Here is a 57,671-nt window from a genome sequence, read left to right as displayed (position 1 = left end):
TGCATTTATATCATTATAATACTCATGATTTCCATAAACAAAATAAGTACCATATTTTGATTTAAAATTTTCTAACAAATTAATATAAGACATACTAGCAATATCTGCATCGATTAAATCCCCAGCTATAATGACTATATCAACATTTAAAGCATTAACCTCATCAATCAAGGTTTTTAAAAAATCTTCACCTAAATTTTTCCCTAAATGCACATCAGAAAGCAAAGCTATGTTTAAATCTTCTTTTAAATTTTTAATTTTAATATCTACCTCATTAACCTTAGGTGTGCTAATAGCATTTACAAAGCCTTTAAACACCATACTAACGCTAAGTATAATAAGCCAAGAATCAAAAATTAATTTTAAAAACTTTCTTCTTTGAAGGCTAAAAATTTGCTCTTTTTTATTTTCGTTAAAGAAAATCCAAGAACCAATTTCAAAAACCACTCCAAAAAGCAAGAAAAAGCAAGTAATAGTAGGAAAAATAGCTAAAATATAATAAAGCTTTTCATGCAAAAAATCCCCACGCATATTTACAAAAAAGATTAATTCACATGCAAAAACTATTAAAACAAGAGCTAATACAAACTTCTTATAAGGTTTTAAAAAATCAACCTTACTTAAAAATCTTTTATAAATATACCAATTTGCCAAAGCAAAAAATAAAACTAATAAAGTAAAAAAAACAAACACTCTCATAGCGTAATTTTATTTAAGCAAAATTAATACTTTTTAAAGTAAAATCGCAAAAAAACATTTGGGAAAGAAATTTGGCTTTAATAGATTTAATCGATGCAAATAAGAAATTTAATACAAAAATAGTTTTAGAAAATGCAAATTTTAGTGCAAATTTAGGAGAAAAAATCGCCATTATAGGCAAAAATGGCGAAGGAAAATCAAGCTTTTTAAAAGCCCTTATGGGAACTTTAAAACTAGATAGCGGTAGAGTGATTAAACAAAATAACGCTAGCATAGGTATGCTAAGCCAACAAGTAAGCTTTGAAAGCACCTTAAGCGTGAGTGAGGCTATCAAAAAAGAACTTGAAGAAATTTATCAAGCCTTAAAAGAATTTGAAAACTATAATGAAAAACTAGCTCTTGATCCTGAAAATAAAGAATATTTAAAGAAAGTAGATGAATTAAGTTTATTTATAGATTCAAAAGATGCATGGAATTTAGACCAAAAAATACAAAGAATACTAGAAGAGTTTAAACTATTAGAGTATAAAGACAGAGCACTTTGCTCTTTAAGCGGAGGAGAGATAAGACGTGTAGGACTTTGCACGCTTTTGCTGAAAAATCCTGATATATTATTGCTTGATGAGCCAACTAATCATCTAGATGTATATATGAGTAGCTTTTTAGAAGAAAGATTGAAAGCTTCTAAAATGTGTGTTATTTTCATCTCTCATGATAGATATTTTATCGATGCAATAGCTCAAAAATGTGTAGAAATAGAAGCAGGAAAATTAAGCGTTTTTGAAGGCGGATACACACAATATCTAGAAAAAAAAGCAGCTATTTTAGCTTCCTTAGCTAAAAGTCATGAAACCTTACTTAAGCAACTAAAAAGCGAAGAAGAATGGTTAAGAAGAGGAGTTAAAGCTAGACTTAAACGTAACGAAGGGCGTAAAGAACGCATTTTTAAAATGCGTGAAGAAGCCAAGAAAAACCCAGGAGCTATCAAACGCTTACAACTTGAGATTAAAAGAGCAAGTAAAAATTTCAACCAAACCCAAAGTCAAAATCGTAAAAAAATGCTTTTTGAACTTAAAAATATCTCAAAATCTATCGCCAACAAGACACTTTTTAAGGACTTTAATGCACGAATTTTACAAGGTGAACGCATAGCCATAGTAGGTAAAAATGGCTGTGGTAAATCTACTTTTTTAAAAATTTTACTTGATCAAATTCCACTTGATAGTGGAGAAATTAAAAGAGGTGAAGTTAAAATAGGCTATTTTGATCAAAGCAGAAGCTTACTCAATACCGATAAAAAACTTTTAGAAATTTTTTGCCCAAATGGCGGTGATCATATTCAAGTGCGTGGTAAAAATATGCATGTTTATGGATATTTAAAACAATTTTTATTTCCAAAAGAATTTTTAGAACAAAGTGTGTGTGTGTTAAGTGGGGGAGAGAAAAACAGAGTTGCCTTAGCCTTGCTTTTTACTAAAGAATATGATGTATTAATCTTAGATGAACCAACAAATGATTTGGACATAGCTACAATTAATATTTTAGAAGAATATTTACTTTCTTTTGAAGGTGCGATTTTGCTTGTATCACATGATAGATACTTTGTTGATAAAATAGCAACTAAACTTTATGCTTTTGAAGATAATGCCAATATCAATATAGAAGTTCTTTCTTACAGCGAATATTTAGAAAATGAAAAAGAATACAAAGACTTTGAAGAATTTTCAAAAAGTTTAGAAACAAACACCACAACAAGTGTAAAAACAAAAGAAAAATCAAGTAAAAAACTAAGCTATAAAGAAAATGAAATTTTAAACTCATATCCTGATAAAATTCATAAATTAGAAGAAGAAATCAAAGAAATCAAAAATGCCCTAAGCAATCCTGCAATCTATCAAGAACTAGGTATAAATACCCTTTATGAAAAGCTAAATTCCTTAGAAAATGAACTTAGTATTTTAGAAGAAGCTTATTTTGAGGTTTTGGAAAAAAGTGAAAGCACTGATTAACTTTATATATTTTAAATAAGATAAAATTACTCAAATTTATTTAAGGAAAAATTATGACTTTAATAACTATTTTATGTATTTACACGGCCTTTTTGGTTTTTATATCTTATATGCAAATTTCTTTTTTAAAAAAAGAAAGAGAAAAACAAGCAATTATTTTAAATGAGCATGATTATAAAAATGCTGCAAATATCGCTATAGAAAATGAAAAATACAAAATCTTTTCTAATCTTTATAATCTGATAATTAATATTTCTTGGATTGGCTTTGGCTTTTTATATTTAAAAGAATTTTTCATCAAAGAAAATTCTACTTTAGAAAATACTTTATTTTTACTTACATTTTTATTTATTATTAGTATTTTAAATTTACCACTTAGTTATTATGAAAGCTTTATAAAAGATAAAAAACACGGCTTTTCAAATATGACCTTAGCACTTTTTATTAAAGACAGCATTAAATCTTTAGCCCTAATGCTTGTTTTCGGCTTTTTAATTATTTATGCTTTAGTGTTTTGCTTTGAATTTTTTAACACATACTGGTGGATTGTTGCTTTTGCCCTAAGCTTTATAATCATACTTATTATAAATCTCATCTACCCTACTCTTATTGCACCTATGTTTAATAAAATGAAAAAACTTGAAGATGAAAATTTATTAGAAAAAATCACCAATTTAATGCAAAAATGTGGCTTTAGTGCAAATGGTGTTTATGTTATCGATGCAAGTAAAAGGGATAAAAGATTAAATGCTTATTTTGGCGGTTTATTTAAAAGCAAAAGAGTGGTGCTTTTTGATACACTTTTAAATGCTTTAAAAGAAAAAGAACTCATCGCTGTTTTAGGTCATGAGCTAGGACATTTTGTGCATAAAGATTTACTAAAAATGTTATTTTCTAGTGCTTTGATGCTTTTTGCTTTATTTTTCATCTTTGCACATTTACCAAGCTTTTTTTATATTGAAAGTCATTTAGATGGAGTAAATGCTGGAGTTTTTGCGCTTTTATTGATTTTTGGAAATATTTTTACTTTTATTATCTCCCCGCTACTTAATAAAATGAGTCAAAAAAATGAATTTAATGCTGACTTACATGGAGCAAAAGTAAGTTCTAAAGAAGATATGAAAAATGCCCTCATAGCCTTAGCAAAAGAAAATAAAGCCTTTGTTAAAACAAGTAAAATTTACACTTTCTTTCATCTAAGTCATCCTTGTATTTACGATAGAATTAAAGCTTTGCAATGATTTCAATCAAACAAGCTTTAAAGCAAGCTTACGCAAAAGATCCTACCCACAAAGAATATATACTTTTTATTCTTTGTGAGCTTTTACAAAAAGATAAGGCTTGGATTTTTTTAAATCCTGAATTTCAAATCGATGAAAAAGTTTTTTTAGAATACGTAGATAAATTTTTAAATGGCGAGCCTTTTGAGTATTTATTTCAAAAAACACAGTTTTATGGTTTTGATTTTTTTACTAAAAAAGGGGTTTTAATACCGCGTTTTGATAGTGAAATATTACTTGAAAGATGCTTAGAAATTTTAGATCATAACTCTTTTAAAAATATAGTTGAAATTGGCTTTGGGAGTGGAATTTTAAGTATCTCTCTAGCAAAGTTAAAGCAAATTTTCATACAAGCTTGCGATATTAATCCAAAAGCACTAGAGCTTGCTAAAAAAAATGCAGATTTTCATAATGTTTCAAATTTGATTGATCTTCAACTTTGTGATTTTAAAAATATGCAAGGAAATTTTGACTTTATTTTTTCCAATCCACCTTATATTAAAAATGACCATCCTTTAGACAAATGGGTGCAAAATGAACCGCATAATGCTTTATTTGGTGGGGATAAAGGTTGGGAAATTTTACATGAAATTATCCTTTTTGCCAAAAATCATAACACAAAAGTCTTAGCGTGTGAATTTGGTTATGATCAAAAAGCAATTTTAAATAAAATTTTAGAAGAAAATGATTTTAAAGCTACTTTTTATCAAGATTATAATGGATTTGATAGAGCCTTTGTTGCGTGGAATTTAAAAAATTAGATTATAATTATCTTTTTATAGGAGAAAATAATGAAATCAATATATTTATTTTTACTAGCAAGTTTAATTGGGATTGAAATTAGCATAGGCGTACTTTTAGCTCCGACTATATTTTATCCTGCTAAATTCATAGGCGAAGGAGTTTTAACTCATTTTCAAAGTGGACTTTTAATGACACACATTTTTGTACAATTTGGTTATGTTTTACTAGGTGTGAGTGTTTTATCTGTTTTAATGGAAATTTTCTCATTTAAGGATAAAAATTTAACTTTTAAAATAAATTTTTCAAAATTCATGCTTTCTTTAATCATTTTGGCACTAAGTTTGCTTTTTGTATTTTACTTCACTGCTTATGTTTTAGAAGCACAAAACTTAGGAGAAGAAGCAACTAAGACTCAAGAATTTATAAAAATTCATGGTGCAAGTGAAGTTGTGATGAAAATTATCATGTTATCACAAGTAATTTTATTTTTTTTAAATTTTAAAACAAAAAAAATGATATAATAAAATAAGTCTTTAAAAGGAGTCAAAGATGAAAATAGGCGATATAGGGACAACTCAACAAAACCATTACTTAAATCAAGCACAAAAAAACCAAGAAAAAGCTTTAGAAAATATAGCCGCAATGCGTGCTATAGATGGAAGCGATGGGGCAAATTTAGCCATAGCTGATTCTTTAAGAAGTCAGTATAGTACCATAGATCAAGGTATTTTAAATGCTTATGATTCAGTAGGTGTTTTACAAATTGCTGATTCGACATTAAATAATATCTCAGCTACTGCAGATAGACTTAACGAACTTTCAGTACGCTCAAATAGTGCGGCATTAAATGATAGACAAAAAAGCATGCTAAATGCTGAAGCAAATAAGCTCATCAGCTCGATCAATGATGCATTTTCAAACGCGACTTTTAATGGAAAAAATGTTTTCCAAAGTATGGATTTTGTTGTTGGATCTGGGGTTGAAAGTATCAATTTAAATCAACCAAGCACGGCAAACTTAAGCCTTGAAAACCAAGATGGAATTCGCGATTTTCAAGATCAAGTAGGTTCTTTACGCGCAGATATTGGTGCTGGGATTAATGCTATCCATTCTAATATCAACTCATCTTTGCAAACTAGCATTAACACTAAAGAAGCTGAAAGCAAATTGCAAAATAATGACTTAGCGCAAAATATTAATGATTTTAATGCAAATTACCTAAAAGAAAATGCGTTTTTGTTTGCAAATGCTCACTCAAATGCAATGCTACAAACTAAATTAGCAAGCCTACTTCAATAATAAAAACTCCCAAATAAGGGAGTTTTTTAAGGAAAAATATGCAAGATAATGCTTTATTAAAGCAAGTTTTAAAACATCCTTTATATGAAAAAATTCAAAAACTTAGTACAAAAGTTAAAAACTCAAATTATCTTATAAACGAAAGTTTTGATATTTTTTGTGATAAACGCTTAGATAATGAGATTAAGGACATTGCCTTAGAATTAAAACCTTGGCGCAAAGGACCTTTTAAAATCAATGATTTGTTCATAGATACAGAGTGGCAAAGTTTTATTAAATTTAACATATTAAAGCCTTATATGCAAGAAATCAAAGGCAAAGTGGTTGCGGATATTGGTTGTAATAATGGTTATTATATGTTTAAAATGCTTGAATTTAATCCTTCAAAACTCATAGGTTTTGATCCTTCTATTAAGTATTATTTGCAATTTTTACTTTTAAACTCTATTGCAAAAACTCCTATACAATATGAGCTTTTAGGCGTGGCTGATGTACCAAATTATGGCATAAAATTTGATGTGATTTTTTGTCTTGGTGTAATTTATCATCGCAGTGATCCTATAGCCATGCTAAAACAACTCAAGCAATCTTTAAATAAAGATGGCGTAGTCTTTTTAGATACTATGTATATAGAAGATGAAAGAGAAATTGCACTTATCCCTCAAAAAACTTATTCAAAAATACCAAATATTTTTTTCATTCCGTCGATATTGGGTTTAAGAAATTGGTGTTATAGAGCTGGATTTAGTGAATTTGAAGTTATAGCAACCAAACAAACTGATTTTGAAGAACAAAGAAAAACACAATGGATTGATTCTTATTCTTTAGATCAATTTTTAGATGAAAATAACTCAAATTTAACTTGTGAAGGCTATGAAGCACCAAAAAGAGTTTATGTTAAATTAAAGGTGTAAAAATGGCAAGAACAGTAAGTGCTGTTACTATAGAAGAGCTAATAGACCCTGAAGAATTAAATCGCATTAAATCAGAACTTATCACTTGTCCAGGGATAAATAATGCTTTAGCAGGAAGTATTTCTCATATAGAAAAAAACTTTGCTAAAGGTATCTTAATCACAACCCATGATATGGCAGTAGATGAGCTAGGATTAGTGCATAGTGGTTTTGTATTTAATGCGGCAAATTATATAGCTCAAGCTGCAATCAATAAAGAATTTAGCGTCTTAATAGGCTCAAGAAGCTTTTTTTATGCGCCTTTAAAAGTTGGAGATGTTTTAAATCTTGAAGCAAGCGCTCTATTTAGCGATGATTCAAGAAAAAGAGAGGTTAAAGTAGTTGGCTTTGTAAATGATATTAAAATTTTCGATGCATCTTTTCAAGTAATCACCACAGATGATCATATATTTAAATTAAAACAAAGTCAAAGCACAAGCTCTAGCAGTCAAAACCAACAAGAAACCTCCAAGCAAGATGCTACTCCAGAGGAATTAAATGCTGTTTTAAAAGGAATCGGGGGTTAAAGGTAAATCCACCCAATTCTTTGGGCATTCTTTATGGTAAGTCCCGCTTGCATCATAATATTCTTTACAATCATCATAAAAGCGGTTTGAAATTCCTCTTTCATTTACAAAACAACCGCCAAAAAATAATGCTAAAAATCCAATGAAAAATATTTTTTTAAACATCTCTTTTCCTATTTTAATCTTATTTGTTTACGCCATTTGTAAGGCTCTATAGGATTTTCATCTACCCATAAGCCTTTTTTATTTTCTTTGGCATAATTTTGCTCATTTACATATAAATCACTATAATGTTCATAAGCCCAAGCGAAACCATTTTTAACCATAACTTGATTGATATCTTTATCATTTAAATACACAATGGCTAAAATTCTACCATATTTATCCTCATCTTTTACATTCAAAACCACTTCTTTATTCAACACAATTGCATTTAAAAATTGCGCAGCCATCTTTCCATAAGCTTGATCACTTTCAGGTGCATCTATACCAAAAAGTCTAATTTTAAGTTTTTCATCTTCAAATTTAGCCTCAATAGTATCCCCATCTACTACACGACTTACTTTAGCATTAATATATGAGCCACTATCATAATTTAAAATATAAGCAAAAGCAAATAAAAAAAGTGCAATTAAAAATTTCTTTGGATCTTTTAGTAAAGTTATTAGTAATTTAATTTGCTTTTTAGAAATTTTCATTTAAACCTCATCTATATAAAAATATGCCATAATTACAATAAAAAGGAGATTTTATGCAAGAAATTATACAAAATTTTAAACAAATTACTCAAATACCTCATTGTAGTTTCCATACCGAAGAATTAAAAATTTTTCTTATTGATTTTGCCAAAAGTCAAAACTGCCGAGTAAACGTTGATAAAGCAGGTAATATCCATACATATAAAGGAAAACCTAAAATTTGTTTACAAAGTCATTATGATATGGTTTGCATGGGAGAGGCTCCTAATATACAAATGTATGAAGAAAATGGATATTTAAAGGCCAAAAACTCGAGCTTGGGTGCAGATAATGGCATAGGAGTATCATTAATGATGCAAGCTTTAAAAGACTTTGAAAATATCGAATGTCTTTTTACTAATGATGAGGAAGTTGGCCTTTGTGGAGCAAATAATCTTACACATGCTTTGATTTCAAACAAACTATTAAATTTAGATCATGAGAGTGATGATGAAGTTGTTATAGGTTGCGCTGGTGGTGTGGATATTTTTGCTAGTTTAAACTTAGAAATAGGCGAAAAAGAAGGTGAATGCTATGAAATAGAAGCAATTGATTTTAAAGGTGGGCATTCAGGGATTGATATTGTTAAAAATATTAAATCTTCTATTAAAGAAGCAAGTTATTTTATCACTCAAAACCAAGGTGAGCTTTGTGAGTTTAACGCAGGTGAGAGAATCAACTCTATACCAAAACATGCTAAAATCATAGCATTTTTTAAAAATCCCCCAAAAGAAAATAATCATTTTAAAGTAAATTATATAGGTAAAATCAAAAGGACATATTATAAAAATTCTCAAATCGTTTTAAATCTTATCAATGCTTTTGCACAAGGTGTTAGAACTTTTAATCATCAATTAAATTTAGTCCAAACGAGTATCAACCTTTCGTTAGCTTATGAAAAAGAAGGTAAATTTCATTTTGAACTTTTTGCAAGGTCGAATGATTTACAAGAGCTTAAAAATATAGAATTTGAAACCTTAACTTATTTTAAAATGCAAAATTGTGAAGTTGCAAGTGCAAATTTTTATCCGCCTTGGGCCAACAAAGATACTAATTTTGGAGAAGAAATTCTAAGTTATTTCAAAAAAGAAAATCCAAACGCCAAGCTTTATACTATACATGCTGGTTTAGAATGTGGTATTATAAGTGAAAAACAACCGCTAGAATGTTGCTCCATAGGCCCAAATATCCATAGCCCTCACTCAACAGATGAAAAATGTGAAATAGCTTCTATTGAAAAAATCAGCAAAATTCTTTTTGCTATCTTAAAAAATTACCAATAAGCAAAAAAACCAATATTTTGACAAACAAATTCAAAATATTGGTAAATATTTATTTAAATAAGAAAAAATTTTATTTACTATTAATAAAAATTACACTATACTCTCGCATATTTTAAAAACAAGGAGAGAGTATGGAAATGCTAACTAGCCTTAGCGAAGGCACTCAATTTAGTATCCAACTAGCCGTAGTTCTCATTTGTCTTTTTTATGGGGCAAAAAAAGGTGGTATCGCTCTAGGTTTGTTAGGCGGTATAGGTTTATTAGTTTTAAGTTTTGGTTTTGCTGTAGCACCTGGAAAACCTTCTATTGATGTTATGCTTACTATCTTAGCTGTTGTTGTTGCTAGTGCAACTTTACAAGCTAGTGGTGGTTTAGATGTAATGTTGCAAATTGCAGAAAGAGTTTTAAGAAAAAATCCTAAATTTTTAACCATCTTAGCTCCTTTTGTAACTTGCTTTCTGACCATGCTTTGTGGAACCGGACATGTTGTTTATACTATGATGCCTATTATTTATGACATTGCTATTAAAAATGGCATTCGTCCAGAAAGACCAATGGCTGCTTCTAGCATTTCTTCTCAACTTGGAGTTATAGCAAGTCCTGTTTCAGTTGCTGTTGTAAGTTTAACTGCATTACTTTTAAATCCAGAAATTAATAAACATCCTTTAGCAGGATTTGATGGCTATGTAGATTTACTTGCTATTACTATACCTTCTACTTTAGTGGGCGTTTTAGCTATAGGAATTTTTTCTTGGTTTAGAGGAAAAGATCTTGATAAAGATGAAGAATTTCAAGCTAGAATCAAAGATCCAGAACAAAGAGAATACATCTATGGTGATAGCAAAACTCTTCTTGGACAAAAACTTCCAACTATTCAATGGGTAGCTATGTGGATTTTCTTAGGTGCTATTGCAATAGTGGCTATACTTGGAGCCTTCCCAGAACTTAGACCACAATTTACCTCAAAAGGCGTTACTAAACCTATGAATATGGTTGCAGTAATTCAAATGTTTATGCTTTTAGCAGGTGCAGCACTTATCATCTTTACTAAGCTTGATGCAAGCAAAATTGCAAAAAATGAAATTTTTAAATCAGGTATGATAGCTTTAGTAGCTGTTTTTGGAATTTCTTGGATGGCAGATACTATGTTTGCAGTACACACTCCTATGATGAAAGAATCTTTAGGAAATATTGTTATAGAACACCCTTGGACTTATGCAGTTATGCTTTTATTAATTTCTAAATTTGTTAATTCTCAAGCAGCAGCAATTGCAGCTTTTGTGCCACTTGCATTAGGAATTGGTGTTGAACCAGGTATTATCATTGCTTTTGCAGCAGCTTGCTATGGATATTATATTTTACCAACCTATCCAAGCGATCTTGCAACTATACAATTTGATAGATCAGGTACTACAAAAATAGGTAAATTCGTCATCAATCACAGCTTTATCTTACCAGGTTTAATTGGTGTAATTGTTTCTTGTATAGTGGGTTATTTCTTAGCTTTAGGTGCAGGATATTTATAAAATCAAAGGGCTTGTTTAAAGCCCTTTTTTATTTAAATGCTTTTTCTAAATCAATAGGCATAGCCTGATAACCAGTACCTGCTCCACTAAAGCGAATTTGTACTGAAGGTTCTTTAGCTCCCCATTTAAACTCATCTATTTCAGGTTTTGGTTCTCCTATAGCAACACCTTTGCTTAAATCAAAAGCCATACCAGCACTAGCACTATAAACCATAATTGAATTTTTATCTTTATAATACTCAGCTAAAGAAGTAATAGGCGAAAACCATTTATTGCCTCTTTGTTTGCCATATTCCCAAATTTGCTCTACGGTTTTATTTTTTTGATCTATTTTATATACAACCGCTCTTGAATATTTCATCAAAGCAAAAGCAGGTTGTGTTATAGCTCTTGCATCGCCATTATCAAAAGCTGTAATGTAAATATATCTTTTATTAGATTTTTCATCTATTCTAAAAGCAGTATGTTGTGTCCATGTAAAATCAAAGCCACCTTCCTTATTTTTATAACCAGGACATTTGCTATAATCATCTTCACAAATTATATTTTTGCCATTTTTATCAATGGGTTGCAAAAGTGCTTTTTTATACTTTTCTCCCCAGCCCTTATGTGCTCCTAATATCCATTTTACTTTTTTATCACGGCCGATTTTTATAATAGCGCTTTGATGACGACTTGAAATGATAATGCTATCATCACTTGGATCATAATCTATGCTATTTACATGAGCCCAGTTACGCCCTACTCCAGTGCCTGCTATATCCCCAAAAATTTCACTTGTATCCATTTTAGCTAATTCTTCATTGCTTAAAGTTTTACCCGCTTTTGAAACATCTACATTTAAACAAACCGCACCTTGATCTAAAACTTTGATAATATTAGCTCTATATGGATCTAAAATTTCAAAAAGCCTCCACTCATCTACCACATTGCCATTTTTATCAACTTCTACTATCACATCACGCACCGAGCGCACATTTTTACCATCAGGACGCTTAACATTAGCCAAGGCTACTCTTAAAAGATAATTTCCATTTGGCATTTGACTCATAGAATGAGAAAAATCTATATAAGAAGAAGGTAAAAGGCGGTTAAAAATTTCTCTACCCATTAAATCATATTTTACATATCTTTGACCAAACCCAAAGCTTAATGCCCCATCTGAGTTTTGTCTAAAGCCCATCATAATACCACGATTATAAATATTGTTTTTATCCATTAGCTTATCATTATCTAAATACCAACGAATTTCACCCTTTGTATCGACAATGAAGGCATTAGAAGCCTCATCCCATTCTAAAGCACCACCACTTGGGTTATTCCATATAGCTTGAGAGCTTTTTGCGCTGTATTTTCCTGGAGTATTATTTACTAGATACAATCTATCTTCAAATTCTTTATCTACTTTAAGTACTTCCACTTTTTCAAAAGGCACACCTCTTTGCATAAGACTTCCACTTGGCTCTATATTTACCCCACCTGTTGCTATTTTATATACCTCATCTATTACTTTTTCACTTTTTCCAAAAGCACTTTTAGTATAGCTTACTTTTACTGTGTTTAAATACGATGGATAAAGTCCAAAAATAGGAATTCCTCCATAAGTTTTAATTTTATTAGAACTTACCTTATAAGATATGGTTTGTCCATTTGGCTTTGGAACTATAGTCACACTCACATCACTTAACTCATATCCTCCACCTACAATCACAGCACTAAGCGGGGATAAACCATAAGGATTAAGCTTTATAGCTCCAATTTTTCCTTGCACTTGATAGTCTATCTTAGCCCCACTTGCTCCGCCTACAGCTAAAGCTAAATTTGGCGCTAAAACCACGCTAGCTAGCAAACTTAAGCTGATGATTTTTTTAATTTTCATGCTTATCCTTTATAAGATCAATAACACCTTTAAAATAAAGGCATTATTTAACTGAAAGTTCTTTAACTATACGGATTAGTTCTTCTAAAGAAGTAATGTATTCAGGATTGATTTGATATTTACCATTTACTACAAAAGCAGGTGTGCCGTAATTTCTTGAAATTTCATTAGCCACATCATAAGCAGCTAAAAGCTCTTTGGCTTCTTTGGTTTGTAAAAATTTTTGCAATTCTTCTTTGCTAGCACCGATAGCATTTAAACCTATTTTATAAAACAAATCAAGATTATTTAAATTTAACTTTTGCTCAAAATGACTTATAAAATACACATCAGCAAGCTTATAGGTAAGACTTTTTTCACTAGTAACATCTAAACCTAAAGCTTTTTCTTTAAAAGAAGCTAAAGCAAACATCTCATTTAAAGCCCCACCATACTCACTCATAGAACTTACCGAAAAAAGATCATATTTTAAATTTGGCAAAACCTCTTTAACCTTTGCCAAAGTGTGAAATTGATGATGAGTGTAACAATGAATACAACGATAAGAAAATACTTCTATTAGAGAATTTTGTGCATTTGGTATAGGTGTTTTTAAAGTAATATACTCTTTACCCTCACTTAACGCATTTGCATTTATAGCAAAACTGAGCGTACAACAAACAATCAAAAAAATATTTTTTAAATTCAATTTTAACTCCTATATCATGATATTGCAATATAATTATATTGCAATATCATAAACATCAGGATTCAACCACACCTCCAGCATCTTTTCTTGATTGCTCACTAGATTGAACCATAATTCCTTTTGTATATTTCAACAGTTCCTCCCATTCTTTCTTTTGTAGCAAGATGCCTTTTTGAACACTCTCTTCGTAATTTTTTTCAATAATATCATGAGAAATACTTATATTCTCATCATTTCTGATTAAAGGATTTTTAGAAATTTCAATATAAATCGCTCTTTCATCTAAATCACAAGGTATATTTTTCATTAAAATATCTGGAAAATCTTCATTATTTTTTATAAAGTATTCCACATACTGAGATTGCTTTATGTCATACCAATAAGCTTTAACATATAAATTTTTATTTGATAATCTTTTTAACTGAGAATACACAAAACACCTATTATAACATTTTGAAATTTTTATATTTAAAGAATTATATTGATTTAAAAAATCAAGCGCATACGCAATAATAATTTGAATATGACATAATATGCTATGATGATTAAGATCAACACTTAAATACTCATTTGTAATGTTTAATGTTATATCTAAATTGTCGCTTTTCAAATAAGGCGCAGCTTTAAGAAAATTTGACAATCCATTTAATCCAGCCATTTGCATGTCAATAACCATAGATGCAATTAAATCAGCTTCTCCAAGATTTAATTTTAATCCATTATAAGCTTTAATACAAGCAGCTTTAAGTTCGTTTTTGGAAACATAAACATTATTATTAGATAAATCACAAACACTATGCTTATTTTTTGGCAATAATGGAAACATCCACTCATTAGCATGAATTTCATCCATTAAAGGTGCATTCTGAAACAATGTCACTTGAACCCATCTATCTGATCTTGGATCATACTTTGTTGCACCAAACATAGACAATTTAGCTCTTAAAAGATGCATAGGCAAAAAGTCTTTTGCTAAAACATTAGCCCTTATATCACCCATTACACAATTTCCCATAGTCCAAACTCTTCTAGCTATAGATGTAAAACAAGGGTTTTCTAATAAAAATTTACTTATATGTAAATAATCATCCTGATTTTTTAAAGCATTGTAAAATTTAACCACTTGCCTAGCAATATCTAAAGGTTGTTCTAGTTCATCTCCATTATCAATACCTCTTACTCCAAGCCTAGGCTCTTCTTTTTCTTCAGATATATACCAAAACCAATAATTATTTTCAGGATTTTCAAAATTAATACCTAAAGCCCAATCATATTTTTTCTCTATTACATTTTTAATTTCAGAAATTTTAACACCAGTAAGTTCTAATGGAGTTTCATCGATTGTCATCATTTTATCGTGTATATCAACTAATTCAGGATACAGTTCTAATAAACACGAAAGTACGATTTCTTGTGCTTCCAAAGAATATTTTTTTGTATATTCTACAAATTCCTCAATAACCATAGAAGCATTTATTTTTGTTTTTATTTCTTTTACTATATAAGAAAGCTCACTTGAAGCTATTTTGTTTAAATTATCTTGCCTTGAATCTATTGTTGTTATTTCTTTAAGATGTAAACTTGCTCTTTTTAAATAACCAATCAATTCTTTAGCCTTACTCATATCAAGCTTTTGTTGCATAACTTTTGACAAAGCTAATTCTCTTTGATAAAGCCAATTATCAACAACTTTTGGGTGTTTAATCAAATAAGAAGCCATACCAAGTCCAGTAGCATTTCCCACACCTAAATATCTTTGAATATCTCTATCAAGTTCTACAGCTTTATCTCCACCACGCTGTTTGGCTATATAATTTACCCAATCTAAACTAAATTGCCTTACAATATAAACAGCGCACATTTCAGCAGAAAATGACTGAGAAAAATCTCCATTTTTTTGCAGATTATCAAAATCAGAAATTCCAAATTTTCCACTTCCATATACAGCTGTGGTTCTTAATATATAACCAACTTTAGCTAGTTCATCTAAATCAGGTTGTTTTCCATTAGCTAAAGAATTAACAATATATTCAAAAATTCTTACACTTTTATTAGCCCTTGCTAAAACAAAAGCATTGTTAAAATTTCTACCAGCTTCTTGCAGTGGAACATTTTCTTTTAAAACAGTCAATAACCCACTATCAATCTCTCCATTTACAAAAGTAAAAGTAACATCCCACTTATTTGCTATAACCCTATCATTTCTTTCTTCATCTTTTATATAATTAGCAAATATAACAAGATGATATATTCCATGAGGTGTTCTAACTTGATATATTACATCACCAAATCCTTTATCATCTAAATCCCATAAAATATTTTTTAATACCCATTTTTCTTGAGCAATTTTCCTCATCAAAGTTCTAGTAAAACTAAGTCTAGATGAGTGCATAGAGCCTAGTCTTTCTAAAGACATGACTTCTTGTGGACTTCTTAATTTCATATCATTTTTCATTTTGTCTCCTTTTTTGTATTAACGTAAATTTTGCTCATCTGCCATTTTAATTGCAATCTGTATAGAGTTCCATAAGGTTGGTAATAATATAAATGAAACAGGCACAGCAGTAATTACTATAAATGATTGTAAAGCCGAAATTCCTCCCTGTCCGATAGATATTAAAATAATTGCCAATACCCCCATTAAAATTCCCCAAAAAGCTCTAAGAAGTTTACTAGGTTCAGTGTTCCCACTAACAATAACACTCATAGTATAAGTCATAGAATCACCAGTTGTAATAATAAAAATAGCTGCCAATATCAAAAATAATGCTGAAATAAATGTTGACAATGGCAATGACTGTGTTATTGCTATTAACGCAGCAGGTATATTAAAACCTTTAAAAGCAGAGCTTATGCTGCCTGGATTTTCAATCTCAAAATATAATCCTGTTCCACCAACAATAGTAAACCAAAACATTGTAATAATTGGTGCGCAAATACTTACAGCTATAATAAGCTCTCTTAAAGTCCTACCTCTTGAAATTCTAGCAATAAAGATAGCCAATACTGGACCATATCCTAAAAACCACCCCCAAAAAAACAAAGTCCAAGATGCAAGCCAAACAGTATCTTCTCTATAAGTAGCCATAGGTATAAAATTTTGTATCAAAGTTCCAACACCTTGAACATAAACATCCAAAATAAATTTTGTAGGACCAAAAATAAAAATAAAAAACATCAAACCTACAGCTAAAATAACATTCCATTTACTAAGAATTTGAATGCCTTTTGCTAAACCCCTAAGCGAAGATATAGTATAAACTAAAATAGCCAAAATAATAATACTCATTTGAGTGATTATATTATCTGGTATTTGAAAAATCATATTTAGTGCATAAGAAATTTGTAAACCTAAAAATCCTATAGGTCCTATAGTACCAGCAGCAACAGCCACAATACAAAAAGCATCTATTAAAGAACCAATCCATCCGTGTATAACTTTATCACCAAAAATAGGATAAAGAATAGTTCTAGGTCTTAAAGGAAGGCCTTTTTCATAGTGTAAATACATTAGCACTATTGTGGTAATAGTTCCAGAAACAGCCCAAGATAAAAAACTCCAATGCATGTAAGATTGCGCTAGAGCTTCTGTGATTTTTTGAAAAATATTACTAGTATTTCCAAATACAGGAGATGGAGAAACAAAATGAGCTATAGGCTCTCCAGCAGCCCAAAAAACACCTCCGCCTGCAAGTAAAGTACACATAATAATAGATATCCATTGAAATGTACTCATTTCAGGATTTTTAATATTACCCAAAACTACGCCGCCTGTTCTTCCCCAACTAAGCCCGATCCCAATAATAAAAGTCAAAAGTAGTAAAATTTGCCAATAAGCACCAAAGTATTTTGCTGAGACATTAAAACCAAACTCAACGATCGCACTAAGTAACTTTGAATCAATTAAAGCTATTACAACAAATATCATCAAAAATCCACTACTACAAATTAAAGTCAACTTATCAATACGAGTATTGTTTTTAGGAGCACTGTTTAACATTTTAACTCCTTAGCAAGTTTGAGCTTTTAAGCCATCTTGTAAAAAATAAAGCCAATTAAGACCCATGATTTTTTTTACATCATTCTCAGAAAACCCATAATTAATCAATCCTTTATAGATATTATATAAGCCACTAGAATCATTAAACCAAGACACATTTTTAGGCCATGTGGAATTAGTAGCACTACCTTCGCCATAATCTTTTATCTTAGACCATCTACCATTGCGCATCCATTCTAATACATCTAATGGTTGATTTAAACATAAATCACTTCCTATACCTATATGATCAACCCCTATCATATCTGCCAAATCAGCACTCATTTTACAAAAATCATCCAATGTACAATCGCTTCCATTTGGCAAATGAAAAGGATATAAAGACAAACCTATCAAACCTTTTCTCTTAGCTAAAGCTTTTATCACCTCATCGCTTTTATTTCGCAATCCATTGTGCGCAAATTTAGGATTAGCATGAGATATACATATAGGGCGAGACGATATGTCAATAGCTTCCAATGTTGATTTATCACTACTATGAGACATATCAACAATCATACCAACCCTATTCATTTCTTCAATCGCTTGTTTGCCAAAGCGAGTAATACCACTGTCGTTTTTTTCATAACAACCAGTAGCCAATAAGCTTTGATTATTATAAGTTAGCTGCATAATCAACAAACCAAGCTGTCTCATAACAGATATTAACCCTATTTCATCATCAATCAAAGAGCAATTTTGCGCTCCAAAAAAAATCCCTACCTTATTTTGAGCTTTTGCTTTTAAAATATCTTCGCTTGAAAAAACAGGCAATATATATTCATTAAATTCTTCAAAAAATCTATGCCACTGGGCAAATCTAGTGAGTGTTTCTCTAGCATTTTCATGATATACTAAAGTAACATGCACAGCACTAACACCACTTGATTTTAAAAATTTAAAATATTCTTTATCCCATTTGCAATATTGCAAACCATCTATAATGATATCTTTCCCAAACATAACCACCTCCTTTTTGTAAACAATATTTAATAAGCTTTTACATAAGTTGTTTTTACAACTGTGTAAAATTCCTTCGCATAAGAACCTTGCTCTCTTGGACCAAAGCTAGATTCTTTTCTGCCTCCAAAAGGCACATGATAATCTGTTCCAGCTGTAGGAAGATTAATCATAACACAACCACTTTTTGCTTCTTTTTTAAATATGTTTGCATTTTTTAAACTCGATGTTACAATCCCTGAAGTCAATCCAAAACGAGTACCATTATTAAGCGCAACAGCTTCTTGTAAATCTTTTGCTTTAATCACACATGCTAATGGGGCAAAAATTTCTTCCTGATTAACATCCCAATCATTTTTAGTATTAATAAATAAAGTAGGAGACATATAGTAACCATTTTTATCAAGTGATAATTTTTCACCACCAAATACCAATTCCGCTCCAAGATCTTTAGCTCTTTGAACCCATTTGAAATTAGATTCAAATTGTTTATTATCGGCTACTGGTCCCATAAAAATTCCATCATCTAAGCAATGGCCAACCTTTAATGTTTTCATTCTAGAAACCATTTTCTCAACAAAAGCATCGTGAATACTTTCCATAACAATCAAACGAGAACTTGCTGTGCATTTTTGTCCAGTACCCGAAAAAGCTCCTGCAATAGCACACTCAACAGCAAGATCAAGATCTGCATCATCCATAATAACTAAGGCATTTTTACTACCCATTTCTAATTGACATTTAACAAAATTTGCAGCCGTAGCACGTGCTATTTTTCTACCAACATCAACAGATCCAGTAAAAGAAAGTGCGTTGATATTTCTAGAATTAATAATAGTCTCACCAACTTCTCCACCACTACCTAAAACTAAATTAAATACACCACTTGGCAATCCATGCTCATGAATAATCTCAGCCAAAGCTACAGCAGAAGCTGGAGTGGTATTAGCTGGTTTCCATACTATACTATTACCAAAACAAAGAGCAGGAGCTATTTTCCAAGAAGCTGTTGCAATAGGGAAATTCCAAGGAGAAATAATACCAACAACACCAACAGCCTCTCTTGTAATCTCAACATCAACACCACTTCTTACAGACGCTGCATTTTCCCCAATTTGTCTTAATACTTCAGCTGCATAATATTGAAAAAATTGACCTGATCTAAACGCTTCTCCTTTTCCTTCTATTTTTGTTTTTCCTTCTTCTAAAGATATGATTTTTCCAATCTCATCGCTTCTATTCATTAAAGATTCACCGATTTTATAAAGCAAATTTGCCTTTTCCTCTAAAGGAGTTTTTTCCCAAGAAACTTGAGCCTCTTTGGCAGCATCAATAGCTAGCTCTACTTGTTTTTTATCAGCCTGTGCTACATCCCCTAGATCATTATCAATATCAGATGGATTAATATTTTTTATAGTATTAACACCCTCTGCCCATTGACCATTAATATATAAACCCTTAGTACAATCTAACATTTTATCTCCTTTATAATTTTAATTATGAGTTTGCGCATAAACTACAAATTCAACCAGCATTTCTTCTCTAGCCAAACCAGAAACAATAAATGCAGCTCTATTTGGATAAACTGTATTGAAATAGGTTGAATATACCGAATTTACAAATTTTAAATCTTCTCTTTTTGTAACATAAATTAAAATCTGTAACACATCATCTAATTTAGAACCAGCACATTCTAAAGCATGAATAAGATTTGAAAAAACTTGTTTGGTTTGCGCTTCTATACCACCAGTAACAACCTCTCCATTTTTATCAATAGGAATTTGTGCTGTATATAAAATATTATTTGATACAACCGCCCATTCTAATGGAGATTTTGAGGGGAATAATTTTGTTTTAACCGCTATTTTACTTGACATACAACTCCTTTTTGTATTGTTATATTTTCAAGTCTATAGGAAAAAAACTTAATAAATACTTAATGCCGACAATAAATATATTATATATTTTCTTACCTTGAAAAAACATGTAAATATGTGAATATTGGTAAATATATTTAAAAGATATCCCTATGATTAAAACATCAAATAAGTTAGTAAGGTAGTTTTAGTTGTAAAATTGAATATATACTTATTATATGATTATATCAAATCAAATATTGTTTAACAAAATTCTCAAAATAATCAATAATGTCATCAACATATTCCAAAGCTTTTTCTGTGTTTTTTTGATACACAGCTTTTAATATATTCTTGTGTTTTTCTTTTACAATATCATGTTGACTATTTTGAGCATAGCGATACCAAAATCTCCTTGAAATCCCTTGCACATTTCTCAATTCTTCGTAAATAAAATAATTTTTAGAAGCTTTAGCTAATACATCTTGTCTTTTATCAAGCCATGATAAAAAATTTATTTCATCATAATTTTCAATTTCATTTAAAAGTTCATTTATGGCTTTTTTATCATCCTCGGTAAGTCTTTTTATGGCACATTCTATACAAAGCTTCAAAATAACTCTTCTTACTTCCAAAAGTTGCATTTGTAAAGAAGCATTCATTTGTGGAACCATTATTCCTGCTTTTGATATATTCACCAAATAACGTTTTGAAAGCAACAATAATGCTTCTCTTACAGGCGTACGTCCAACATCAAGCATATTTGCTATGCCCTGTTCTGTCAAAATACTACCAGGCTCTATTTCACAAAAAACTATTCTTCTTTCTAATTCATCATATACTTGTTCGGCTAAAGTTTTATTTTTCACTTTTTTCATGTAATTTCCAAATATAAAATAAAAATTATAGAATAATATCTAATTATTAATGTATTTAAGACAGAATATTAATGATTAAAATTCATATTTGATATTCAATTTACTTTAAATATAATGTATTATAAAAAACAAAAAAAGGATTTTAAATGCAAATACGAATTTATTATGAAGATACCGATGCAGGTGGAGTGGTATATCATAGCAATTACTTAAAATTTTGCGAAAGAGCAAGAAGTGAGATATTTTTTCAAAAAAACGCAAAAATTTTTGATAAAAACACAGGACATTTCCTACTTACTAAAGCAAATTGTAACTTTTTAAAACCCGCTAAACTTGGAGATCTTATAGAAGTAAAAACATTTATCGCAAAGCTTAAAAAAGCTTCAGTTTGTATAAAACAAGAGATTTACAAAGATAGCACCAAGCTTTTTGAGGCTGATTTTACCCTAGCTTTTTTAAAAAATGAAAAAGTAGCCCCTATAGATGAGGCTATAGCTAAGGTTTTTACTGATTTTGCAAAGGAGTAAAACCTAAGCCTTGCGAGCGAATGATTTTAACCTTATAGTCAAATTGATTATCATTTAAACTCTCATCGAAAATTCTTTGAGAGTCTTTATCTAAAAACTGCGTATAAAAATAATCAAGCCCCACGCTAGTTGCATACGCTATCCAGTTGTAATTAATATTTTGCGAAAAAAGCTCATTAAGATAGCTTAGAGTTTGATCCTCATTAGAAATGGAATTTGCTAGCAAAAGTTTTTTTCTATCGTTAATTTGCGTTAAACTTAGCAAAATAGGATTATAATTAATCTGAGTTGATAATAACACAAAAGGCTCTATATCATAAGTTCTTATTTGTGAGCTTATAAGCGCTGTTTTAATCAAAGAAGTATTTAAAATAATACTAGAATCTTGAAAACTTCTATTTTGATTTAAAATACTTCTAAAATCAAATTTAGAACTATTAATAGTATAAATTTTCTCACTACCATTACCTGCGTTTAAAACATTCTCATCTAAGCGATTTGCCAAAGGTGTTCCATCTGAAAAAATAATATTTTTACCATTTGAATATTCTAAAAGTTTTTGAATTTGTTTTTGATAGTCTATACTTCCAAAATACACATTTTCATTTTGCGTATCAAAATTTCTTTTATGTGCAGTAGGAATAAAAACTTTTACATTAGAATCAAGGCTTTCTTTTAATAAATTTTTCACACCTTTATCTGTAAAACCTGCGATGATGTAATTAAATTTCTCATCTTGAGCTTGCTTAAAAGCTTTAGTTATCTTGTTCTCATCTTCTGTGCCTATTAAAAACACCTTTACTTTTATTTGCGCTCTTTGTCTTAATAAATACGCTATGCTTGAATTTATAATAGTATTAGAATAACTTTTAATCGTTTGCTCAGGTATAATAATAGCTAATTTTACGCTAGCATTTTTTTGAATTCTTTTTTCAAAATCTATGATGGAATTTAAAAGTTTAGTATAAATATTAACCAAAAGTTCATTTGCATTATCATTGTTAAATCTTGATAAGAAATTAAAATAAAGTCCTGTTTCTAACAAAGTAAATAAACAATCATTATCACAATTTTGAAATTCTAAATTAGGATAAAAAGACTCACTAGGTTCTATGGGCGATGGTTTTTGCTCTTTTGCAAAAGCACTTAAAGTTAAAACAAAAATCATCATCAAACAAACTAAACTTTTTCTCATAAATAACCTTTTATTTTTTTAATATCTTCTATAAATTCAGCATAAAAGCTAGGATTTTTACTCAAAAAATTCAAATCATAACTTGGCAAAAGCAAAGCATTATTAAAACGCATACATTGCCCTTTGTATTTTTGAAAGTTCTCAAAACCCAAACTTACAAAAGCTTCTTGACCAAGACATAAAATAATCTTTGCTTTTACAAAATCAAGCTCATTATAAAAATACGGCAAGCATAATTTTAGTGCTTGATCATCTATTTTAAAATTACTAAAACATTTAAACATATAAGAAAAATATATCTCATCTTCTTTTAAATTTAAAAGCTCTTTGCATAATCTTAAAAACTCTTGTTTGTTTTTAGAAGCAAAAAACTTTCCACTTTCGTTTTCTTCTTTATCAATAAAAGCTTGATAAATCAGAATTTTAGCATTTTTGGCTTCTTTTTCTATTAAACTATACTTTCTTAATTTAGAAAAATGACAAAGATTGCAAGTTTTTACTCTTTCGTTTAATTCTTTAAAACTTAAGTTAAAATGTCTAATTTGCTTTTGTTCATCAAAGTATTCATAACCAAAAGCTTTTAGATAATACAAACTGCGTTTATTCATCACATCAATGCTTCTAAATTTTCACCCTCTAAACGATAAGTTCTCCACTCGCTCATATGTCTTGCATTTAACTTGGTATAAAATTCAATCCCCAAATCATTATCATTTAAACAAACCCACTCTAAACGTTTGAGATTTTTTTCTTTACAAATTTGTGCTAAATATTTAAAAACAGCTCTAGCATAACCTTTTTTTCTATGCTTTGGTTGTATGTAAATATCTTCTAGGTATAATCCACCCAAACCCCAAAAAGATGAAAAAGTAAAATAATACATCACATAGCCTATTATCTCACCATCAACCTTTAGGCTTAAAGCCTTAGCGTATTCATGTTTAAAAAATGATTCTTCAAGTTCTTTGCTTGTGCATTTTACATCTTCAAGCATATTTTCATGAATAGCAAGTTCTTTGAGTAATTCTAAAATTTTTTCCAAATCTTCTTTTTTACTCTCACAAATTTCAAAAGCCATTATTTTTCCTTAGTTTACAAAATAAAATCAAAATTTAGCAAAAAGTTTTAAAATAACTCTTAATTAAAAGCAGATTTAAGTAAGATTTTGCTAACATACTCGCTTATTATTTTGTTTTTTATTTTAAGTTAAGGAAAAAATATGAAAAGAACATATCAACCACATAAAACTCCTAAAAAAAGAACTCACGGCTTTCGTGTACGTATGAAGAGCAAAAATGGTCGCAAAGTGATCAATGCTAGACGTGCTAAAGGTAGAAAAAGATTAGCGGTATAAAAGATTTTCTAAGTATTAACGACTTAGGAGAGTTTGCAGCAATTTATAAAGAAGGTAAAAAATGGCATTGCGAAGGCATGATCATCTTTTACTCTTTAAGCGAAGAAAAAAAATTCGCCGTTGTTGCTAGTAAAAAAGTTGGAAAAGCTGTTATAAGAAATAGAGCCAAAAGGCTCTTAAGATCAGCTTTTTTTCAGGTTAAAAATCAAGTTGAAAACGGAAAATACATACTTGTAGCTAAAACAAGTATCACTGAAATTCCTTTTTTAAAATTAGAAAAAAACTTGAAATGGGGTTTGAAAAAAATAGGATGCATAAAATAGTTTGTCTAAAATTTATCAGATTTTATCAACTCTTTATCAGTCCTTTTAAACCACAATGCTGTAGGTATTACCCAAGTTGCTCTGAGTATGCCTTATGGCAATTTAAAAAAAATAATATTTTTAAAGCATTTGGTGCAGTTTTTTTAAGAATTTTAAAATGCAATCCGTTTTTTAAAGGTGGTATTGATTATCCTAAAATACGCAAGAATAATCTAAACTCAGGTATATGTTTTAAACCTAGTTTTAATGCTTTAAAACAACTCAATTATCTTTATATCCCTTGCAACGATAATCAATTTTTTTTAATTAAGATTATATTTCCAAAGGACAATCCGTGTCAGAAAATTTATCTCAACAAAAACGCATATTAATTGCTGTTGTATTATCATTTTTATTTTTTGTAGTTTATGATTATTTTTTTATACCCAAAGCTCCGCAAACTGAGAAAAATATCACTCAAATAGAACAAAACAACTCAGCTCCACAAAGCACTACAAGTACTAACTCTCAAGCTCCAAAAACAGAACTTAGCGTTAATCAAAAAGAAGAAATAGCAGTTGTTAAAAGTGAACATTTTGAAGCACATATTGACTCTTTAGGTAGGATAGCTAAATTTTATCTAAGTGATGAAAAATACAAAGATGAAAATGGCAAAAGTATTAATCTAGTAGATACTTCTTTATCACCTTTACCATTAGAAATAAGATTTAGTGATGCAAAAATCAATCAAGAGGCATTTAATACACCATATACCACAAGTCAAAAAACTATCAATGTCAGCGATGAAAACACAACCTTGATCCTTACTCAAAATTTAAATGATTTAGTAGTAACTAAAAAAATCACTTTCCATAAATATGGAAACTATGATTTAGAAGTTAATCTAAGCAAAGACGCAGCTTATTTTATCACACCAGGTTATCGTCCAAATATAGCAGTTGATAGCTATACAGTACATGGGGTTTTGATCTTAGATAAAGATGATAAAATCACAATGTTAGAAGATGGCGATGTAGAAAATGATGAAAGTTTTTCTAATGTAACCCTTATGGCGGCTTCAGATCGCTATTATAGTGCTTTCTTTTATAATTTTGAAAAACCACTCAATGCTGTAGTTACTAAAGATAATCACGAAAATTCTATCGTTTTTGCAAGTGCGACAAATACTTTTAAGGCAAGCGGTTATGTTGGCTCAAAAGAGCATGAAATTTTAAGAAGCATTCATGCGGATTTAGATGATGTTGTGGAATATGGTTGGTTTACTTTTATAGCTAAGCCTATGTTTGAATTTTTAAATTTCTTACATGGCTACATGGGCAACTGGGGTTGGGCTATTGTAGTGATGACTTTAATTGTGCGCATTATTCTTTTCCCACTTACTTACAAATCAATGCTTTCTATGAATAAACTCAAAGATTTAGCGCCTAAAATGAAAGAAATCAGAGAACGTTATAAAGGCGATCCGCAAAAGATGAATTTGCACATGATGGAACTTTATAAAAAACATGGTGCAAATCCTATGAGCGGATGTTTACCAATACTCATTCAAATTCCAATTTTCTTTGCAATTTATAGAGTTTTACTAAATGCTATAGAGCTAAAAGCTGCACCATGGGCTTTTTGGATTACAGATTTATCTGTGATGGATCCATGGTTTATCTTACCTATATTTATGGGTCTAACTATGTTTATCCAGCAACTTATCACACCAATGGCTATACAAGATCCTATGCAAGAAAAGATTATGAAATTTTTACCATTAATTTTCACTTTCTTCTTCTTAACCTTCCCAGCAGGTTTAACTTTATATTGGTGTGTAAATAATATATGCTCACTTATTCAACAAGTGATTGTAAATAAACTTTTCAAAAACCACAAAAAAGAGGAAATAGCTAAACATGAACATAGAAGCTAAAGACTTACAAACTGCACTCATAGAAGCCTCAAAACAACTTGAGTGCTCTGTGATTGATCTAGAATATGAAGTTATTCAACATGCTAAAGCAGGATTTTTTGGTTTGTTTAGAAAAAATGCTATTATTTGTATTAAAGGACACAAAAAAACCAAAAAACCTCATCAAGAAAAAGCTAAAAAAAATCAAAACGAGAATTTTAGCAAACATTCACAAAAAAATCTTGAAAAAAATGAACACTACAAAGAACACAGAGAAAGTTTTCAAAAACCACTTGAAGCCAATGCTCCAACTAAAGAACATTATAAAGTAAAAAATGATGCTATTTTTGATTCATTTCATAAAGAATCACCAGAAGAAAAAAATATCGCTTCTTATATTGATGAGATAAAAATTTCACTAGAAAATTTACTGGCAACTTTTGATTTTGATATCAAGGTTGTACAAGTTAGTGTTTGGGACGAAAATTGTGTATTGATAAAACTTGATGGAGAAGATGCAGCTTTACTTATAGGCAAAGAAGCCCATAAATATAAGGCTTTTTCATATTTACTTTATAACTGGCTTAGCGCTAAATATAAAATTCAGCCAAGGCTAGAAATTGCTCAATTTTTAGAAAATCAAACCCAAGCTATAGAAAATTATTTAAAAATTCTTATAGAAAAAGTAGAGAGTACAGGAAGAGTCCAAACAAAGCCTTTAGATGGAATTTGGCTAAAACTTGCATTAGAAAAATTAAGAGAACGTTTTCCTGATAAATATGTAGCTATTAAACAAAATGACGATCAAAGATACATCGTTGTAAATGATTTTTTGAAGAAAAATGAATGAATGACACTATAGCTGCTATAGCCACAGCCCATGGAGTGGGCTCTATAAGTATCATTAGAGTAAGTGGGGAGAAAGCTTTAGAGCTTGCATTGAAAATTACCCACAAAAAAGAATTAACGCCCCGCTATGCACACTTGTGCAAACTTTATAAAAACAACAATGACTTCTTAGATGAAGCTTTAGTGATTTATTTTAAAGCACCCTACTCTTTTACAGGAGAAGATATAGTAGAATTTCAACTTCATGGGGGTTTTTCTTTGAGTGAAATTTTACTTGATGAGCTTATTTTAGCAGGAGCGCGTCTTGCTAGCCCTGGAGAATTTAGCAAAAGAGCTTGTTTAAATGGCAAAATGGATCTTTTAAAAGCTTTAAGTATACAAGATGTCATCATGTCAAAATCAACAAGTGCTGCAAATATCATAGCAAAAAACATTAAAGGTGATTTAAGTAAATTTTTAAATACCATTAGAATGGATCTTGTTCAAACCCTTGCTTTTGTAGAAACTAGTATTGATTATGCAGATGATGACTTACCACAAGATTTACTTGATCAAATCATTACCATGTGTGAAAAAAATTCAAAACTTTTACGCGATATAGTAGATATTTCTTTAAGTAAAAAAGGACTTATAGAAGGCTTTAAAGTTGCTATTATCGGTAAACCAAATGCAGGAAAAAGCTCATTATTAAATTCACTTTTAGCATTTGATAGAGCTATTGTTTCTAATATTGCAGGTACCACAAGAGATCGTATCGAGGAAAGCTTGAAAATAGGCTCACATTTAATCAAAATTATCGACACAGCAGGTATAAGAAATGCAGATGATGAGATAGAAAAAATCGGAGTTAACTTAAGCTATGAAAGCATTAAAGAAGCAGATATTATCATAGCTGTTTTTGATGGATCTAAAGAATTTGAAGAAGAAGATGAGCGTATTTTACAAGCTTTAAAAAATTGTGATAAAAAAATCATTTATGTTTTAAATAAAAGCGATCTAACCACCAAATTTGAACATGAAATTAGTACTTCTTGCATACGCATTTGTGCTCAAGAAAACACCCAAGCCATTAAGGAAAATTTAAATGAATACTTAAATACTTTAGATGGCGATGGAATGCTAATTAGCAATACCTTAATACTCAATGCTTGCAAGAATACTAGCGAAGCTATTTTGCGCGCAAGGGATTTATTAAAAGAAAGTTCTTTAGAACTTTTTGCTTTTGAACTAAATTTAGCCATAGGAGAGATAGCCCAATTCACAAAAGATTTTGAAAGAGATGAAATTTTAGATGCTATGTTTAGTAATTTTTGTTTAGGTAAATAAAAAGGAGAGAAAATGGATAAAGAAATTATAAAACAACACAAAATTAGTGACGAAGAATATCAAGAAATTTTAAATATACTAGGCAGAAAGCCTAATTTACTAGAGCTTGGAGTAATTTCTGCTATGTGGAGCGAGCATTGCTCATATAAATCAAGCAAAAAATACCTTAATGGCTTTCCAACCAAGGCTCCTTGGGTAATCCAAGGTCCTGGTGAAAACGCTGGGGTGATAGATATAGGCAAAGGAATGGCAGCTGTATTTAAAGTAGAAAGTCACAATCACCCAAGCTTTATAGAGCCATTTGCAGGTGCAGCAACAGGTGTGGGCGGAATTTTACGTGATGTTTTTACCATGGGCGCAAGAGTTGTTGCAGGTATGAATTCTTTAAAATTTGGCAATATCCACGATGAAAAAATAGGCAAACATCAAAAATATTTAGTTAAAGGTGTAGTAAGTGGAATTTCACACTATGGTAATTGCATGGGTGTGCCTACTATTGGTGGAGAATGTGCTTTTGATGAATGTTTTAATGGAAATATCTTAGTTAATGCTTTTGCGCTTGGAACTTGCAAAATCGAAGATATTTTTTATGCAAAAGCTGAAGGTATAGGCAATCCTGTAATTTATGTGGGTTCAAAAACTGGTCGCGACGGGCTTGGCGGAGCTGTAATGGCAAGTGATAGCTTTAATGAATCTAGTAAAAGCTTAAGACCAACCGTGCAAATTGGCGATCCATTTGCTGAAAAATTGTTAATGGAAGCTTGTTTGGAACTTTTCAAAACTGATTATATAGTTGGAATTCAAGATATGGGTGCAGCAGGACTTACTTCAAGCTCTTTTGAAATGGCAGGACGCAGTGGTAGCGGTATGAAACTTTATCTTGATAAAACTCCTATGAGAGAAGAAGGTATGACTCCTTATGAGTTAATGCTAAGTGAATCTCAAGAGAGAATGCTAATTTGTGCCAAAAAAGACTATGAAGAAAAAGTTATAGAAATTTTTAATAAATGGGGGCTTGATGCAGCTATTATAGGCGAAGTTACCGGTACTGGCAAAATGGAACTATTTTGGCATGATGAATTAGTTGGCTTAATCCCTATTGAACCACTAAGTGAAAAAGCACCTATACTTGATAGACCTGTGGCTAAACCAAAATACTTAGATGAGATAAAAAACTATCAATTTAAGCTCAACATTCCTACCCAAGAAGCATTTGAAAAACTCCTTGCAGATGAAAATGTTAGCAATAAAGCTTATATTTATGAGCAATTTGACTCAAGCGTACAAACCAATACTTTAAAAAGCAATGGAGCTCTAGGAGCCAATAGCATTAGAATCAAAGAAAACAACTGCTTACTTTCTATGGCCATTGAGTGTAACTCAAGATTAAACTATGTAAATCCAAAAATCGGCGCAGCAGCAGCTGTTGCAAGTGCAGGAAGGAAAATAGCATGCTCAGGAGCTAGACCTTTAGCAATTAGCGATTGTTTAAATTATGGTAACCCACAAAACCCTGAAGTAATGTGGCAATTTGCCCAAGGTTGTGAAGGTATTAAACTCGCTTGTAAAGAACTCAATACACCTGTAGTAAGCGGAAATGTTTCTTTATATAATGAAACCGATGGAGTAAGTATTTTTCCAAGTCCAACCATAGCTTGTGTTGGAGTAAATGAAAAAGCAGAAAATGTCTTAAAATCATATTTTAGCAAAGATACTAGCGCTATTTATCTACTTGGAGAAAGCAAAGGTAGTTTTGGTGGATCTTTAATTGCTAAAGCACTAGATCAAAAAGTAGCAGGAGAGCTTGAAGATATAGATTTTAACGCAGAATTAAAACTATGGGATTTCCTATTAAAAGCAAACGAAGCAAAATTACTTGATTGTGCTAATAGCATAGGTATAGGTGGTCTTGCTATTACCTTAGCTAAAATGAGCGCAAAGGCAAATTTAGGTATTGAAATAAAAACTAATTTTGAAGATAAGAGTTTTATTTTCGAAGAAAGTCCAACAAGAGTTATAGTTGGTGTTAAAAATGAAGGAAAATTTATCAAATTTGCAAATGAAATAGGAGTTAAATTTACAAAACTTGGAAATTTAAATGAAAAAGATTTCATTTTAGATGATATTAAGATATCTTTAGCAAAACTACAAACAATTTATTTTGATAAATTTAATGAGTATTTAGGATAAAAATGCTTTTTGTTTTACTCGTATTGGCAATTTTGGCATTTTATTGGTATTATAAAACATGGGGTAAAGATGATCTTTTAGGCTCTTTAAAAAAAGGAGCTAAAAGTTTCTCTCAAGGTTTTAAACAAGGCTATCACGAAGAAAGAATTGATGGATTTAAAAGAAGATTAAACTACTATGTTATAGCACTTTTAGCAAAAATAGCAAAAAGTGATGGCAGAGTTAGTGAAAATGAAGCTAATATGATCTCACAAATTCTTGATTACAATGCTAAAGATTCAAGAGAAAGAGAATTTTTAAAACAAAGTTTTAATGAACACAAAAACACCTTAAATGACACCTATGAAGTAGCCAAAGAACTCATCAAGGAAGTACCTTTACCTCAACAAGAAAGAATTAATATATTAAATGTTTTGGTCGCAATGGCCTTGATTGATGGAGAACTTAACAGCACTAAAAAAGATGTATTAAAAGTCATTGTCAAAGCATTTAATCTTGATGTAAATATACTTGAGAGACTTCTAAATTCTATGCAAACTCAAAAGGTGGGTATGAATTTGCAAAAAGCATGTGAGGTCTTAGGTGTAAGCGAAAATGTAAATTTACAAGAGCTTAAAAAACGCTATAGAGAACTTGCTAAAAAATATCATCCTGATATTTTAAACGCAAACAACAGCGATGAAGCAAAAATAAAAGAAGGTGTAAAAAAATTTCAAGAAGTTAATGAATCTTATGAATTTTTAAAACAATACATAGAAAGGAAAAATCAATGAAAGCACTAATTAGTGTCAGTGATAAAGAAGGAGTAGTAGAATTTGCTAGTGAGCTTGCAAAATTAGGTTTTGAGCTTTTATCTACTGGAGGCACTTATAAGCTTTTAAAAGAAAATAACCTACAAGTACAAGAAGTTAGTGATTTTACTCAAAGTCCTGAAATGTTTGAAGGACGTGTAAAAACCTTGCACCCAAAAATTCATGGCGGAATTTTGTACAAAAGAGAAGATGAAAGCCACCAAAAGCAAGCTAAAGAGTATAATATAGAAAGCATAGACTTACTTTGTGTAAATTTATATCCTTTCAAAAAAACTACAATTTTAACCCAAGATTTTGATGAGATTGTAGAAAATATCGATATCGGTGGTCCCGCTATGATACGCAGTGGCGCAAAAAACTTTAAAAATGTCATTGTAGTTTGTGATATTTTAGATTATGATAAAATCATACAAGCTTTAAAAGATAATACTTTAGATCTTGATTTTAGAAGAGCTTTGATGATCAAAGCTTATGAGCATACAGCAAATTATGATGCTTATATAGCAAATTATATGAACGAGCGTTTTAATGGTGGTTTTGGAGCAAGTAAATTTATTGTAGGTCAAAAAGTGTTTGACACAAGATACGGAGAAAATCCTCATCAAAAAGGTGCTTTATATGAATTTGATGACTTTTTCACACACAATTTTACAACCTTAAAAGGCGAGGCAAGTTTTAACAATCTAACCGATATTAACGCAGCTTTAAATTTAGCAAGTGCTTTTGATAAAGCTCCAGCAGTAGCCATTGTAAAACATGCAAATGCTTGTGGTTTTGCTATAAAAGAAAACTTACTCCAAAGCTATATCCATGCGCTTAAATGCGATACCTTGAGTGCTTATGGAGGAGTTGTAGCTATCAATGGAACCTTAGACAAAGAATTAGCACAAAAAATCAATGAAATTTATATAGAAGTAATCATTGCAGCAAATGTAGACGATGATGCTTTGGAAGTTTTTAAAGATAAAAAACGTATTAAAATCTTTACACAAAAAGCGCCATTTTTAACTAGAGCTTATGATAAATATGATTTTAAACATATAGATGGTGGTTTTGTATATCAAGATAGCGATGAAGTTAAAGAAGATGAATTAAAAAATGCGGTATTAAAAAGCGAAAGAAAAGCTAATGAACAAGAATTAAAAGATCTTGAAATAGCTATGAAAATTGCTGCATTTACCAAATCAAATAACGTAGTTTATGTAAAAAATGGCGCTATGGTGGCTATTGGCATGGGTATGACAAGTCGTATTGATGCAGCTAAAGCAGCTATTAATAAAGCTAAGGAAATGGGACTTGATTTAAATGGTTGTGTTTTAGCAAGCGAGGCTTTCTTTCCATTTAGAGATAGCATAGATGAGGCTAGTAAAATAGGTGTAAAAGCTATTATTGAACCAGGTGGAAGCATAAGAGATGAGGATATCATCCAAGCTGCTAATGAATATGGTATTGCACTATATTTTAGTGGCGTAAGACACTTTTTACATTAACACAAGGAGCTTAAATGTTTAAAAGCATAGGTGCAAAGATATCTTTAGCAATGATTTCTACATTGCTAATTAGTTTTATTATTATGCAAATTATTTTACAAAAAGACTCTCAGCAAACGACCGATAGAATCAGCCGTGCACATTTAGATACCTTAAGTACTTCTGTTTTTCAAACATTAAGAATGGCAATGAATTTAGGTGACCCTGCTATTATAGAACAAGCTATAAAAGATGCTGGAGAAATTGAAGGCATAAAAGATATTAAAATTTATCCTTCAAAGGGCACAATTGAACTTTTTGAAATGCAAAAATATATAAAAAGTGATGAAAGTATCATCAACGAACAATTTAACAAGCCGCAAATACAAGCTGTTGAAATCAATAACAATCAAGGACATTATCTAAGACTTATACGCCCATTAATCGCTAATGAAAGTTGCTTAGCTTGTCATGCTAATGCTAAAGAAGGTGATGTTTTGGGTGTTATGGATATGTACAATGATTTAAAACATGTAGATGATGATTTGGCAAGCTCAGCTAGAACTTATATTATAATCTTTAGCATAGCTTTACTTTTTACTGTTTTTGCTGTGCTTTATATTTTAAAAATAGTTGTGGGTAATCCGGTTTTAGATCTTTTAAAACACGCTAAAGAATTAGCTAGCGGCGATGGGGATTTACGCGCAAGAATCAACATAAAAAGCACTGATGAAATAGGCAAAGCTTGCACCTACATCAACCAATTTATTGAAAAAATTCAAAATGCAGTGATTTCTACTAATGAAAATTCTCAAATGGTAGATAAACAATCTAAGCTTTTAAATACCAATGCGCTTGATCTAGCAAATAGAACAAAAGAAGGTCACACAAAAACTGATGAATCTTATCATTTAAGTGAGCAAATTCATACAGAGTTGCAAGATCTTGCTGAGCTTTCAAACAATGCAAATAAAGCCAATACAAAATCTTTTGAAGTTTTAAACACCATGCTTGATTCATTAAATCAGGTAGTAGATAAAGTAAGAGTTGTTGCAGAAAATGAAGATGTTTTATCTCAAAAAGTTGAAGTTATGGAAAAACAAGCAGAAGAGATCAAAAAAGCTTCTGATATGATGGGAGAAATTGCTGATAAAACTAATCTTTTATCATTAAATGCAGGTATTGAGGCTGCACGTGCTGGAGAATTTGGTCGTGGTTTTTCAGTTATTGCTGAAGATGTAAGAAATCTTGCTCAAAGTTCAGAAGAATTTTTAAAAAATATTGCTATTGTCACCAAGCAATTAGTAGATAGTATTAATGAAGTTTCTAAAGAATTAAAACACAATGCTAAAGAAATTAATTCTTTAAACCAAGATGCAAAAGATCTTGTAGAAGGGACCAATGAAGTAAAAGTTTGCAATGAAAATGCAAGAGACTTAGCAAATGCTTGTATGCAAAAAATCTCAAGCACACAAGAAACTTTACAATCTTTACTTGATAAAATGCAAGAAACGGTAAAATTAAGCGATAAAAATGAAGAAATTTCAAAAATTTTGCTTGATGTTGCTCATGAGTTAAATGTAGTTTGTCAAAATTTAGAAGATGAATTAAAACATTTTCATGTATAAGGAGAATAAAAATGAGAAAAATAATCACATTAAGCATAGCAAGTTTAGCTGTTTTTAGTGGGTGTTCTGTGGCAAATTTAAGTGTTGATGATTTACAAAATAAAGAATTTACCATAAGTTCTTATAAAGCAAATGGAAAAAGCTACGAACTTCCTCAAAATACAAAAACAAGTATTAGTTTTGACAATAAAGACAAAAGGCTTTTTGGAACAGCAGGATGTAATAGATTTTTTGGAAATTATAAAGATCAAGGAAGCAGCATAAAAATAGAAGACAATCTTGCTTCAACAAAAATGCTTTGTGATCAAGAATCTATGAAATTTGAAGACAATTTCCTAAGATACTTTAATGGAGAATTTAAAATCATTAACGATGATGATGGAATTGTTTTAGAAAATAAAAAAATGAAAGTTTATTTAAAATAAGCCTTAAGGCTTATTTTAAATGCTCTAATATATCCTCGCAAACCTCTCTAGGTTCTTTTGCTTTATAAATAGGTCTTCCAACCACAATAAAATCTGACAAATTATCCTTAGCACACTCTATATCAGCTACTCTTTTTTGATCATCTGAATTTTCTTTAAACGGACGAATTCCAGGCGTTAATGTAATAAATTTTGTACTTGTATTTTCTTTTATCAGCAAGCTTTCATATACTGAGCAAACCATACCATCAAGACCACTTTCATAACTAATTTTAGAAAAATCTTTAACAGCTTGTTTAATATCTTGTTTATACACACTAAAAAATTCTTGCTCATCAAAGCTAGTTAAAGCAGATACGGCAAGCACTAAAGGTCTTTTGCTTAAAGCATTTAAGCGCTCCATAATCATACACATAGCACTTTTACCTGCACTTGCATGGATATTAAACATATCTACATCAAGTTTAGTAAGTTCTTCACAAGCATCTGCCATAGTATTTGGTATATCATAAAGCTTTAAATCTAAAAATATTTTAAAATTATCCACTTTTTTAATCGCTTCTAAAAGCTTTACTCCATCTCTTAAATACGATCTAAGCCCTATTTTAACCCAAAGATCTAAACCTTTTAATTCCTTGGCTAAATTTATACACTCATCATAGCTTGCCACATCAAAAGCCACGCAAAGTTTCATTGTGCTTCCTTGTTGATTTTATCTAATACTCCATTGATAAATTTAGGAGCATTGTCCCCTGCCATTTCTTTTGCAAGCTCTATAGCCTCGTTAATGATAATCGCTTTTTGTGTAGAAGTAAATAAAATCTCATAAGCACCTAAACGCAAAATGGCCTTTTCTATACTAGCTACTCCATCTAATTTGTGTTCTTTCAAACACTCATTGATTTTCTCATCAAGCAAAGCAAGTTGCTCATTAATGCCATTATACAAATCTAGAGTGAATTTTCTTTGATCATTGCGAATTTTTTTCTCATCTAAAAATTCATTAATAAAATCTTTATTTTCTTGGTTTAGCTGTGCTGCATAAAGCAAAGAAACAATACTTTGTCTTACTTGGTGTCTAGTAGCCATTTTAAGCCTTAATTTTTTGGATTAAATTAAGCATTTCAACCACAGTAAGCATAGCTTCAAAACCTTTATTACCTGCTTTACTACCTGCTCTTTCTATGGCTTGCTCTAAAGTATCAGTTGTTAAAACTCCAAAGCTTACAGGTATATTAGTTCCAAGTCCTACGCTTGCTATACCTTTAGTAGTTTCAGCCGCTACATAATCAAAATGTGGCGTACTTCCACGAATTACCGCTCCAACACAACAAATTCCATCAAATTTTTTACTCTCACAAGCTTGTTTTAGCGCAAAAGGAATTTCAAAAGCACCTGGCACTAAAATAAGACTTAAGTTCTCTTCCTTACCCCCATGTCTTAAAAAAGCATCTTTAGCACCTTCAACTAAACGATCTGTGATAATATGATTAAATCTTGCATTAATAATTGCAATTTTCTCATCACCTTTTAAACTTAAATTTCCTTCTATTATCTTCATATTTTTCCTTTTTTAAATGATTTCTTGAATTTTTAAAAGCGTATTTACGCAATTTTTAAGTCTTGAAAGATCAAGCATATTTGGTCCATCACATAAAGCCTTACAAGGGTCAATGTGCGTTTCAAAGAAAAATCCATCTACACCCACACTAGCTGCAGCTCTTGCTAAAGGCTCTACAAATTCACTTTTACCTCCACTACTTCCACCATTTGCTCCTGGCATTTGCACACTATGAGTAGCATCAAAAACAACCGGAGCATATTTTCTCATGATAACCAAACTTCTCATATCTACAACTAAATTTCCATAGCCAAAACTAGAACCCCTCTCAGCTACAAAAACACCATTTTCTTTGGCTATTTCAAAACCTTCTTCGTTAATGCCTCTAGTTTGTAAAATTTTAGCTACGCTGTATTTAATGTCTTCAGGATTTAAAAATTGCCCCTTTTTTACATTTACCTTAGCTTTTGTTTTAGCAGCAGCCACCAATAAATCAGTTTGCCTGCATAAAAAGGCAGGAATTTGTAAAACATCTATAACCTCAGCCGCAATACTTGCTTGAGAACTCTCATGAATATCAGTTAAAATTTGCATGCCAAATTTATCTTTAACTTTTTGCAAAATTTCCAAGCCTTTTTCAATACCTGGTCCTCTAAAACTATTAATACTGGTTCTATTTGCTTTATCAAAACTTGATTTAAAATAAAAATCAATTCTATCATCTTTTAAAAAGCATTCAAGCTCTTGTGCAACCTTAAAAACAAGCTCTTCATTTTCTATCACACAAGGCCCTGCTATTAGTATCATTTTTTTCATCATTTTTTCCTTGTTTTTTTATTATTTTACTTTATTTTTATTATTTTCTTCAAGAGGAAAAACAAAATTTAAAATAATAGCTGTAATCCCACCTGCTGCAATCCCTGAAGAAAATAAAGTTTTAAACCACATTGGCATAAATTCTAAAATATCAGGATTATTAGAAACTCCAAGTCCTATACCCAAACTCATAGCTATGATGATAATAGAACGACGGTTTAAATTTTCTTTAGAGATAATCCTAACCCCCGTTGCAGCTATAGTACCAAACATCACTAAAGTTGCCCCACCTAAAATAGGTTCTGGAATTTGCAAAGTAATATCAGCCACAATAGGAAATAAACCCAAAATCATCAACATAAAAGCTACAATAAACCCTACATAGCGACTTGCAACACCTGTTAAAGCTATGACACCATTATTTTGCCCAAAACATGAGTTTGGAAAAGTATTAAAAAAGGCCGAAACAAAAGAATTAAAACCATTTGCCAAAACTCCACCTTTTAATCTTTTTGCATAAAGTTCACCTTTAACCGGCTGATTTGAAACTTCACTAGTAGCGCTAATATCACCAATTGTTTCTAAAGAAGTTACCATAAAAACTAAAATCAAAGGTAAAATGAGATTATAATCAATACTCAAACCATAGTGCAAAGGATCAGGTAAAAACATTAAAGGTAAATTTTCATTAAAATTAAAGCTAAAATTTTCAAAAGTCATAGCCACTAAAAGCCCTATTATCATAGCTATAAATAAAGAAGAAATTCTTATATATGCATTATTAAAGCGATTTAAAACAATAATGCTAAAAATCACAACTCCGGCTAATAATAAATTTTGCAAAGAACCAAACTCACCACTTGCCTTAGCCGCAAATCCACCTCCTGCACTCACAAGACCAACATTAATCAAACTAAGACCTATAATCATCACTACTATACCTGAAACCAAAGGCGAAATCACTCTTCTAATAAAAGGTAAAATTTGAGAAATAATCATTTCAGTGGTAGAACAAAGCATTAAAGTGCCAAAAATAGCCCCAAGCATTGCTTCTTGTGATAAACCATTGTTTTTTAAAACAAGTCCACCTAGTATAATAGGCGCAACAAAGTTAAAACTAGTCCCTTGAATAGATAAAAGTCCACTCCCTATAGGACCCCAAGTTTTAATCTGTAAAAGCGAAGCAACACCTGAAGCAAAAAGTGACATGCATATAATTCTAGCTGTATTAGTATCATCTATTCCAAGACCCTTACAAATTAATAAAGCAGGTGTAATCACAGCCACAAACATAGCCATTAAATGCACCAAAGCAGCAAAAAAAGCTTTAGCAAAAGGCGGTTTATCTTCTAAACCATAAATTAAATCTGTTTTATTTTCCATTTTTATTTCCTTTTGTTTGCTTACTAACCAAAATAATTCCTCCTATAATAATGCTAAAAATTCCTATAAAAACCATCAAACTAGGAAATTCATCTCCTAATAATATGCCCAAAAATAAAGTAAAAACTACATCTATATAACTAACCCCAGCAACAACCCCTGCCTTTTTTGCAACCCCATAAGCTTTGGTAACATGAATTTGATACATTGCTCCAAAAACACCCATTAAAATAATAAAAATCCAAGCTTTAAAACTAGGCACAACAAAAGGAGCAATTAAAAAATCAAGTTCTTTTATTTCATAAAAAGAACCTATAATCATAGACATTAAAGGCATTAAAGTACCAATTAAAACAAAAGATAAAGCTATAAAAGGTGCTGGATATGATTTTCTAAGCTCTCTTACACTAGTTAGTGCCAAGGCTGCACAAAAACCACTTAAAATTCCCAAAATGCTATTTTTTAAATCAAAACCTGAATGCATAGTACTATCTGCAAAAGGCTGACAAATTAACAATACTCCTATAAAAGCAATCAAAATCCCAAAACAAGCTTTTAATCCCAAGCTTTCTTTAAAAAATAAAAAAGCAATTAAAGCTATAAAAATCGGTGCTGTTTTTTGAAAAGCAAAAGCTCCACCTAAAGAAATATTAGAAACATTATAAAAGAAAAGATATAAGGCAATCGTTCCTATAACACCTCTAAAAATAAGCAAACCCAAACGACCGCCGCTTTTATGAAAATTTAATTTTGAAAGCGCATAAAGCATAAAAGCTGTGCCTATGATATTTCTAAAAAACATAATTTCAATCGATGATAATTCTTCACTAAGAATTTTTGCACAAGCGCCTACAAGTGCAAATTCTATGGAAGCAATAATCATAAAATATATACCTAAATTTTTTTTAACTATTCTTAACATATAAATTCCATATAAAAATTCCCGTTATTTTAGTCTTTTTTGCTTAATTTTAAGGCAATTTTTATATAATCACAAATAAAAATTTAAAAATGAGTATTAATGCAAAGTATTATTTTAATAGGAAAACCAAATGTTGGCAAATCAAGTCTTTTTAATAGACTTGCAAGAAAACGCATAGCTATCACCAGTGACATAAGTGGGACTACAAGGGATACCAACAAAATAGAAGTGGAAATTGATGGTAAAAGAGCCTTATTGGTAGATAGTGGTGGACTTGATGAGAGCAATGAACTTTTTAAAAATGTCAAAGCAAATTCATTAAAAGCTGCTAAAAATAGTGATATTATCTTTTATATGGTGGATGGAAAATTTCTGCCCGATGATGAAGATAAAGCTTTTTTTTATGAAATGAAAAAACTCAACAAACCTATAGCCTTAGTAATTAACAAGGTGGATAATAAAAAAGATGAAGAAAGATCTTGGGAATTTTCTAATTTTGGCGTGAAAGAAGTTTTTAATATCTCTGTTACACATAATATAGGCATTGATGAGCTTTGCATGTGGGCTGGCAAGTTTTTAAATGAAAGTTTTTTAAATGCAGATGAAGACGAAGACTTTGAAAGCTATTTAGAAAATTTTGATGAAAATAGCGGAGATTTTAAGCTAAAAACTATCAATGAAAACCATATTAAAGTAGGAATTATCGGCAGGGTAAATGTAGGAAAATCAAGTCTTTTAAATGCTTTAGTTAAAGAAGAGCGTAGCGTGGTAAGCGATATAGCAGGCACTACGATTGATCCTGTTAATGAAAGCATTATGCATAAAGATAAAATCATTGAGTTTGTAGATACTGCAGGGATTAGAAAACGTGGTAAAATACAAGGCTTAGAGCGTTATGCGCTAAATAGAACCGAATATGCCCTAGCTAATGCTCAAATTGCACTTTTAGTGCTTGATGCGGCTGAGGGTTTTAACGAGCTTGATGAGCGTATTGCAGGACTTGCTGCCAAGCATTGTCTAGGTGTGATTATTGTGCTTAATAAATGGGATAAAAGCGAGCTTGATTTTGATAAAACTTTAAAAGAATTAAAACTAGATCGTTTTAAATTTCTAGCTTATGCACCCGTTGTAAGCGTATCAGCTTTAAGCGGAAAAAGAGTGCATGTACTTTTAGATAAAATTTTAGAAGTTTTTGCCAATTTTACACAAAAAATTCCAACTGCAAAATTAAATGCCTTGGTAGAAGAAGCCACAAGAGCCCACCCGCTACCACATGATTATGGTAAATTAGTGAAAATTTATTATGCGGTTCAATATGACTTAGCACCTCCAAAAATAGCTCTAATCATGAATAGACCAAAAGCTTTGCATTTTAGCTATAAGCGCTATTTGCAAAATCAAATTAGAAAACAATTTAATTTTGAAGGTGTTCCTTTGATTTTAGCTTCAAGAAAAAAAGGTAGCAAAGATGAGCAAGAAGGATAATCTCCTTTTTGTAGGCTTTATGGGTTGTGGTAAAACAACCATAGCAAGAGCTTATGCTAAAAAATATAATAAAATATTTTTAGATACGGATAGCTTAATCAAAGAAAAATTTAATCTTAAAATTGATGAAATTTTTAAAACATATGGTGAAAAAAAATTCCGTAAAGAAGAGAAAAAACTTGTTTCTTTTTTAACTTGTGTGCAAGATTGCTCTATTGCAAGTGGTGGTGGTTTCATAGAACAAAAAAAACTAAAAGACATTGGGACAATTATATATTTAAAAGCAAGCTTTGATTATCTTTTACAAAGATTAAGCAAGGAAGAATTAGCCACTAGGCCTTTACTTACAAATATAAATAATGCCAAAATTCTTTTTAATCAAAGGGCAAAAAAATATGAAAAAAAAGCAGATATTATAATTAACATTGAAAACAAAAGTATTAAAGAACTTATCAAAGAGATTAAAAAAGAGGTAAAATGAGAGTTATTACAGGATTGCAACCAAGTGGAGATTTACATATAGGCAATTATTTTGGCTCAATCAAACAAATGCTAAATATGCAAGAAGAAAATCAAATGTATATGTTTATAGCAAATTACCATGCTATGACTTCAAGTTTTGATGGTGAAAAACTCAGACAAAATTCACTCAGAGCTGCAGCAGCTTTTTTGAGTTTAGGGATTGATCCGCAAAAAAGCGTGTTTTGGTTGCAAAGTGATATAAAAGAAGTAATGGAACTTTATTGGATTCTTTCTCAATTTACCCCAATGGGACTTTTAGAAAGAGCGCATAGCTATAAAGATAAAATCGCCAAAGGTTTAAATGCCAACCATGGACTTTTTTCTTACCCTGTTTTAATGGCTGCAGATATTTTGCTTTTTAATGCTCAAATAGTTCCTGTAGGCAAAGATCAAATTCAACACGTTGAAATAGCAAGAGACATAGCCTTAAAAGTAAATAATGAATGGGGTGAAATTTTCACTCTACCTCAAGCTAAGGTTAATGATGAAGTTGCGGTAGTACCTGGCACCGATGGAGCCAAAATGAGTAAATCTTATCAAAATACAATCGATATTTTTAATACACCAAAAGCTATTAAAAAACAAATTTCTTCCATTGTTACAGATAGTACAGCTTTAGAAGATCCAAAAGATTGGCAAAATTGCAATATATTTAAAATCGCAAAATTATTTTTAGACAAAACAGAGCAAGAAGCTTTAAAAAGCCGTTATGAAAAAGGTGGCGAAGGTTATGGACATTTCAAAATGTATTTAAATGAAATCATTAGCGAGTATTTTGCCTCAGCCAAGGACGAATATGAAAAATTATTAGCCAATCCTTCAAAAATTGAGGAAATTTTAGAATTTGGAGCAAGTAAAGCAAAAAAACAAGCCCAAGAAACAATGGAAAAAATTTATGCTAAAATAGGACTATAAAAGGAGTTAGAATGTTAGATTTAAAACTTTTACAAAATAATTTCGATGAAATTGCACAAAAATTAAAAGCTAAAAAAATGGATGAAAATTTACTCAAAGAACTGAGTGATTTATTTATAAATTTAAAAAAAGAAAAAGCACTTTTAGAAGAATTTCAAGCTTTTCAAAACAAATTTAGCAAAGAACTTGCAACAGCACAAGATAAAGAAAGCTTAAAAGCACAACTAAGTCAAAATAAAGAAAAAATTAATACTCAATCAAAAATCGTTAATGAATTAGAAGAAAAACTGGAGCAAATTGCTCTAGCAGTACCAAATACCCCTGATGATTGTGTGCCTTTTGGGGAAGATGAGGATGAGAATGTAGAATTAAAAAAAGTTCTTACCCCACCTAGTTTTGATTTTGAAATTAAAGAACATCATGATTTAGGAGAAAAATTAAATTGGCTTGATTTTACAAGAGGAGTTAAAATCTCGCAAAGTCGCTTTTGTGTACTTAAAAATGAAGGAGCTTTACTAAGTAGAGCCTTAGTAAATTATATGATAGATTTTAATAGAAGTAGAGGTTTTGAGTTAGTTAATGTGCCATTTTTAGTAAATAGTGCGACCATGTATGGTACTGGACAACTTCCTAAATTTAAAGATGATATGTATAAGGTAGAAAATGATGATTTATACCTCATTTCAACTTCTGAAATTCCTGTAACCAATCTTTATTCTAATGAAATTTTAACTCAAGAAGAATTACCTTTAAAAATGACTTGCTATAGCGCTTGTTTTAGACAAGAAGCAGGAAGCGCAGGTAGAGACACAAGAGGCATTATAAGACAACATCAATTTGAAAAAGTAGAACTTGTTAGTATATGCAAGCCTGATCAAAGCGAGCTAATGTTTGAAGAAATGCTAAATTGCGCTAGTGATTTGCTAAGCTCTTTAGGTCTAGCACACAGACATTTGATGCTTTGTACTGGAGATTTAGGTTTTTCAGCTGCAAAAACAGTGGATTTAGAAGTTTGGCTTCCATCTCAAAATAAATACCGTGAAATTAGCTCTGTATCTAATTGTAAAGATTTTCAAGCAAGACGTGCAAAAATTCGCTTTAAAAACGATAAAGGCAAAAACGAATTAGTGCATACACTTAATGGCTCTTCGCTAGCTGTTGGAAGAACCTTGGTAGCTATTATGGAAAACTATCAAGAAAAAGATGGAAATATAAGAATTCCTGATGTGTTAAGAAAATACTTTTAAGAGAAAACATGGCCGAAGAAGTAACACTTAAAGAACAAGACAACCAAGAAAAAGCTTTCTCTGAGTTAGATGAAAATCCAGGAGTAGAAGAACAAGCTATCCCTCCTGGCATGATACCTCCTGAATTAGAGGAGGAAGAAAGTACCTTTCAAAGAGTGGAAGAAGAACCTCAAGCACCACAACCTGAAGAGAAAAAAAAGCTTTTTGATAAAAAATTTATTATTTTAATTTCTGCACTTGGAGCTCTTGCTCTAATATTGCTTGTAGTTTTAATTTTACTCATAGTTTTCAAAGAAGATAAACAAGCTATTTTAAATACTCAAGTCTTAGATGATAATACTAGCTCAAGCATCACCAAAGTAAAACAATCAGCATTAGATCTTGTAGTACAAAAAGCAAATTTATTATATGAAAAAGGTGATGTAGAAAGTGCTTTAGAACTTTACAATAACATTAACATTTTTAATCAATCCCTATCTAGTTATAATCTTGGCGTAGCCCAAATGAAACAAAAAGATTATGCTAGCGCAATTGAAAATTTCAAGCAATCTTTAGAATTAGAAGAGCACAAAGTGGCTGCTGCCATAAACACTGCTGTGTGCTATTTTAATCTTGGTAATAAAGAAAAATTTAATTATTATCTTGACTTAGCAAGAGTGCATTTACCACAAGATTCCAAATCATCTTTGTATGATTATTATCTAGGTTTAATTAATTATTATCAAGGATTTTACCCTGAAGCCTTACAAATGTTTATGCGCTCAAACAACATCAATGGTTATCAAGGTGAATCTTATTATCTTGGAGCAAAAGTTTATGCTTTATTAAAATCAGAAAAAAACGCCATTGATTTTTTGCAAAAACAAGAAGATTATGAAGCAAGTTTGCCTTTAGGCTTATTATATGCAAAATCAGGAGACTATCAAAAAGCTAAAGAATATCTTGAAAAAGCCTCAAAGATAGGAGAACATGAAGCTAGAAGTAAGGTTGCTTTAGCCTTAGTTGAATTAAAAACTGGTCAATTTGAAAGTGGTGCGCAAATTTTAAAAGCTCTTTACATCAAAGATAAAGATATAGGTTCAAAATACTATAATATCAAAACAAGATTAAAAAGAAATTTTTCAAATATTGATATTGCCCAACAAAATTTTGCCAAGAGATTGATTACTGGAAAACAACAAATATATGATTTACTGTTTTACTTTTCACCATATCGTGTTTTTGATGTTAAACAAAGCATGGAGCTTATTACAAAGGCTGATTTGGGAAATTTTATACAAGGATATGAGTACGAAAATGAATTACTTGTTAAAAGTAAGGCTTTGTCAGGGGTTAATATAGAATTATCTCATGCTATTAACTTAGCTTTTAATTTTCATCTAAGAGAAGCTAATCAAGAATTTAAAAACTTAAGTGAAATTTATCATGCTCATGATGTAATTCATTATAATCTTGCCCTAACTTACGCACAATTACAAGATTATAACAATGCTTACAAGCACTTTTCAACCGCATATCATTTAAATCCTAAAAATTATATTGCAGGAATTTTTGGCATATATTGTATGGATCTAGCAAAGAAAGATTATACAAAACTTGCTAATGAACTTTTAGAAAATCTCCAAGCAGATAATACCATTGATCAAAACAACAATATATATAAATATTTACTATATTTAGCTAAAAATGACTTTACTGCTACTATTCCTTACCTAGATAATCTTTCAAATACTAATAACACACCTTTGGAGTTAATATTTGCTATTATAGCTGCAAATGGCAATAATCTTGAAACCCTAAGAAACCAAAAAATAAAAGAATTAAAAGATTTATTAAGTGAGGATATTATTAGCAATATTTTATATTTTAACTCCAAAAATATGAATTTAAATATCAAAGAATACGCCAAACAAGCTCAAATGTATTTTTTAAATACCAAACTTGATTATAATTCTTTATTTGGAGGAGCTGGGATAGTTAAAGATAGCTATGTAACGCTTATGCAAATAACAGGCTTACTTAATCATGTTAGAAATGATATTAAAAAAAGACTAGCCATGAGTAATAAAAATTCCATTGGATTAATCTTTGCTCTAGCTTATGTAGATATATTTGCAAAAGAATACCAAGAAGCATATACACTTTATAATATTTTAATAGATGATTACAAAATTAAAGATGCTCAAACTTTATTTTTAGCTGCAGTTGCAGCAATAGGTTCAAATAATCCAAACTCAGCCATTGCTTTACTTGAACTTGCAAGATTAGAAAACGAAGAAACCTTAGAAGCAAGACTTGCTTTAGGACTTTTATACCATGAAGTGCAAAACCTAGAACCTGCTATGTTTCAGTATGAAAAAGTAGGCAATAACTTCGAAAGCAAATTCTTTACTTTTGATATCAAAAACTAGTATTTTCGTTACGAAAATACTAGTTATATAAAATTATATAATTTACTTAACACTTATAAAACCAGGATTATAATTTAAAAAGAAGTGGCTCCGGATGTAGGATTCGAACCTACGACCAATCGGTTAACAGCCGACTACTCTACCGCTGAGCTAATCCGGAACATCAATAAATAAGAAATGGTATTATATAAAAAAAAAATACTCTTGTCAAGAGTTTTTCATAAAAAATTATATTTTTTATAAAATTTCACTCCAGCTAGATTTTTTACAATAATTTTTTGCTCCTTAAGTAGCTTTTCTAATATATCTTTGCTATATTGACTAAATTTATTTTCAACATCAAATTCACTTTGAGCTCTAAGTTGCAACATTTTTAAAAGCTCTTGAGCATTAAAATCAATTTTTTCACCTTTATAATAATGCTTAGCAAGCACAACAGGGGCGCTATTAATATACATACTTAATTCTTCTAATTTTTCCATAGATACACCTTTAACAGGATAAGCTGGAGGTCTATCAATAGTGCTAAAATCTACTCTTAATGGCTTTATTTTATCAAATACCTCATTTAAAGCTAACATTTCTTCTTTATTGTCATTTAAACCTTGTACAACTAAAACTTCCATAACAAGCTCACCTAGAAATTTTTCCCTAAAAGTAATCATTTTATCAATCATTGCTTCAAGTTTAATTTGTTTTAGAGCTTTATCTATTCTATAAAATGTTTTTTCTTTAGCACTATCAAGACTAAATTTAACTACATCAATATCCAATAAAGCATTGAATGTATTTGGATTTAACACACCGCTACCATTACTTAAAATCAAAAGTTTTTTATCTTGTTTTATTTTATTTAATTCACAAACTAATTCTTTTAAATAAGGATACAGACTAGGTTCACCATTTGCAGTTAATGTAAGAAAATCAAATTTCACATCGCTAGCTAAAGATTGCTTTACCTGTTCTAAGATATCTTGAATTTTTGGATATACTAAAGATTTTTCCACGGGTTTTGCAGCTTGCAACTCACAATATACACAATCGAAATTGCACTGCTTTTGATTTGGACTTAAATCAATCCCTAAAGAAAGCCCAAATCTTCTTGAGCTTATGGGACCAAAGGTAATTTTATTCACTTTTTAGATTTCTCTTGAACTAGCTTGATAAAATATTTAGCATTTTCAACAGGAATATCAGGTAAAATACCATGTCCAAGGTTAAAAATATGCGCACCATCTTGCATGATATTTAAAATTTTATCCACTCCTACCTCAATCGCCTTTTTATCATACAATCTACAAGGCTCCATATTACCCTGTAAAGTATACTTAGCGCCTAATTTTTCTTTTGCCAATTCTAAAGGCGTACTCCAATCTACACCAAAAACATCAAAATTTCCATTTATACCATCCAAAAATCCACTAACACCTTTAGGAAATAAAATCACGGGAATATGTGGATATTTTTCTTTGATAAAATCAGCAATTTCAAGCATGTATTTAAAAGAAAATTCAAAAAACATCTCTTTTTCTAAAGCACTTGCCCAACTATCAAATATCTGTATAGCATTAGCTCCTGCTTTAATTTGTTCTTGAATATAATGCTTTAAAGCTAAAGTAAGTTTAGATAAAATTTGATGTAAAAATTCAGGATTTTGATAAACTAATTTTTTACATTTTGTATAATTTTTACTACCACCACCCTCTATCATATAAGTAGCAATAGTCCAAGGACTTCCACAAAAACCAATCAAAGCTTTATCATGCGCAAGTTTTTCTCTAGTAAGCGCTAGTGCATCATAAACATAAGAAAGATTTTTAATACTTTTTTCAACATCTAATCTTTCCAAATCTTCCTTAGTTTTAATGGGATTTGAAAATACCGGCCCTTCGCCTTTTTCAAATTTTAAATCCATACCCATTTCTAAAGGCACCACTAAAATATCTGAAAAAATAATAGCTGCATCAACGCCCAAAATATCCACAGGTTGCAAAGTAACTTCACTTGCTTTTTTATAGTCCTTGCAAAGTGATAAAAAATCCCCAGCACTTGCTCTAACTTCCATGTACTCAGGCAGATATCTTCCTGCTTGACGCATCATCCAAACCGGAGTATAAGGAGTTGATTTTTTAAAACACGCATCAATAAAAATCATTTTTATTCCTTATTAATGATCACTTTTATGCAAGAAATAAAGCCCCACACAAAGAGCCAAAATAGAACCTGCTAAATAAGTCATATCCAAAACTGTATTAAGTTGCATTTGTAAAATTCTTTGAAAAAAATTTACAACTAAAACCATTATGATCACTTTTGCAAGCTTATCTTTTAGCTGATCCAAACTATGCACTTCTAAAACTTTTGACTGCTTTGTTTGTTTAAAATCCTCTATTTCGCTAATAAAAAGCTCATAAATTCCAAAAGAAAAAATAAATAAAACCAAAGCCATCAAATATAAATCCACAGCTCCTATAATCAAACCGACAATATCTTCATGCAAATCTACCGTAGAATTTGGCAACATAAAGTATTCAAATACATATTTTAAAACTTTAATCACATCATAACTTGCGATAAAAAATAAAACAAAAGCCCCTATTAAACCAAAAATCACAGGTAAAATAGTAACCAAACGACTTTTAACTAATAAATTCTCAAAAAATCTTTCTAGCATTTTTCTCCTTTTTAAACCAATTCTAGCCATTTTTGCGCAATACGCACTGCATTTGTAGCAGCTCCTACACGAATTTGATCAGCCACGCACCATAAATGTAAAATGTTTTTGTGATTAATATCACGTCTAATTCTTCCTACATAAGTTTCGTTAGTGTCACTTGTAAAAAGTGGCATAGGATATTTTTTATTTTCTACATCATCAATCACAATAACACTTGGTGCCTTAGAAAGTATCTCTCTAACTTTAGCAACATCAACATCTTTTTCAAAATGCATAGTAATAGCTTCACTATGGCTTCTAAGCACAGGAACTCTTACGCAAGTTGCTGAAATTTCAAGTTTTTTATGCAATATTTTTTGCGTTTCATTCACCATTTTTAATTCTTCTTTGGTATAGCCATTGTCGCTAAAAACATCAATTTGAGGAATCAAATTTAAAGCCAAAGTATATGGAAAAGTTTTTGCTTCAAATTCATCTAATTTAAAAGCAAAAAAACTTTGCATTCCTTGAACTAGTTCTTCCATACCTTCTTTACCTGCGCCACTTGCTGCTTGATAAGTACTTACATCTACTCTTTTTAGATTAAATGCATCATCAAGTGGTTTTAAAACATGCACCATTTGTATGGTAGAGCAATTTGGATTAGCAATAATCCCTGTTTTTTCCCAATCTTTAATATCTTCACTATTGCACTCAGGAACCACCAAAGGAACATTCTCATCCATTCTAAAATGGCTCGTATTATCAATCACCACAGCACCACATTCTACTGCGTATTTTGCATACTCAGCACTTATATTTCCTCCAGCACTAAAAAAAGCAATATCTACAGGATTTTCTTTAAAAACACTTGGAGTTAATTCTTTTACTTTATAGCTTTTACCTCTAAATTCTACTTCACTACCTGCACTTTTTGCACTTGCTAATGGCAAAATACTTTCAACTGGAAAATCAAGCTCATCTAAGACATTTAAAAGTTCTTCACCAACTGCTCCTGTTGCACCTACAATAGCTATTTTTTTCATTGTCCGTCCTTTTTAAGTAATATTGTATTTTTTCATTTTTTCGCTAAAAATTTTCTCACTCATCCCTATAAGCTTAGCTGCTTCTGCAATATCTTGTGAATTTTTTAAAGCTTCTAAAATCAATTCTTTTTCAAGATTTTTAATATCTTTACTTTTTCTGCTTTCTAAAAATAAATCTTGAGCGCTAATCTTATCATTTTCACTTAAAATGCAAGCTCTTTGTATAATAGAAATCAATTCTCTAATATTACCTGGAAAATCATAAGCTAATAAAGCATCTTGTGCTTCTTGGCTTAAAGTTTTCTCATTAAAATCATATTCTTTACACGTATCAAGTAATACCTTTTGCGCAATTTGCAAAATTTCTTCTTGACGCTCTCTTAGCGGTGGTATATTAATAGGAATAGTATTAAGTCTATAATATAAATCTTGTCTAAATTCATTATCTGCAATCTTTTTTTCTATATGAGCATTAGTTGCACTGATAATTCTTACATCAATCTTTATACTTTTAGTACTCCCTAATCTTGTAATTTCTTTTTCTTGTAAAGCTCTTAATAATTTTGCTTGAATTTCATAAGGCATTTCACCTATTTCATCTAAAAACAAAGTGCCTTCATTAGCGAGCTCAAACAACCCTATTTTAGTAGTATTAGCATCAGTAAACGCACCTTTTTCAAAACCAAAAAGCTCACTTTCTATCAAATTTGATGGAATTGCTGCCATATTAATAGCCACAAAAGGTTTTTGTGCTCTTTTTGAATTTTTATGCACAAAATTTGCAAAAACTTCTTTACCTACCCCACTTTCTCCAAAAAAAAGCACACTTGCATCTGTCTTAGCAGCTTTTAAAGCCAAATTTAGACAATTTTCCAAAGCCTTAGAAGTACCATAAAAATCTTGATTTTCTTCTTTTTTAGTAGTCTTTTTATTTGTTTTTTTAGAAGTCTTTTCTTGAATTATTTTTGCGCGTTTTATTGCAGTTACCAAAGTATTAATATCAAATGGTTTTACTAGAAAATCTTTTACTCCAAGTCTTACTGCTTCTATAGCGCGATTTAGCGTTGCATTGCCTGTGATAATGATAAAATCATATTTATTCTCACAAGCTTGTACAAATTCAATACCATCCATACCCGGCATATTAATATCTGTAATAATTAAATCAACATCATCATTAAGTTTTTTTAGTGCTTCAGTTGCTGATTTATAGGATTTTATAGTAAATTCTTCATACTCACCCAAAGCTATTTCGAGTGATTTTCTCATATTTATATCATCTTCAACTATAACTAAATTCATCTCAAACCTTAAGCTAAAATACCTTTTTTAGGACCACTTTTACCATGACATTCTTTATATTTTTTGCCACTACCGCAAGGGCAAGGTGAATTTCTAGGTACTTTAGTAATTTGCGCTTCACCGTTTTCATTAACACCACTTTCTGTAGTATTTGATAAAAACTGCTCATTTTGCTCATGGCTTTTTTCTTCAAAAATTTGTGCTTCTTTTTGAGTAAAAACTACATTAAATAACAATTTTAAACTGTCAAATTTAATACGCTCAACAAGCTCCATGAAAAGATTATAACTTTCTTTTTTATATTCCACTAAAGGATCTTTTTGGTTATAACTTCTTAAACCTATACCAGTTTTTAAAATATCCATTTGGTATAAATGCTCTCTCCATAGATTATCTAAAATTTGAAGATATAAAATTCTTTCAATTCTTCTAGCTTCCTTATCTTCAATAATACTCATTTTGTCTTTATAAGCTTTTTCTAAAATTTCACTTAATTTATTTTCTACTTCAATCACACCTAAATCTTTAAAATCAGCTTCGCTAAGCTCAAGGTTGCACTCATAACTTACTTTTTGCTTTAAGCTTTCAAAATGCTTAACATCATCTTCAAGCTCTGCATTTAGATAAATTTGACTTACCAAATGATTGCTATATTCAACAATATTTTTTAAAATTTTATCTTGCAAATCAAATTCTTCATCTAGTAATTCATTTCTATAATTATAGATAGTCTTTCTTTGCTCATTAGCCACATCATCATATTCAAGCAAATGTTTTCTACTTTCAAAATGTAAACTTTCAACTTTTTTTTGAGCATTTTCTACAGCTCTTGTAACAATGCGACTTTCTATATGCTCACCCTCTTCTATACCCAATCTTTCCATGATATTTTTAATGCGATCACCGCCAAAAATTCTCAAAAGATTATCCTCTAAACTTAAATAAAATCTACTTACACCAGGATCACCTTGACGCCCTGCACGACCACGAAGTTGATTATCTATTCTTCTACTTTCATGGCGTTCAGTTCCTATGATATAAAGCCCTCCTAAAGCTCTTATTTCATCATCTATTTTTATATCAACCCCACGACCTGCCATATTAGTAGCTATAGTCACTGCACCTTTTTTACCCGCATCTTGGATAATCAAAGCTTCTTGCTCGTGATTTTTAGCATTAAGCACATGATGAGGAATGCGTTCTTTTACAAGCATATTATGAAATACTTCACTTCTTTCAATACTTGCAGTTCCCACTAAAACTGGCTGACCCTTTGCATTTGCTTTTTTTATCTCTTCAATAACTGCTTTAAATTTTTCTTCTTGAGTTTTATAAATCAAATCATCTTTATCTATTCTTGCAACCGGTATATTTGTAGGTATAGAAACTACATCTAAATTATATATTTGAGAAAATTCTGTTGCCTCAGTTTGTGCAGTACCTGTCATGCCTGCTAACTTTTTATACATTCTAAAATAATTTTGGAAAGTAATATCTGCTAAAGTTTGACTTTCTTCCTGAATTTTTACCCCTTCTTTAGCCTCTAATGCTTGGTGTAAACCATCACTAAAGCGTCTTCCTTCACTTAGCCTTCCTGTAAATTCATCAACAATTACAACTTCTTTATCTCTTAATACATAATGTACATCTTTTTCGAATAAATTATGTGCTTTTAAAGCCTGATCAAGCTGATGAGCTAATATTGCATTATCTAAACTATATAAATTTTCTACTCCAAATAATTTTTCTGCCTTAGAAATTCCAGCCTCTGTAATCATAATAGTTCTATTTTTCTCATCAACAACAAAATCTCCACTTGGTAATTCTTGAGGAGTAGCAGCTGCTTGGCCTTTTTGCATTTGTTTTGCTACTTCATTTGCTTTAATATAACCATCTAAAGTTCTATTTGTAGGCCCACTTATAATAAGCGGAGTTCTTGCTTCATCTATTAAAATACTATCTACTTCATCAACTATAACAAAATTATGCTCTCTTTGTACTTTTTCAAGCTTTGAAAATTTCATATTATCACGCAAATAATCAAAGCCAAATTCATTATTTGTACCATAAGTTATATCACACTCATAAGCTTTTTTATGCGCCTCATCGCTATTTTGCTCTGAAAGTATCACACCTACACTAAAACCTAAAAAATTATAAATGGCACTCATTTGCTCTGCATCTCTTTTGGCTAAATAATCATTTACGGTAACTACGTGCACACCCTTACCGCTCATAGCATTTAATACAACAGGTAAAGTTGCAACCAAGGTTTTACCCTCCCCGGTTTTCATTTCAGCGATTTTTCCCTCATGTAAAACCATACCACCGATTAATTGCACATCAAAATGACGCATATTAAGCGTTCTTTTTCCTACTTCCCTAACTATTGCAAAAACATCATTTAGTATTTGGTCTAAAGTTTTTTCTTCTTTTTGAATTTGTGTTTTAAAATCTATAAAATTTTGTTTTAATTCATCATCACTTAAATTTTGGTATTTTGACTCTAAAGCATTAATTTGCGCAACTCTCTTTAAATATTTTTTTACTTCTCGATCGTTTTTTGTGCCAAATATTGCTTTAAATACACTAGAAAACATTTTTTTACCTTTAATTACAAAAATATATGCTAGATTATACCTTGATTTTAATTAGAACTATATAAAATTTTATTTGCATAAATTTTATATAATTTGTAAAATTTTTAAAGGATAATTATGAAATATTTTGTATTTTTAATGATATTTGCTTGTAATATTTTTGCTTTTGATATAAATTTTAAAAATTTTAGCAGTGATTTTGAACAAAAAGTGCAAAGTAATAATTCTTCGCTAAATTACAAAGGAAATTTTATCATCACTCAAAATAAAGCCTTTTGGAATTATACTAAGCCGAATAAAAAGCAAATTTATATCAACAACAAAGAAGTTGTTATCATAGAACCTGAATTAGAACAAGCCATTTATACTCAATTACAAAATTTACCAAATCTTCAAGCAATTTTTAAAAATGCAAAATCAATATCTCACGAAAGCTATGAAGCAAAATACGAAAATATCATATATAATATCAAACTAGAAAACGGTAACCTTGACAGTATTTCTTATAAAGATGAATTAGGAAATTTAGTCAGTCTTTATTTTTACAACCAAAAATTTGATCAAAATATCAACGATAATATTTTTATACCAAAAATTCCAAGCCATTTTGATATAATCCATTAATCAAAATGGTATCTCTTTAAACAAATCTTGTTCTTTGCTTGGTGCTAACATTTGCATTTGAGCATTTTCCATAGTTTTTAAAATCATATCCATAGCTTCTTTGCTTGTATTAGTATCTTGATTAAAACTTATATTACTATCTTTAATACTGTTTGTTTGAGTAGCATTTATGTCTTTTGGCTGGGTATTATTTTGATCTGAAGTTTTAGCAACTTTAAGAATATTTTGAATTTCTTCTTGCTTAGCAGTTTCTTTTAAATCTTCTTCCTTTTTTTCTAAATCTTTTACAAAACGCTTAAGCTCTTCTATATCAAATTGAGCCACTGAGTTAATTTTTAAAATATAAATGTTTTTTATTTGGGTTTTGTATTTTTTATTGCTAAATTTAAGCAAAGTTTCTTTGAAGTTATTTTTACCCACTTCTGTAAACAAATCTTCATAAAAATAACTAGATACAATAGTATTTAATGCGTCTGTAATTTTCTTTTGTTCTAAATTTTCTCCCTCAAAATCTAAAGTCATTTCAATCTTTTTTAAAGTATTATTTCCAGCTTTTGAATACAAATCCGTTCTAAAATCTTCTATACTCAAAGAATTGGCGTAAATACTACAAAAAGAAAAAAATAAAATTACTGCCCATCTCATAATCACTCCCTATCTTCTTCTAAATTTATAAACTTTTCTTGCAGATAAAATCGCTTTACCTCTTTATCAAATTTTAAAATTTTTAAAAAATAATCCTCAAAAGGCATTTTATAATTATATATTATTTTTAAATTACTTGGATTAATGGCTCTTGATAAACATACATATAATTGTCCTTTTTCAAAAATTCCATCAATATTACATATTAATTTATCTATACTCATACCTTGAGATTTATGGATTGTTATAGCATAAGCTAATTTTATAGGAAATTGAACAAATTTAGCTTTTGTCTTAACTTCTAGTTTTTCATCTTTGTCTAACTCATACTCTTCTAAGGTATATTCATATGGTTTTAATTTCAATCTTTCACCATTATTTTTTTCTATCAGAATATATTCTTGCTCTTTATCTTTTATAAAATCTAAAACAACACCTTGCTCCCCATTGTAATAATTTTCTTCTTTATTATTCACACAAAAAATAATCTTAGCACCTATTTTTAATTTTAACTCACTCAAAGAATTAAGTCCATTAATCCACTGCTCGTAAGTTTTATCATCTAAGGTACAATCTAGTTTTTCAGCTTTTGCTTTAAATATACTTTCTTTACCTTGCAAAAGATTTAATTTTTCAGTATTAATATGATTAGTCTTTTTATTGGTAGCGCATAATAAAGTATACTCATCCATATACTCAAGTAAATTTTTTGAACTAATTAACATTTTTTTAAAGAAATTCAATATTTCTTTATTTGTTTCACCCATTCTAAGAAAAAACAAATATTCATAAAATTGTTTATCTAAAGTTCTTTTTGTAACACTAAGTTTTAAATTAATAAATTTAAGATCATTCCAAGCTTGCGAAGAAAAAGCATATAAAGTATTTTGAAATAAAGTACTTTGAATTTGATTTTCTTTATGCTTAACCACGGGTGGAAGTTGAAAAAAATCTCCAACTAATAAAATTTTACCATTAAAACCACTTCTTGATAATCTATAATAAATCATTTCCATCAACGAAGCACTTACCATAGAGATTTCATCAATAACCAATAAATCGCATTGTTTTAAAATTCTCTTTAATTTTTCTAGTTTATCTTTTTGCTTTCTATCTTCATAATATAACTCATCATAATTTTGACATCTTTTAAAAGCAAAAAAACTATGTAAAGTAACCCCACCTATATTAAAAGCACTAAGAGCAGTAGAACCCAATACAATAACAATTTTTCCTTGAACTCTATAAGATTTTATAAGCTCCATAGTTAAAAAAGACTTACCAACACCTGCACCACCACTTAAAAATACATTATTATTTTTAAAAAAAAATCTTAATTTATCTACAACTGAGTTCAAGCTACTCTTTCATGCAAGATATTATCAACATCATTGGCCTATGCCATTCTTTTTTAAATTCATTTTTGAATTCAGAAAAAAGATTGATAATTTTATTAGAAGGCTTTGGCTCAATAATATTGGTTATTTTAAAATTATTTTGCAATAAGGGAGAAATATAACTTGTTAAGGTACGGTGATATTTAACCACACCCTCACCTAAAAAATTATATTTATTTTTATTTTCATAAAAATAATTTTTAATAGGAAAATATTGAATATCCCCATTATTATCATATATAAAATCTTGGGAAATATTTGCGGTAAAAACAGGATGCTCAACACTAAAAACCAAACTACCATTTTTATTAAGAAGATTTGAAATATTAAAAATTAATTTTTCATAATCCTTTATATAATGAAAAACTAAAGAACTAATAACTATATCAAATTTCATATTTTGTAAGTCAGTGATTTTATCTATTTCTTCACAAGAACCTCTATAAAAGGATATTTTATTTTTATATTTACTTGTTTTAGTCTTAGCTTTATCTAACATTTTTAAAGATAAATCAATAGCAAAAACTTTTTTAGCCCCATTTTCTAAAGCATAAATACTATGCCATCCATATCCACAACCTAAGTCTAATATAACTTTATCTTTTAAACTTGGTAAACATGTTTTAAAATCTTCCCATTCACCAGCACCATCCAATCCTACTTTAGATCTTAGCATTAAGGCATATTTATCAAAAAAAATATTATCATCATACTTATTATCTAACATTATACATCCTTATAATAACTTTATTATATCAAAACTTTTCATTTAATCTCATCAAAATACCCC

At 30.1% G+C, this 57,671-nt stretch carries 56 protein-coding genes and 1 tRNA gene (1 of these 57 running past the window's edge); 27 read left to right on the top strand and 30 right to left on the bottom strand.

Features of this window, described 5'->3' with window-relative positions:
- On the bottom strand, positions 1–699 hold the 5' portion of the coding sequence (locus L8U00_RS05375; RefSeq protein WP_263708792.1) for a metallophosphoesterase. The gene continues 432 nt to the left of window position 1, outside the view; only the first 699 of its 1,131 coding nucleotides appear in the window; the start codon lies at positions 697–699; its stop codon lies off the left edge, out of view.
- A gap of 71 nt (positions 700–770) precedes the next feature.
- On the opposite strand from L8U00_RS05375, the gene abc-f reads away from it, so the two are divergent.
- Genes abc-f through L8U00_RS05340 form a run of 7 tightly spaced genes read left to right on the top strand, consistent with a single transcriptional unit; the run spans position 771 to position 7,511 of the window.
- A complete protein-coding gene (gene abc-f, locus L8U00_RS05370; RefSeq protein WP_263708791.1) occupies positions 771–2,708 on the top strand; it encodes a ribosomal protection-like ABC-F family protein in 1,938 nt (645 codons plus the stop codon).
- 53 nt (positions 2,709–2,761) lie between these two features.
- Positions 2,762–3,949 (top strand): M48 family metallopeptidase, encoded by a 1,188-nt coding sequence (locus L8U00_RS05365; protein ID WP_263708790.1) that lies wholly within the window; start codon positions 2,762–2,764, stop codon positions 3,947–3,949.
- On the top strand, positions 3,949–4,749 hold the full coding sequence (locus L8U00_RS05360) for a HemK/PrmC family methyltransferase (RefSeq protein WP_263708817.1): 801 nt from the start codon (positions 3,949–3,951) through the stop codon (positions 4,747–4,749). The genes L8U00_RS05365 and L8U00_RS05360 overlap by 1 nt, the downstream gene beginning before the upstream one ends.
- 30 nt (positions 4,750–4,779) lie before the next feature.
- A complete protein-coding gene (locus tag L8U00_RS05355) occupies positions 4,780–5,253 on the top strand; it encodes a DUF4149 domain-containing protein (protein ID WP_263708789.1) in 474 nt (157 codons plus the stop codon).
- Between the two features lie 28 nt (positions 5,254–5,281).
- On the top strand, positions 5,282–6,031 hold the full coding sequence (locus tag L8U00_RS05350) for a flagellin (protein ID WP_263708788.1): 750 nt from the start codon (positions 5,282–5,284) through the stop codon (positions 6,029–6,031).
- A 38-nt stretch (positions 6,032–6,069) separates the two neighbouring features.
- The gene (gene cmoB / locus L8U00_RS05345; RefSeq protein ID WP_263708787.1) at positions 6,070–6,945 is read left to right on the top strand and encodes a tRNA 5-methoxyuridine(34)/uridine 5-oxyacetic acid(34) synthase CmoB; all 876 of its coding nucleotides are present in this window, start codon (positions 6,070–6,072) and stop codon (positions 6,943–6,945) included.
- A gap of 2 nt (positions 6,946–6,947) precedes the next feature.
- Entirely contained in the window at positions 6,948–7,511 is a 564-nt protein-coding gene (locus L8U00_RS05340) for a hypothetical protein (RefSeq protein ID WP_263663982.1), read from the top strand.
- Here the strand turns inward: L8U00_RS05340 and L8U00_RS05335 are convergent.
- Positions 7,491–7,676 (bottom strand): hypothetical protein, encoded by a 186-nt coding sequence (locus L8U00_RS05335; RefSeq protein WP_039668212.1) that lies wholly within the window; start codon positions 7,674–7,676, stop codon positions 7,491–7,493. The genes L8U00_RS05340 and L8U00_RS05335 overlap by 21 nt on opposite strands.
- 8 nt (positions 7,677–7,684) lie before the next feature.
- Positions 7,685–8,209 carry a thermonuclease family protein gene (locus L8U00_RS05330; protein WP_263702790.1) on the bottom strand — a complete coding sequence of 175 codons (525 nt, stop codon included), beginning with the start codon at positions 8,207–8,209 and terminating at the stop codon, positions 7,685–7,687.
- Positions 8,210–8,262: 53 nt separating this feature from the next.
- Here L8U00_RS05330 and L8U00_RS05325 point away from each other — a divergent pair, with 53 nt between their 5' ends.
- Both L8U00_RS05325 and L8U00_RS05320 read left to right on the top strand, forming a co-directional pair.
- Positions 8,263–9,531, top strand: coding sequence for a M20/M25/M40 family metallo-hydrolase (locus L8U00_RS05325; RefSeq protein WP_263708786.1), 1,269 nt, complete (start codon positions 8,263–8,265; stop codon positions 9,529–9,531).
- Positions 9,532–9,662: 131 nt separating this feature from the next.
- Positions 9,663–11,057, top strand: coding sequence for an anaerobic C4-dicarboxylate transporter (locus tag L8U00_RS05320; protein WP_263663985.1), 1,395 nt, complete (start codon positions 9,663–9,665; stop codon positions 11,055–11,057).
- A 28-nt stretch (positions 11,058–11,085) separates the two neighbouring features.
- Here L8U00_RS05320 and L8U00_RS05315 read toward each other — a convergent pair whose 3' ends face one another.
- From L8U00_RS05315 to L8U00_RS05280, 8 genes are all read right to left on the bottom strand, one after another.
- A complete protein-coding gene (locus L8U00_RS05315) occupies positions 11,086–12,936 on the bottom strand; it encodes an aryl-sulfate sulfotransferase (RefSeq protein ID WP_263708785.1) in 1,851 nt (616 codons plus the stop codon).
- Between the two features lie 43 nt (positions 12,937–12,979).
- Positions 12,980–13,624 carry a thiol:disulfide interchange protein DsbA/DsbL gene (locus L8U00_RS05310; RefSeq protein WP_263708783.1) on the bottom strand — a complete coding sequence of 215 codons (645 nt, stop codon included), beginning with the start codon at positions 13,622–13,624 and terminating at the stop codon, positions 12,980–12,982.
- Positions 13,625–13,679: 55 nt separating this feature from the next.
- Complete coding sequence (locus L8U00_RS05305) at positions 13,680–16,079, bottom strand: DUF3726 domain-containing protein (protein WP_263708782.1); 2,400 nt, start codon at positions 16,077–16,079, stop codon at positions 13,680–13,682.
- An 18-nt stretch (positions 16,080–16,097) separates the two neighbouring features.
- Positions 16,098–17,624, bottom strand: coding sequence for a BCCT family transporter (locus L8U00_RS05300; protein WP_214126123.1), 1,527 nt, complete (start codon positions 17,622–17,624; stop codon positions 16,098–16,100).
- A gap of 9 nt (positions 17,625–17,633) precedes the next feature.
- Positions 17,634–18,626 (bottom strand): dipeptidase, encoded by a 993-nt coding sequence (locus tag L8U00_RS05295; protein ID WP_263708781.1) that lies wholly within the window; start codon positions 18,624–18,626, stop codon positions 17,634–17,636.
- Between the two features lie 26 nt (positions 18,627–18,652).
- A complete protein-coding gene (locus tag L8U00_RS05290) occupies positions 18,653–20,098 on the bottom strand; it encodes an aldehyde dehydrogenase family protein (RefSeq protein WP_263708779.1) in 1,446 nt (481 codons plus the stop codon).
- A gap of 18 nt (positions 20,099–20,116) precedes the next feature.
- A complete protein-coding gene (locus tag L8U00_RS05285; protein WP_263708778.1) occupies positions 20,117–20,500 on the bottom strand; it encodes a RidA family protein in 384 nt (127 codons plus the stop codon).
- A gap of 227 nt (positions 20,501–20,727) precedes the next feature.
- Entirely contained in the window at positions 20,728–21,357 is a 630-nt protein-coding gene (locus L8U00_RS05280) for a GntR family transcriptional regulator (RefSeq protein WP_263663994.1), read from the bottom strand.
- A 146-nt stretch (positions 21,358–21,503) separates the two neighbouring features.
- Here L8U00_RS05280 and L8U00_RS05275 point away from each other — a divergent pair, with 146 nt between their 5' ends.
- Positions 21,504–21,884: a YbgC/FadM family acyl-CoA thioesterase gene (locus L8U00_RS05275; protein ID WP_263663996.1), complete on the top strand. Its 381-nt coding sequence runs from the start codon at positions 21,504–21,506 to the stop codon at positions 21,882–21,884.
- Here the strand turns inward: L8U00_RS05275 and L8U00_RS05270 are convergent.
- The 3 genes from L8U00_RS05270 to L8U00_RS05260 are packed head-to-tail and all read right to left on the bottom strand — an operon-like array spanning position 21,862 to position 24,160.
- Positions 21,862–23,079 carry a hypothetical protein gene (locus L8U00_RS05270; RefSeq protein ID WP_263708777.1) on the bottom strand — a complete coding sequence of 406 codons (1,218 nt, stop codon included), beginning with the start codon at positions 23,077–23,079 and terminating at the stop codon, positions 21,862–21,864. The genes L8U00_RS05275 and L8U00_RS05270 overlap by 23 nt on opposite strands.
- Positions 23,076–23,687, bottom strand: a complete 612-nt coding sequence (locus L8U00_RS05265) for a uracil-DNA glycosylase family protein (RefSeq protein WP_263663998.1) — start codon at positions 23,685–23,687, stop codon at positions 23,076–23,078. Before L8U00_RS05265 ends, L8U00_RS05270 begins: the two co-directional genes overlap by 4 nt.
- Positions 23,687–24,160: a GNAT family N-acetyltransferase gene (locus L8U00_RS05260; RefSeq protein ID WP_153801293.1), complete on the bottom strand. Its 474-nt coding sequence runs from the start codon at positions 24,158–24,160 to the stop codon at positions 23,687–23,689. Before L8U00_RS05260 ends, L8U00_RS05265 begins: the two co-directional genes overlap by 1 nt.
- Positions 24,161–24,298: 138 nt before the next feature.
- On the opposite strand from L8U00_RS05260, the gene rpmH reads away from it, so the two are divergent.
- Genes rpmH through L8U00_RS05205 form a run of 11 tightly spaced genes read left to right on the top strand, consistent with a single transcriptional unit; the run spans position 24,299 to position 35,349 of the window.
- On the top strand, positions 24,299–24,433 hold the full coding sequence (gene rpmH, locus L8U00_RS05255) for a 50S ribosomal protein L34 (protein ID WP_012661270.1): 135 nt from the start codon (positions 24,299–24,301) through the stop codon (positions 24,431–24,433).
- Positions 24,430–24,756, top strand: coding sequence for a ribonuclease P protein component (rnpA, locus tag L8U00_RS05250; protein ID WP_263664026.1), 327 nt, complete (start codon positions 24,430–24,432; stop codon positions 24,754–24,756). Before rpmH ends, rnpA begins: the two co-directional genes overlap by 4 nt.
- A complete protein-coding gene (gene yidD / locus L8U00_RS05245) occupies positions 24,744–25,127 on the top strand; it encodes a membrane protein insertion efficiency factor YidD (protein ID WP_263664027.1) in 384 nt (127 codons plus the stop codon). The genes rnpA and yidD overlap by 13 nt, the downstream gene beginning before the upstream one ends.
- Positions 25,091–26,671, top strand: a complete 1,581-nt coding sequence (gene yidC / locus L8U00_RS05240) for a membrane protein insertase YidC (protein ID WP_263708776.1) — start codon at positions 25,091–25,093, stop codon at positions 26,669–26,671. The genes yidD and yidC overlap by 37 nt, the downstream gene beginning before the upstream one ends.
- Positions 26,655–27,500: a Jag N-terminal domain-containing protein gene (locus tag L8U00_RS05235; RefSeq protein WP_263708775.1), complete on the top strand. Its 846-nt coding sequence runs from the start codon at positions 26,655–26,657 to the stop codon at positions 27,498–27,500. The genes yidC and L8U00_RS05235 overlap by 17 nt, the downstream gene beginning before the upstream one ends.
- Positions 27,497–28,825: a tRNA uridine-5-carboxymethylaminomethyl(34) synthesis GTPase MnmE gene (mnmE, locus tag L8U00_RS05230; RefSeq protein ID WP_263708773.1), complete on the top strand. Its 1,329-nt coding sequence runs from the start codon at positions 27,497–27,499 to the stop codon at positions 28,823–28,825. Before L8U00_RS05235 ends, mnmE begins: the two co-directional genes overlap by 4 nt.
- Before the next feature lie 12 nt (positions 28,826–28,837).
- Positions 28,838–31,015: a phosphoribosylformylglycinamidine synthase subunit PurL gene (gene purL / locus L8U00_RS05225; protein WP_263708772.1), complete on the top strand. Its 2,178-nt coding sequence runs from the start codon at positions 28,838–28,840 to the stop codon at positions 31,013–31,015.
- A 2-nt stretch (positions 31,016–31,017) separates the two neighbouring features.
- The gene (locus L8U00_RS05220) at positions 31,018–31,788 is read left to right on the top strand and encodes a DnaJ domain-containing protein (protein ID WP_263708771.1); all 771 of its coding nucleotides are present in this window, start codon (positions 31,018–31,020) and stop codon (positions 31,786–31,788) included.
- The gene (gene purH / locus L8U00_RS05215; protein ID WP_263707030.1) at positions 31,785–33,317 is read left to right on the top strand and encodes a bifunctional phosphoribosylaminoimidazolecarboxamide formyltransferase/IMP cyclohydrolase; all 1,533 of its coding nucleotides are present in this window, start codon (positions 31,785–31,787) and stop codon (positions 33,315–33,317) included. The genes L8U00_RS05220 and purH overlap by 4 nt, the downstream gene beginning before the upstream one ends.
- A 14-nt stretch (positions 33,318–33,331) precedes the next feature.
- Positions 33,332–34,924 (top strand): methyl-accepting chemotaxis protein, encoded by a 1,593-nt coding sequence (locus tag L8U00_RS05210; protein ID WP_263708770.1) that lies wholly within the window; start codon positions 33,332–33,334, stop codon positions 34,922–34,924.
- A gap of 11 nt (positions 34,925–34,935) precedes the next feature.
- Positions 34,936–35,349, top strand: coding sequence for an META domain-containing protein (locus tag L8U00_RS05205; RefSeq protein ID WP_263664006.1), 414 nt, complete (start codon positions 34,936–34,938; stop codon positions 35,347–35,349).
- A 10-nt stretch (positions 35,350–35,359) separates the two neighbouring features.
- Here L8U00_RS05205 and pyrF read toward each other — a convergent pair whose 3' ends face one another.
- The 6 genes from pyrF to L8U00_RS05175 are packed head-to-tail and all read right to left on the bottom strand — an operon-like array spanning position 35,360 to position 40,031.
- Positions 35,360–36,043 carry an orotidine-5'-phosphate decarboxylase gene (gene pyrF / locus L8U00_RS05200; protein WP_263708769.1) on the bottom strand — a complete coding sequence of 228 codons (684 nt, stop codon included), beginning with the start codon at positions 36,041–36,043 and terminating at the stop codon, positions 35,360–35,362.
- Entirely contained in the window at positions 36,040–36,438 is a 399-nt protein-coding gene (nusB, locus tag L8U00_RS05195) for a transcription antitermination factor NusB (RefSeq protein ID WP_263678852.1), read from the bottom strand. Before nusB ends, pyrF begins: the two co-directional genes overlap by 4 nt.
- Before the next feature lies 1 nt (position 36,439).
- Positions 36,440–36,910 carry a 6,7-dimethyl-8-ribityllumazine synthase gene (gene ribE / locus L8U00_RS05190; RefSeq protein WP_039628154.1) on the bottom strand — a complete coding sequence of 157 codons (471 nt, stop codon included), beginning with the start codon at positions 36,908–36,910 and terminating at the stop codon, positions 36,440–36,442.
- Positions 36,911–36,922: 12 nt separating this feature from the next.
- Entirely contained in the window at positions 36,923–37,726 is an 804-nt protein-coding gene (gene kdsA / locus L8U00_RS05185) for a 3-deoxy-8-phosphooctulonate synthase (RefSeq protein ID WP_263708766.1), read from the bottom strand.
- Positions 37,727–37,747: 21 nt separating this feature from the next.
- Entirely contained in the window at positions 37,748–39,109 is a 1,362-nt protein-coding gene (locus L8U00_RS05180; protein WP_263658722.1) for a uracil-xanthine permease family protein, read from the bottom strand.
- Positions 39,099–40,031 carry a DMT family transporter gene (locus tag L8U00_RS05175; protein ID WP_263708765.1) on the bottom strand — a complete coding sequence of 311 codons (933 nt, stop codon included), beginning with the start codon at positions 40,029–40,031 and terminating at the stop codon, positions 39,099–39,101. Before L8U00_RS05175 ends, L8U00_RS05180 begins: the two co-directional genes overlap by 11 nt.
- Before the next feature lie 99 nt (positions 40,032–40,130).
- On the opposite strand from L8U00_RS05175, the gene der reads away from it, so the two are divergent.
- Genes der through L8U00_RS05150 form a run of 5 tightly spaced genes read left to right on the top strand, consistent with a single transcriptional unit; the run spans position 40,131 to position 46,611 of the window.
- On the top strand, positions 40,131–41,516 hold the full coding sequence (der, locus tag L8U00_RS05170; RefSeq protein ID WP_263708764.1) for a ribosome biogenesis GTPase Der: 1,386 nt from the start codon (positions 40,131–40,133) through the stop codon (positions 41,514–41,516).
- Complete coding sequence (locus tag L8U00_RS05165) at positions 41,500–41,997, top strand: shikimate kinase (protein ID WP_263708763.1); 498 nt, start codon at positions 41,500–41,502, stop codon at positions 41,995–41,997. Before der ends, L8U00_RS05165 begins: the two co-directional genes overlap by 17 nt.
- Positions 41,994–42,953 carry a tryptophan--tRNA ligase gene (trpS, locus tag L8U00_RS05160; protein WP_263708762.1) on the top strand — a complete coding sequence of 320 codons (960 nt, stop codon included), beginning with the start codon at positions 41,994–41,996 and terminating at the stop codon, positions 42,951–42,953. Before L8U00_RS05165 ends, trpS begins: the two co-directional genes overlap by 4 nt.
- Before the next feature lie 11 nt (positions 42,954–42,964).
- Complete coding sequence (gene serS, locus L8U00_RS05155; protein ID WP_263708761.1) at positions 42,965–44,200, top strand: serine--tRNA ligase; 1,236 nt, start codon at positions 42,965–42,967, stop codon at positions 44,198–44,200.
- Between the two features lie 8 nt (positions 44,201–44,208).
- Complete coding sequence (locus L8U00_RS05150; protein WP_263678842.1) at positions 44,209–46,611, top strand: tetratricopeptide repeat protein; 2,403 nt, start codon at positions 44,209–44,211, stop codon at positions 46,609–46,611.
- Between the two features lie 85 nt (positions 46,612–46,696).
- Here L8U00_RS05150 and L8U00_RS05145 read toward each other — a convergent pair.
- The 7 genes from L8U00_RS05145 to secA form a co-directional block, all read right to left on the bottom strand.
- Positions 46,697–46,771, bottom strand: a tRNA-Asn gene (locus tag L8U00_RS05145).
- Positions 46,772–46,829: 58 nt separating this feature from the next.
- Positions 46,830–47,747 carry a radical SAM protein gene (locus tag L8U00_RS05140; protein WP_263708760.1) on the bottom strand — a complete coding sequence of 306 codons (918 nt, stop codon included), beginning with the start codon at positions 47,745–47,747 and terminating at the stop codon, positions 46,830–46,832.
- Entirely contained in the window at positions 47,744–48,766 is a 1,023-nt protein-coding gene (gene hemE, locus L8U00_RS05135; RefSeq protein WP_263708758.1) for a uroporphyrinogen decarboxylase, read from the bottom strand. The genes L8U00_RS05140 and hemE overlap by 4 nt, the downstream gene beginning before the upstream one ends.
- Before the next feature lie 12 nt (positions 48,767–48,778).
- On the bottom strand, positions 48,779–49,285 hold the full coding sequence (locus L8U00_RS05130) for a YqhA family protein (RefSeq protein ID WP_012661246.1): 507 nt from the start codon (positions 49,283–49,285) through the stop codon (positions 48,779–48,781).
- An 11-nt stretch (positions 49,286–49,296) separates the two neighbouring features.
- Positions 49,297–50,313: an aspartate-semialdehyde dehydrogenase gene (locus tag L8U00_RS05125; protein WP_263708757.1), complete on the bottom strand. Its 1,017-nt coding sequence runs from the start codon at positions 50,311–50,313 to the stop codon at positions 49,297–49,299.
- Positions 50,314–50,325: 12 nt separating this feature from the next.
- Positions 50,326–51,615, bottom strand: coding sequence for a sigma-54-dependent transcriptional regulator (locus L8U00_RS05120; RefSeq protein ID WP_263707013.1), 1,290 nt, complete (start codon positions 51,613–51,615; stop codon positions 50,326–50,328).
- Positions 51,616–51,623: 8 nt separating this feature from the next.
- Positions 51,624–54,215, bottom strand: a complete 2,592-nt coding sequence (gene secA, locus L8U00_RS05115) for a preprotein translocase subunit SecA (RefSeq protein WP_263708756.1) — start codon at positions 54,213–54,215, stop codon at positions 51,624–51,626.
- 117 nt (positions 54,216–54,332) lie between these two features.
- On the opposite strand from secA, the gene lolA reads away from it, so the two are divergent.
- Positions 54,333–54,839, top strand: a complete 507-nt coding sequence (gene lolA, locus L8U00_RS05110; protein WP_263708755.1) for a LolA-like outer membrane lipoprotein chaperone — start codon at positions 54,333–54,335, stop codon at positions 54,837–54,839.
- Here the strand turns inward: lolA and L8U00_RS05105 are convergent, their stop codons facing one another.
- From L8U00_RS05105 to L8U00_RS05095, 3 genes are read right to left on the bottom strand one after another with little or no spacing between them, the layout of a single operon-like run.
- Entirely contained in the window at positions 54,840–55,484 is a 645-nt protein-coding gene (locus L8U00_RS05105; protein WP_263664022.1) for a flagellar basal body-associated FliL family protein, read from the bottom strand. It lies immediately after the preceding gene.
- Positions 55,485–55,486: 2 nt separating this feature from the next.
- Positions 55,487–56,842, bottom strand: a complete 1,356-nt coding sequence (locus L8U00_RS05100; protein WP_263708754.1) for an ATP-dependent DNA helicase — start codon at positions 56,840–56,842, stop codon at positions 55,487–55,489.
- Between the two features lies 1 nt (position 56,843).
- Positions 56,844–57,608: a class I SAM-dependent methyltransferase gene (locus tag L8U00_RS05095; protein WP_263708753.1), complete on the bottom strand. Its 765-nt coding sequence runs from the start codon at positions 57,606–57,608 to the stop codon at positions 56,844–56,846.
- Positions 57,609–57,671: the final 63 nt, after the last annotated feature.

It is taken from the genome of Campylobacter sp. IFREMER_LSEM_CL2256 (genome assembly GCF_025771645.1).
Lineage (GTDB): Bacteria > Campylobacterota > Campylobacteria > Campylobacterales > Campylobacteraceae > Campylobacter_D.
The sequence above is the reverse complement of the archived record's forward strand: the minus strand, read 5'-3'. Positions and strand labels throughout refer to the sequence as shown.

Coding starts and splice junctions, on each gene's coding strand:
- L8U00_RS05095 (WP_263708753.1), bottom strand. CDS start 57,608: ATGTTAGATAATAAGTATGATGATAATATTTTTTTTGATAAATATGCC.
- lolA (WP_263708755.1), top strand. CDS start 54,333: ATGAAATATTTTGTATTTTTAATGATATTTGCTTGTAATATTTTTGCT.
- L8U00_RS05125 (WP_263708757.1), bottom strand. CDS start 50,313: ATGAAAAAAATAGCTATTGTAGGTGCAACAGGAGCAGTTGGTGAAGAA.
- L8U00_RS05315 (WP_263708785.1), bottom strand. CDS start 12,936: ATGAAAATTAAAAAAATCATCAGCTTAAGTTTGCTAGCTAGCGTGGTT.
- pyrF (WP_263708769.1), bottom strand. CDS start 36,043: ATGAAACTTTGCGTGGCTTTTGATGTGGCAAGCTATGATGAGTGTATA.
- L8U00_RS05295 (WP_263708781.1), bottom strand. CDS start 18,626: ATGTTTGGGAAAGATATCATTATAGATGGTTTGCAATATTGCAAATGG.
- L8U00_RS05355 (WP_263708789.1), top strand. CDS start 4,780: ATGAAATCAATATATTTATTTTTACTAGCAAGTTTAATTGGGATTGAA.
- L8U00_RS05220 (WP_263708771.1), top strand. CDS start 31,018: ATGCTTTTTGTTTTACTCGTATTGGCAATTTTGGCATTTTATTGGTAT.
- nusB (WP_263678852.1), bottom strand. CDS start 36,438: ATGGCTACTAGACACCAAGTAAGACAAAGTATTGTTTCTTTGCTTTAT.
- L8U00_RS05335 (WP_039668212.1), bottom strand. CDS start 7,676: ATGTTTAAAAAAATATTTTTCATTGGATTTTTAGCATTATTTTTTGGC.
- L8U00_RS05300 (WP_214126123.1), bottom strand. CDS start 17,624: ATGTTAAACAGTGCTCCTAAAAACAATACTCGTATTGATAAGTTGACT.
- L8U00_RS05285 (WP_263708778.1), bottom strand. CDS start 20,500: ATGTCAAGTAAAATAGCGGTTAAAACAAAATTATTCCCCTCAAAATCT.
- L8U00_RS05320 (WP_263663985.1), top strand. CDS start 9,663: ATGGAAATGCTAACTAGCCTTAGCGAAGGCACTCAATTTAGTATCCAA.
- L8U00_RS05290 (WP_263708779.1), bottom strand. CDS start 20,098: ATGTTAGATTGTACTAAGGGTTTATATATTAATGGTCAATGGGCAGAG.
- ribE (WP_039628154.1), bottom strand. CDS start 36,910: ATGAAGATAATAGAAGGAAATTTAAGTTTAAAAGGTGATGAGAAAATT.
- L8U00_RS05340 (WP_263663982.1), top strand. CDS start 6,948: ATGGCAAGAACAGTAAGTGCTGTTACTATAGAAGAGCTAATAGACCCT.
- L8U00_RS05165 (WP_263708763.1), top strand. CDS start 41,500: ATGAGCAAGAAGGATAATCTCCTTTTTGTAGGCTTTATGGGTTGTGGT.
- L8U00_RS05180 (WP_263658722.1), bottom strand. CDS start 39,109: ATGGAAAATAAAACAGATTTAATTTATGGTTTAGAAGATAAACCGCCT.
- L8U00_RS05330 (WP_263702790.1), bottom strand. CDS start 8,209: ATGAAAATTTCTAAAAAGCAAATTAAATTACTAATAACTTTACTAAAA.
- L8U00_RS05120 (WP_263707013.1), bottom strand. CDS start 51,615: ATGAATTTAGTTATAGTTGAAGATGATATAAATATGAGAAAATCACTC.
- purH (WP_263707030.1), top strand. CDS start 31,785: ATGAAAGCACTAATTAGTGTCAGTGATAAAGAAGGAGTAGTAGAATTT.
- L8U00_RS05365 (WP_263708790.1), top strand. CDS start 2,762: ATGACTTTAATAACTATTTTATGTATTTACACGGCCTTTTTGGTTTTT.
- cmoB (WP_263708787.1), top strand. CDS start 6,070: ATGCAAGATAATGCTTTATTAAAGCAAGTTTTAAAACATCCTTTATAT.
- kdsA (WP_263708766.1), bottom strand. CDS start 37,726: ATGAAAAAAATGATACTAATAGCAGGGCCTTGTGTGATAGAAAATGAA.
- L8U00_RS05280 (WP_263663994.1), bottom strand. CDS start 21,357: ATGAAAAAAGTGAAAAATAAAACTTTAGCCGAACAAGTATATGATGAA.
- L8U00_RS05350 (WP_263708788.1), top strand. CDS start 5,282: ATGAAAATAGGCGATATAGGGACAACTCAACAAAACCATTACTTAAAT.
- hemE (WP_263708758.1), bottom strand. CDS start 48,766: ATGATTTTTATTGATGCGTGTTTTAAAAAATCAACTCCTTATACTCCG.
- serS (WP_263708761.1), top strand. CDS start 42,965: ATGTTAGATTTAAAACTTTTACAAAATAATTTCGATGAAATTGCACAA.
- der (WP_263708764.1), top strand. CDS start 40,131: ATGCAAAGTATTATTTTAATAGGAAAACCAAATGTTGGCAAATCAAGT.
- L8U00_RS05305 (WP_263708782.1), bottom strand. CDS start 16,079: ATGAAAAATGATATGAAATTAAGAAGTCCACAAGAAGTCATGTCTTTA.
- L8U00_RS05235 (WP_263708775.1), top strand. CDS start 26,655: ATGAACATAGAAGCTAAAGACTTACAAACTGCACTCATAGAAGCCTCA.
- L8U00_RS05150 (WP_263678842.1), top strand. CDS start 44,209: ATGGCCGAAGAAGTAACACTTAAAGAACAAGACAACCAAGAAAAAGCT.
- purL (WP_263708772.1), top strand. CDS start 28,838: ATGGATAAAGAAATTATAAAACAACACAAAATTAGTGACGAAGAATAT.
- secA (WP_263708756.1), bottom strand. CDS start 54,215: ATGTTTTCTAGTGTATTTAAAGCAATATTTGGCACAAAAAACGATCGA.
- L8U00_RS05130 (WP_012661246.1), bottom strand. CDS start 49,285: ATGCTAGAAAGATTTTTTGAGAATTTATTAGTTAAAAGTCGTTTGGTT.
- trpS (WP_263708762.1), top strand. CDS start 41,994: ATGAGAGTTATTACAGGATTGCAACCAAGTGGAGATTTACATATAGGC.
- L8U00_RS05265 (WP_263663998.1), bottom strand. CDS start 23,687: ATGAATAAACGCAGTTTGTATTATCTAAAAGCTTTTGGTTATGAATAC.
- L8U00_RS05275 (WP_263663996.1), top strand. CDS start 21,504: ATGCAAATACGAATTTATTATGAAGATACCGATGCAGGTGGAGTGGTA.
- L8U00_RS05175 (WP_263708765.1), bottom strand. CDS start 40,031: ATGTTAAGAATAGTTAAAAAAAATTTAGGTATATATTTTATGATTATT.
- L8U00_RS05205 (WP_263664006.1), top strand. CDS start 34,936: ATGAGAAAAATAATCACATTAAGCATAGCAAGTTTAGCTGTTTTTAGT.
- mnmE (WP_263708773.1), top strand. CDS start 27,497: ATGAATGACACTATAGCTGCTATAGCCACAGCCCATGGAGTGGGCTCT.
- rpmH (WP_012661270.1), top strand. CDS start 24,299: ATGAAAAGAACATATCAACCACATAAAACTCCTAAAAAAAGAACTCAC.
- yidD (WP_263664027.1), top strand. CDS start 24,744: ATGCATAAAATAGTTTGTCTAAAATTTATCAGATTTTATCAACTCTTT.
- L8U00_RS05105 (WP_263664022.1), bottom strand. CDS start 55,484: ATGAGATGGGCAGTAATTTTATTTTTTTCTTTTTGTAGTATTTACGCC.
- L8U00_RS05210 (WP_263708770.1), top strand. CDS start 33,332: ATGTTTAAAAGCATAGGTGCAAAGATATCTTTAGCAATGATTTCTACA.
- L8U00_RS05270 (WP_263708777.1), bottom strand. CDS start 23,079: ATGAGAAAAAGTTTAGTTTGTTTGATGATGATTTTTGTTTTAACTTTA.
- L8U00_RS05325 (WP_263708786.1), top strand. CDS start 8,263: ATGCAAGAAATTATACAAAATTTTAAACAAATTACTCAAATACCTCAT.